The sequence below is a fragment of the Rhizobium sp. PDO1-076 genome, from assembly GCF_000247475.1.
Lineage (GTDB): Bacteria > Pseudomonadota > Alphaproteobacteria > Rhizobiales > Rhizobiaceae > Allorhizobium.
The window spans coordinates 56,143-112,847 of sequence record NZ_AHZC01000222.1 but is presented as its reverse complement, the minus strand read 5'-3'; the positions used below and the strand labels follow the sequence as shown (position 1 = coordinate 112,847).

56 protein-coding genes are annotated in these 56,705 nt (G+C 59.9%); 18 read left to right on the top strand and 38 right to left on the bottom strand.

Annotated features, from left to right (window positions below; genetic code table 11):
* From PDO_RS13630 to PDO_RS28345, 5 genes are all read right to left on the bottom strand, one after another.
* The coding region (locus tag PDO_RS13630) for a methionyl-tRNA formyltransferase (protein WP_007602536.1) at positions 1-668 on the bottom strand (668 nt) is incomplete at its 3' end.
* 54 nt (positions 669-722) lie between these two features.
* Positions 723-1,235, bottom strand: coding sequence for a peptide deformylase (gene def, locus PDO_RS13625; protein WP_007602534.1), 513 nt, complete (start codon positions 1,233-1,235; stop codon positions 723-725).
* A gap of 71 nt (positions 1,236-1,306) precedes the next feature.
* Complete coding sequence (locus PDO_RS13620; protein WP_007602532.1) at positions 1,307-2,824, bottom strand: globin-coupled sensor protein; 1,518 nt, start codon at positions 2,822-2,824, stop codon at positions 1,307-1,309.
* A gap of 102 nt (positions 2,825-2,926) precedes the next feature.
* The gene (locus PDO_RS13615; RefSeq protein ID WP_007602530.1) at positions 2,927-4,444 is read right to left on the bottom strand and encodes a globin-coupled sensor protein; all 1,518 of its coding nucleotides are present in this window, start codon (positions 4,442-4,444) and stop codon (positions 2,927-2,929) included.
* 93 nt (positions 4,445-4,537) lie between these two features.
* Positions 4,538-4,687, bottom strand: coding sequence for a hypothetical protein (locus PDO_RS28345; RefSeq protein ID WP_160167039.1), 150 nt, complete (start codon positions 4,685-4,687; stop codon positions 4,538-4,540).
* Positions 4,688-4,785: 98 nt separating this feature from the next.
* Here PDO_RS28345 and PDO_RS13610 point away from each other — a divergent pair, with 98 nt between their 5' ends.
* The 3 genes from PDO_RS13610 to PDO_RS13600 all read left to right on the top strand — a co-directional run bounded on the left by PDO_RS13610 (position 4,786) and on the right by PDO_RS13600 (position 9,496).
* Positions 4,786-5,967 (top strand): DNA recombination protein RmuC, encoded by a 1,182-nt coding sequence (locus tag PDO_RS13610; RefSeq protein ID WP_085995806.1) that lies wholly within the window; start codon positions 4,786-4,788, stop codon positions 5,965-5,967.
* A 43-nt stretch (positions 5,968-6,010) separates the two neighbouring features.
* Positions 6,011-6,910, top strand: coding sequence for a ribokinase (locus PDO_RS13605; protein ID WP_007602527.1), 900 nt, complete (start codon positions 6,011-6,013; stop codon positions 6,908-6,910).
* 240 nt (positions 6,911-7,150) lie between these two features.
* Positions 7,151-9,496 carry a methyl-accepting chemotaxis protein gene (locus PDO_RS13600; RefSeq protein ID WP_007602525.1) on the top strand — a complete coding sequence of 782 codons (2,346 nt, stop codon included), beginning with the start codon at positions 7,151-7,153 and terminating at the stop codon, positions 9,494-9,496.
* Between the two features lie 76 nt (positions 9,497-9,572).
* On the opposite strand, the gene PDO_RS13595 is transcribed toward PDO_RS13600, so the two are convergent.
* On the bottom strand, positions 9,573-10,517 hold the full coding sequence (locus PDO_RS13595) for a nucleoside hydrolase (RefSeq protein ID WP_007602523.1): 945 nt from the start codon (positions 10,515-10,517) through the stop codon (positions 9,573-9,575).
* A 148-nt stretch (positions 10,518-10,665) separates the two neighbouring features.
* On the opposite strand from PDO_RS13595, the gene PDO_RS13590 reads away from it, so the two are divergent.
* A complete protein-coding gene (locus tag PDO_RS13590; protein ID WP_007602521.1) occupies positions 10,666-11,088 on the top strand; it encodes an Hsp20 family protein in 423 nt (140 codons plus the stop codon).
* Positions 11,089-11,136: 48 nt separating this feature from the next.
* A complete protein-coding gene (locus tag PDO_RS13585) occupies positions 11,137-11,394 on the top strand; it encodes a BQ00720 family protein (protein WP_007602520.1) in 258 nt (85 codons plus the stop codon).
* A gap of 120 nt (positions 11,395-11,514) precedes the next feature.
* Here the strand turns inward: PDO_RS13585 and trmB are convergent, their stop codons facing one another.
* From trmB to PDO_RS13505, 16 genes are all read right to left on the bottom strand, one after another.
* The gene (gene trmB, locus PDO_RS13580) at positions 11,515-12,216 is read right to left on the bottom strand and encodes a tRNA (guanosine(46)-N7)-methyltransferase TrmB (RefSeq protein WP_007602519.1); all 702 of its coding nucleotides are present in this window, start codon (positions 12,214-12,216) and stop codon (positions 11,515-11,517) included.
* A gap of 4 nt (positions 12,217-12,220) precedes the next feature.
* Positions 12,221-13,486 carry a methionine adenosyltransferase gene (gene metK / locus PDO_RS13575; RefSeq protein ID WP_007602518.1) on the bottom strand — a complete coding sequence of 422 codons (1,266 nt, stop codon included), beginning with the start codon at positions 13,484-13,486 and terminating at the stop codon, positions 12,221-12,223.
* A 166-nt stretch (positions 13,487-13,652) separates the two neighbouring features.
* Positions 13,653-14,072, bottom strand: coding sequence for a helix-turn-helix domain-containing protein (locus PDO_RS13570; RefSeq protein WP_007602517.1), 420 nt, complete (start codon positions 14,070-14,072; stop codon positions 13,653-13,655).
* A gap of 147 nt (positions 14,073-14,219) precedes the next feature.
* Positions 14,220-15,815 carry an apolipoprotein N-acyltransferase gene (lnt, locus tag PDO_RS13565; RefSeq protein WP_007602516.1) on the bottom strand — a complete coding sequence of 532 codons (1,596 nt, stop codon included), beginning with the start codon at positions 15,813-15,815 and terminating at the stop codon, positions 14,220-14,222.
* Between the two features lie 105 nt (positions 15,816-15,920).
* The gene (locus PDO_RS13560; RefSeq protein WP_007602515.1) at positions 15,921-17,108 is read right to left on the bottom strand and encodes a transporter associated domain-containing protein; all 1,188 of its coding nucleotides are present in this window, start codon (positions 17,106-17,108) and stop codon (positions 15,921-15,923) included.
* A gap of 12 nt (positions 17,109-17,120) precedes the next feature.
* Complete coding sequence (gene ybeY, locus PDO_RS13555; RefSeq protein ID WP_037073996.1) at positions 17,121-17,630, bottom strand: rRNA maturation RNase YbeY; 510 nt, start codon at positions 17,628-17,630, stop codon at positions 17,121-17,123.
* Between the two features lie 17 nt (positions 17,631-17,647).
* Positions 17,648-18,703 (bottom strand): PhoH family protein, encoded by a 1,056-nt coding sequence (locus PDO_RS13550; RefSeq protein ID WP_007602511.1) that lies wholly within the window; start codon positions 18,701-18,703, stop codon positions 17,648-17,650.
* A 40-nt stretch (positions 18,704-18,743) separates the two neighbouring features.
* Entirely contained in the window at positions 18,744-20,138 is a 1,395-nt protein-coding gene (gene miaB, locus PDO_RS13545; RefSeq protein WP_007602509.1) for a tRNA (N6-isopentenyl adenosine(37)-C2)-methylthiotransferase MiaB, read from the bottom strand.
* Positions 20,139-20,195: 57 nt separating this feature from the next.
* Entirely contained in the window at positions 20,196-20,993 is a 798-nt protein-coding gene (gene olsA / locus PDO_RS13540) for a lyso-ornithine lipid O-acyltransferase (RefSeq protein WP_007602508.1), read from the bottom strand.
* A gap of 30 nt (positions 20,994-21,023) precedes the next feature.
* On the bottom strand, positions 21,024-21,452 hold the full coding sequence (locus PDO_RS13535) for a Fur family transcriptional regulator (protein ID WP_007602505.1): 429 nt from the start codon (positions 21,450-21,452) through the stop codon (positions 21,024-21,026).
* 42 nt (positions 21,453-21,494) lie between these two features.
* Entirely contained in the window at positions 21,495-21,992 is a 498-nt protein-coding gene (locus PDO_RS13530; protein WP_007602503.1) for a GNAT family N-acetyltransferase, read from the bottom strand.
* 118 nt (positions 21,993-22,110) lie between these two features.
* Positions 22,111-22,761 carry a tRNA (adenosine(37)-N6)-threonylcarbamoyltransferase complex dimerization subunit type 1 TsaB gene (tsaB, locus tag PDO_RS13525; protein ID WP_007602501.1) on the bottom strand — a complete coding sequence of 217 codons (651 nt, stop codon included), beginning with the start codon at positions 22,759-22,761 and terminating at the stop codon, positions 22,111-22,113.
* A gap of 20 nt (positions 22,762-22,781) precedes the next feature.
* Complete coding sequence (locus tag PDO_RS13520) at positions 22,782-23,345, bottom strand: NifU family protein (RefSeq protein WP_007602498.1); 564 nt, start codon at positions 23,343-23,345, stop codon at positions 22,782-22,784.
* Between the two features lie 100 nt (positions 23,346-23,445).
* Positions 23,446-23,937 (bottom strand): universal stress protein, encoded by a 492-nt coding sequence (locus PDO_RS13515; protein ID WP_037073993.1) that lies wholly within the window; start codon positions 23,935-23,937, stop codon positions 23,446-23,448.
* Between the two features lie 81 nt (positions 23,938-24,018).
* On the bottom strand, positions 24,019-25,083 hold the full coding sequence (trpS, locus tag PDO_RS13510) for a tryptophan--tRNA ligase (protein ID WP_007602495.1): 1,065 nt from the start codon (positions 25,081-25,083) through the stop codon (positions 24,019-24,021).
* A 109-nt stretch (positions 25,084-25,192) separates the two neighbouring features.
* Positions 25,193-25,594, bottom strand: coding sequence for a VOC family protein (locus tag PDO_RS13505; RefSeq protein WP_007602493.1), 402 nt, complete (start codon positions 25,592-25,594; stop codon positions 25,193-25,195).
* 200 nt (positions 25,595-25,794) lie between these two features.
* On the opposite strand from PDO_RS13505, the gene PDO_RS27205 reads away from it, so the two are divergent.
* On the top strand, positions 25,795-26,217 hold the full coding sequence (locus PDO_RS27205) for a YcbK family protein (protein WP_007602491.1): 423 nt from the start codon (positions 25,795-25,797) through the stop codon (positions 26,215-26,217).
* Positions 26,218-26,246: 29 nt separating this feature from the next.
* On the opposite strand, the gene murJ is transcribed toward PDO_RS27205, so the two are convergent.
* The 3 genes from murJ to mutS all read right to left on the bottom strand — a co-directional run bounded on the left by murJ (position 26,247) and on the right by mutS (position 33,397).
* A complete protein-coding gene (gene murJ, locus PDO_RS13495) occupies positions 26,247-27,815 on the bottom strand; it encodes a murein biosynthesis integral membrane protein MurJ (RefSeq protein WP_007602489.1) in 1,569 nt (522 codons plus the stop codon).
* Positions 27,816-30,683: a [protein-PII] uridylyltransferase gene (locus PDO_RS13490; RefSeq protein ID WP_037073953.1), complete on the bottom strand. Its 2,868-nt coding sequence runs from the start codon at positions 30,681-30,683 to the stop codon at positions 27,816-27,818.
* A 62-nt stretch (positions 30,684-30,745) separates the two neighbouring features.
* A complete protein-coding gene (gene mutS / locus PDO_RS13485; protein ID WP_244426447.1) occupies positions 30,746-33,397 on the bottom strand; it encodes a DNA mismatch repair protein MutS in 2,652 nt (883 codons plus the stop codon).
* A 197-nt stretch (positions 33,398-33,594) separates the two neighbouring features.
* Between mutS and PDO_RS13480 the strand changes: the two genes are divergently transcribed.
* Entirely contained in the window at positions 33,595-35,880 is a 2,286-nt protein-coding gene (locus tag PDO_RS13480) for an NADP-dependent malic enzyme (RefSeq protein ID WP_007602483.1), read from the top strand.
* 7 nt (positions 35,881-35,887) lie between these two features.
* Here the strand turns inward: PDO_RS13480 and PDO_RS13475 are convergent, their stop codons facing one another.
* Positions 35,888-36,805, bottom strand: a complete 918-nt coding sequence (locus tag PDO_RS13475; RefSeq protein WP_007602481.1) for a LysR substrate-binding domain-containing protein — start codon at positions 36,803-36,805, stop codon at positions 35,888-35,890.
* Between the two features lie 115 nt (positions 36,806-36,920).
* On the opposite strand from PDO_RS13475, the gene PDO_RS13470 reads away from it, so the two are divergent.
* Positions 36,921-37,139, top strand: coding sequence for a hypothetical protein (locus PDO_RS13470; protein WP_037073949.1), 219 nt, complete (start codon positions 36,921-36,923; stop codon positions 37,137-37,139).
* Here the strand turns inward: PDO_RS13470 and olsB are convergent.
* From olsB to PDO_RS13440, 6 genes are all read right to left on the bottom strand, one after another.
* Positions 37,136-38,014 (bottom strand): l-ornithine N(alpha)-acyltransferase, encoded by an 879-nt coding sequence (gene olsB / locus PDO_RS13465; protein WP_007602479.1) that lies wholly within the window; start codon positions 38,012-38,014, stop codon positions 37,136-37,138. The two genes, PDO_RS13470 and olsB, sit on opposite strands and share 4 nt — an antisense overlap.
* 86 nt (positions 38,015-38,100) lie before the next feature.
* Positions 38,101-38,592: a signal peptidase II gene (gene lspA / locus PDO_RS13460; protein WP_007602464.1), complete on the bottom strand. Its 492-nt coding sequence runs from the start codon at positions 38,590-38,592 to the stop codon at positions 38,101-38,103.
* Positions 38,593-38,595: 3 nt separating this feature from the next.
* Entirely contained in the window at positions 38,596-39,456 is an 861-nt protein-coding gene (locus PDO_RS13455; protein WP_007602462.1) for a TrmH family RNA methyltransferase, read from the bottom strand.
* Positions 39,453-40,628, bottom strand: coding sequence for a class I SAM-dependent methyltransferase (locus tag PDO_RS13450; RefSeq protein ID WP_007602460.1), 1,176 nt, complete (start codon positions 40,626-40,628; stop codon positions 39,453-39,455). Before PDO_RS13450 ends, PDO_RS13455 begins: the two co-directional genes overlap by 4 nt.
* Before the next feature lie 106 nt (positions 40,629-40,734).
* The gene (locus tag PDO_RS13445; RefSeq protein ID WP_007602459.1) at positions 40,735-41,079 is read right to left on the bottom strand and encodes a LapA family protein; all 345 of its coding nucleotides are present in this window, start codon (positions 41,077-41,079) and stop codon (positions 40,735-40,737) included.
* 96 nt (positions 41,080-41,175) lie between these two features.
* Positions 41,176-41,478, bottom strand: coding sequence for an integration host factor subunit beta (locus PDO_RS13440; RefSeq protein WP_006724965.1), 303 nt, complete (start codon positions 41,476-41,478; stop codon positions 41,176-41,178).
* A gap of 312 nt (positions 41,479-41,790) precedes the next feature.
* On the opposite strand from PDO_RS13440, the gene lptC reads away from it, so the two are divergent.
* From lptC to ptsN, 6 genes are all read left to right on the top strand, one after another.
* The gene (lptC, locus tag PDO_RS13435; protein ID WP_007602454.1) at positions 41,791-42,474 is read left to right on the top strand and encodes an LPS export ABC transporter periplasmic protein LptC; all 684 of its coding nucleotides are present in this window, start codon (positions 41,791-41,793) and stop codon (positions 42,472-42,474) included.
* Complete coding sequence (locus PDO_RS13430; RefSeq protein ID WP_007602453.1) at positions 42,471-43,028, top strand: LptA/OstA family protein; 558 nt, start codon at positions 42,471-42,473, stop codon at positions 43,026-43,028. The genes lptC and PDO_RS13430 overlap by 4 nt, the downstream gene beginning before the upstream one ends.
* Before the next feature lie 79 nt (positions 43,029-43,107).
* Positions 43,108-43,857, top strand: a complete 750-nt coding sequence (gene lptB / locus PDO_RS13425; protein ID WP_192814372.1) for an LPS export ABC transporter ATP-binding protein — start codon at positions 43,108-43,110, stop codon at positions 43,855-43,857.
* Between the two features lie 145 nt (positions 43,858-44,002).
* Positions 44,003-45,571 (top strand): RNA polymerase factor sigma-54, encoded by a 1,569-nt coding sequence (gene rpoN / locus PDO_RS13420; protein WP_007602448.1) that lies wholly within the window; start codon positions 44,003-44,005, stop codon positions 45,569-45,571.
* A gap of 249 nt (positions 45,572-45,820) precedes the next feature.
* Positions 45,821-46,399: a ribosome hibernation-promoting factor, HPF/YfiA family gene (gene hpf / locus PDO_RS13415; RefSeq protein WP_007602446.1), complete on the top strand. Its 579-nt coding sequence runs from the start codon at positions 45,821-45,823 to the stop codon at positions 46,397-46,399.
* A gap of 74 nt (positions 46,400-46,473) precedes the next feature.
* Positions 46,474-46,938: a PTS IIA-like nitrogen regulatory protein PtsN gene (gene ptsN / locus PDO_RS13410; protein ID WP_007602443.1), complete on the top strand. Its 465-nt coding sequence runs from the start codon at positions 46,474-46,476 to the stop codon at positions 46,936-46,938.
* Between the two features lie 72 nt (positions 46,939-47,010).
* Here ptsN and grpE read toward each other — a convergent pair whose 3' ends face one another.
* Positions 47,011-47,682, bottom strand: coding sequence for a nucleotide exchange factor GrpE (grpE, locus tag PDO_RS13405; RefSeq protein WP_081593185.1), 672 nt, complete (start codon positions 47,680-47,682; stop codon positions 47,011-47,013).
* Positions 47,683-47,730: 48 nt separating this feature from the next.
* Positions 47,731-48,819, bottom strand: coding sequence for a heat-inducible transcriptional repressor HrcA (gene hrcA, locus PDO_RS13400; RefSeq protein WP_007602440.1), 1,089 nt, complete (start codon positions 48,817-48,819; stop codon positions 47,731-47,733).
* Between the two features lie 227 nt (positions 48,820-49,046).
* On the opposite strand from hrcA, the gene rph reads away from it, so the two are divergent.
* Genes rph through hemW form a run of 4 tightly spaced genes read left to right on the top strand, consistent with a single transcriptional unit; the run spans position 49,047 to position 52,044 of the window.
* Complete coding sequence (gene rph / locus PDO_RS13395) at positions 49,047-49,763, top strand: ribonuclease PH (protein ID WP_007602438.1); 717 nt, start codon at positions 49,047-49,049, stop codon at positions 49,761-49,763.
* A 27-nt stretch (positions 49,764-49,790) separates the two neighbouring features.
* Complete coding sequence (locus PDO_RS13390) at positions 49,791-50,207, top strand: VOC family protein (protein WP_007602436.1); 417 nt, start codon at positions 49,791-49,793, stop codon at positions 50,205-50,207.
* A gap of 6 nt (positions 50,208-50,213) precedes the next feature.
* Positions 50,214-50,858, top strand: a complete 645-nt coding sequence (gene rdgB, locus PDO_RS13385) for an RdgB/HAM1 family non-canonical purine NTP pyrophosphatase (RefSeq protein ID WP_007602434.1) — start codon at positions 50,214-50,216, stop codon at positions 50,856-50,858.
* A gap of 7 nt (positions 50,859-50,865) precedes the next feature.
* On the top strand, positions 50,866-52,044 hold the full coding sequence (gene hemW, locus PDO_RS13380) for a radical SAM family heme chaperone HemW (protein WP_007602432.1): 1,179 nt from the start codon (positions 50,866-50,868) through the stop codon (positions 52,042-52,044).
* 124 nt (positions 52,045-52,168) lie between these two features.
* Here hemW and dnaA read toward each other — a convergent pair whose 3' ends face one another.
* From dnaA to mutM, 4 genes are all read right to left on the bottom strand, one after another.
* Positions 52,169-53,728 (bottom strand): chromosomal replication initiator protein DnaA, encoded by a 1,560-nt coding sequence (gene dnaA / locus PDO_RS13375; RefSeq protein WP_007602430.1) that lies wholly within the window; start codon positions 53,726-53,728, stop codon positions 52,169-52,171.
* A gap of 810 nt (positions 53,729-54,538) precedes the next feature.
* Complete coding sequence (gene rpsT / locus PDO_RS13370) at positions 54,539-54,805, bottom strand: 30S ribosomal protein S20 (RefSeq protein WP_007602428.1); 267 nt, start codon at positions 54,803-54,805, stop codon at positions 54,539-54,541.
* A gap of 190 nt (positions 54,806-54,995) precedes the next feature.
* Complete coding sequence (locus PDO_RS13365) at positions 54,996-55,769, bottom strand: enoyl-CoA hydratase (RefSeq protein WP_007602427.1); 774 nt, start codon at positions 55,767-55,769, stop codon at positions 54,996-54,998.
* 30 nt (positions 55,770-55,799) lie between these two features.
* Entirely contained in the window at positions 55,800-56,690 is an 891-nt protein-coding gene (gene mutM, locus PDO_RS13360; protein WP_037073940.1) for a bifunctional DNA-formamidopyrimidine glycosylase/DNA-(apurinic or apyrimidinic site) lyase, read from the bottom strand.
* Positions 56,691-56,705: the final 15 nt, after the last annotated feature.

The window sequence follows — 56,705 nt, the reverse complement described above, 5'->3', positions numbered from 1 at the left end:
ACCTCCGTCGCCGGTCTCGAAAAGTCGGTGCGGGTTTCGCTCTTGTCGATCTTCGCCGCGTAAAGCACACCCTCTTCCGGCTGCGCAACCGTAGTCAACGTGCCGGCTTCGAGTGCCGCCATGGCATCGACCATGGTCGCGGCACCGACCGCGCTCAGGCGGTCGTGCAATTCACCGGCAGTCATGTTCGGCCCGATGTCGACCATTGCCGTGCGTGCGACCGGGCCGGTATCGAGACCCTTGTCCATCTTCATCACCATCATGCCGGTCTGCAGGTCGCCTGCCATGATCGCCCGCTGGATGGGAGCAGCTCCTCGCCAACGAGGCAGCAGCGACGCATGGCCATTATAGGCGCCGAGCCGCGTGCCGTTTAGAATTGCTTCCGGCAGCAGGAGACCATAGGCAACCACCACCGCGACATCGGCCTTCAGGGCGACGAAGTGATCGCGGTCGGCAGGGTCGCGAAAGTTGACTGGATGGAAGACAGGCAGGCCAAGCTGTTCAGCGGCCTGATGCACCGGAGATTTCTGCAGATCGAGACCACGACGGCCGCCGGGACGCGGCGGCTGGGTGTAGACGGCGGCGATCTCGTGGCCGGCCTCAGCCAGCGCCCTGAAGGTCGCCACGGAAAAATCCGGCGTGCCCATGAAGATGATGCGAAGTGACATGGCGTCTCGCCTTCAGAACCGGAAAATGGGCGCGCCCTCGACGGGCGCGACGGATCAAAGCTTTGATTTGGAAGCCTTGGTGAATTTCTTGATCACCATCTCGCGCTTCAGGCGGGAGATGTGGTCGATGAACAGCACACCGTTGAGATGATCGATTTCATGCTGCAGGCAGGTTGCCAGGAGACCGTCGGCCTCCGTCAGCGTTTCGCGGCCCTCACGGTCGAGCGACTTGACCGTAATCGCAGCCGGGCGCTCGACTTCGGCATAATAGTCGGGGATCGACAGGCATCCCTCTTCATAGACCGAGCGCTCGTCGGAGGAACGAACAATCTCCGGATTGATGAATACCAGTGGCTCGCGCTCATCGCCTTCCTTGGAGATGTCGATGACCAGCATGCGGCGGGCGACGCCAACCTGGATTGCGGCAAGACCGATGCCGGGTGCCTCGTACATGGTTTCAAGCATGTCTTCGGCAAGCCTGCGGATATCGGCGTCTACCCGCTCAATGGGCTGGGAGACCTGACGCAAGAGGGGGTCGGGGAGGATGATGAGAGGCTTTATCGTCATGGGCCTCACTTAGCGCAAGATCGAAACGGAGGAAATCGAAAAACGCACGATTTCGCTCCGTTTACAGTGTCTCAGGCCGCCCGGCGACCTGAATGCTTAGAAGACGCACCTGGTTTTGCCCCAGAATGCTCGGTGGAGCGGGTGCGGATATGGCTCAGCAACTCGACCAGACCGGCCACTTCGGCGCGAAGACGGCGTGTTTCTTCCGATGTCTGCTCGACCATATCGCTGTTTTCATGGGTCAGGTGATCCATGTTGCGGGTCGCCTGGTTGACTTCGTTCAGCCCCATGGCCTGGTCCTTGGCGGCGGTCGCGATGTCCGAGACGAATGCGTTGATCGCATCGATGCGGGTAATGATGTCGGTCAGGGCATCACCAGTGCCGGAGACGAGGCCAACGCCCTCCTTCACCTGATCGGAACTCTGCGAGATTAACTGCTTGATTGCCTTGGCAGCATCGGCGCTGCGCTGGGCAAGCTGGCGGACTTCCTGTGCCACGACCGCAAAACCCTTGCCGGCCTCGCCTGCTCTGGCCGCCTCGACGCCAGCATTGAGTGCAAGAAGATTGGTCTGGAAGGCAATCTCGTCAATAACGCCAATGATCTTGGAGATCTCCGTCGAAGACTTTTCGATCGCGCCCATGGCGGATACGGCACGCGAGACGACTGCACCGGAGGATTGGGCCTGCTGCTGGGTTTCGCGAACGGTCATCGAGGCTCGTTCGGCATTGGCCGCCGTCTGGCTGACGCTGACCGAGAGTTGTTGTAGAGCCGTCGAACTTTCCTGAACCCCTGTTGCCTGCTTGGCCGTACGGTTGGCCAATTCGCCAGACGCACGGGCGATGGTCTCGGTGCCGTTGAGAATTTCGTCCGACGCGCGGCGGATGGCGGCGAACGAGGTGTTCAGCCGGTCGACCGTGTCATTGTAATAGCCGGCCATTTCCTTGAAATTCTGCGGCAGGTCGCTGGTCATGCGGGCTTCGAAATCGCCCTGTGCCAGGGCTTCCAGACCTTTGCGCAAGTGTTCCATTGCGATGGCCTGGTCGGCCTCGAACCGCAAGCGCTCTTCTTCAAGCTGCACGCGCCTGGCATCCAGTTCCTGCAGATAGACGGAGATCGAATAGTCCATGTCCAGCATGGCGGCCTTGACCAGCGCCTTGAGCTTGTCTGCCAGGGCATGGGCATGCTGCTTGCCGAACGGGAACGGCCAGTGTTTGACCAGGATGCCCGCGGCGAGTTCGCCGATCAGCATGGAATAGCCACCAATGTACCAGCGCGGCTCAAGACCGATGCGGGCATGCGCCTTGCCGACAGCCGTCACACCTTTGACATAGTCTGCATCGAAGCCACCCTTGGCCGCCTTGTCCCAATGCGCCATCTGGGAATTCTTGGCGCCGGTGATGTGCGCCTTGTCGCGGAAGAAGCTTGCGAGCTTCGGGGTGCGTGCAATCTTCAGATAGAGCTTGTCCAGCGCATCGCCGATGGTGTCGTTGATGGTCGGGCGCAGCTCGTTGAGCGTCGCCCGAGTCCTGTCATCGATTTCGAGGAAGTCGAGGCGTTCTGACAGATCGGTGTTTGGTTTCTGGGTCATGGTTCCATCACAGGCGTTGGCTATTCCGGTGATCACCGGTTGTCGTTACACCTGCCATGGTTATCCTAAACAGAGACTAAACAATCCCGAAGAGTCTTGCCCTCAACCCGCCCGTCGGTAGGTGATCTGCGCGGTACGATCCCGGCTGCCTGCGTGAGTGCCACCATCCGTCTTGAAGCCCTGAAGCGCTGCAACCAGCCTTTGTGCCTCATCGCTGAGCGTCACCGTCTGGGCAGACGTTTCCTCGACCATCGCAGCGTTGCGCTGCGTGATCTGGTCCATCGAGCTGATCGAGGTGTTGACCTCGCGCAGGCCACCGGACTGATCGGCTGCGGCAGAGGCGATCTTGGAGACGATGTCGTTGATCTCGCCGATTCGGACGATGATCTTTTCCAAGGCCTCGCCGGCATTGTTGACCAGGCCGACACCGGTCTGAACCTGGCTCGAGCTCTGCGAGATGAGACCCTTGATTTCGCGGGCCGCACTGGCACAACGCTGGGCAAGCTCGCGCACTTCCTGGGCAACGACCGCAAAGCCGCGTCCAGCCTCGCCAGCACGGGCCGCTTCCACGCCAGCATTGAGGGCCAGAAGATTGGTCTGGAAGGCGATCTCATCGATGACGCCGATGATCTTGGAGATACCATCGGAGGACTTCTCGATCGCGCCCATGGCTTCTACCGCACGCGAGACCACTTCCTCGGACACGCGCGCCTCCGTCAGCGCCACACCGACGACCACCGAAGCCTTCTGGGCTCCATCTGCCGTGAGCGTTACATTCTGGGTGAGATCGTGCAGCGCTGCCGTGCTCTCTTCGAGGCCGGCTGCCTGTTGTTCGGTGCGTTGCGCCAGATCATTGGTGGCCGACGAAATGGCCGAGGTCGAGCGAAAGATCTCATCGGCCGCGCCGCGAACCGTGGTGATCGTCGCCTGCAGCGACTCGACCGAGTTGTTGTAGTCCTTGGCCATCTCGACAAAGTTGGCCGGCATTTCATCGGTCAGGCGGGCTGCCAGATCGCCCGAGGCGAGTTTGGTCAAAACGCTGCGCAGAGCCGCCAGAGCAACGGCCTGCTCGGCCTCCGCCTTCAGCCGGGCTTCTTCTGCCTGCTTTCGTTCGGCTGCAAGAATATCGAGATAGACCGAGATTGAATAGTCCATGTCGAGAAGCGCAGCCTTGACGATGACCGAAACCTCGTCGGCCATCTGCGGCGCATTCTGCCTGCCAAAGCGGCTTGGCCAACGATCGCGGACCACCGCATGGACCAGTTGCTCAAGCAGCAGAGCATAGCCGCCGATATACCAGCGCGGCTCCAGTCCGATGCGGGCATGCGCCTTGCCGACCATGGTGACGCCCTGCACATAGGTTTCGTTGTAGTCGGCATTGGCAACGATGCCCCAATGCTGCTCCTGGCGTCCCTTTGCACTGCGAATATGTTCTTCGCCCTTGAAGAAGGCGGCCGTCTCGGGCGTCTTTCGAACCTGAGCGTAAAACACATCCAGGGCGGCACCGACATTCTTGCGGATCACCGGGCCAAGGAGACGCAGTGTGTCGCGTGCCTTGTCGTCCAGACCGAGGAATTTCAGCCTTGCTTTCAGAACCACGTTATCTTCGTTCGACGTCATGATGTTTCTACGCTCTCGTCCTAGTTTCATCAGCGAGTGCTGATGTATGTACTTCAAGAGATGCTTAAATGGTAAAGTTTTGGTTGCCGAAAACTACGTGTTTTTGAGCACATAAGTTGCACCTTCTTGAAATGAGCGCAAAACAGCCATTTCGATTTTGCTGATTTGCGCTTCGTCAAATGTGGCGGCAAATAATTTTTTTCTGATATTTGCTTCGCCGACGCAATCAAGACGAATGTTCACTCTTTGATCTATGCGGACAATGCGAATCTGCTAGACTTGACACTATGAACCCATACCAGTTTCCGGCGGTGACCATCGGCTCAGTCACCCTTTCACCCATGGTTCTGGCTTGCTTCGCGCTGGCGCTGATCGCCACTCCGTTCGTGCTGTTGGGATGGGGTGTCTGGCGCTCCGGACGCGCACGGCTGCGGCATCAGGAAGAGGCACTGCGACGTGAACAGGCGGCGGAAGCCCGCCTCGGTGAACTGTTGAAGGCCCAGGCAGAGATGCAGGGGCGGCTTGCAATCATGGCCGATGTGTTCGGCAGCCGGCAGGCGGAACTCAATCAATCGATCAGCCAGCGGCTGGATGGCATGACCCATCGCCTCGGCACGACAATCACCGAGCAGACGAAATCGACGCATGACAATCTGCGGAGCCTGCAGGAACGGCTCGCCGTGATCGATGCGGCGCAAAACAACATCCAGTCGCTGGCGAAGGACGTGGTCGGGCTGCAGGCCATCCTCTCCAACAAGCAGACGCGCGGCGCCTTTGGCCAGTCGCGTATGGAGACCATCGTTGCCGACGGGTTGCCAATGGGCGCGTTTACATTCCAGGCGACGCTATCAAATGGCATGCGGCCGGACTGCACGATCCGCATGCCGAACAATTCTCCGCCGCTGGTGATCGATGCCAAGTTTCCGCTGGAAGCCTGGAATGCGATCCGCGACGGCGAAACCGCTGAGCAAAAGCGGATCGCGAGCCAGCAATTCCGCCGCGATCTCGAGGTGCATATCCGCGACATTTCGGAAAAGTACCTGATCGCCGGCGAAACGCAGGACATGGCCTTCCTGTTCGTGCCATCGGAATCGATCTTTGCCGAAATTCATGAAAACTTCGAGGGCGTCGTGCAGAAGGCCCACAAGCAGCGCGTGGTCATCGTCTCGCCGTCGCTGCTGATGCTGTCTATCCAGGTGATTCAGGCGGTCTTGAAGGACCAGCGCATGCGTGAGCAGGCCCATCTGATCCAGGGCGAAGTCATCCGGCTGATGGAAGACCTGAACCGGCTCGATGACCGGACAAGGAAGCTTCAGGGACATTTCCTCGCGGCACAAAAGGACGTCGACCAGATCCTGACGTCTTCGGACAAGCTCGCGCGGCGCGGGGCGAAGATCGAGGCGATGGAATTCGAGGTGCCCGGTGGGATACCAGACGGGCGGGTCGAGGGCGAGGACACGCCTGCCAAGACGGTCGAGAGCCGGACCGGGCTGCTCAAGCTCAGGGTTGTTGACGAGGACTGACCGCCTGGTCCAAAAGAGCGCAGAAAAAAGAGAGGCTCAGCGCATGATCACCGTTTTCGGCTCCATCAACATGGATCTGGTTGCCAATACGCCGCGGCTGCCGACGCCTGGCGAGACGGTATCCGGCACCGGCTTTGCGACAGCAGCAGGCGGCAAGGGCGCCAATCAGGCACTTGCCGCACGGCGCGCGGGCGCCAGCGTGCGCATGGTCGGGGCGGTCGGCAAGGACGAGTTTGCCGGACCCGCACTCGATCTTCTCGACAAAGCCGGGGCCGATCTTTCCGGCGTGCGCCATGAAACCGGCCCGACCGGTACTGCACTGATCCTGGTCGGCGGCGACGGAGAAAACATGATTGCCGTCGTTCCCGGTGCGAACGGTCTTGTTGATGTTGCCCAGGCGGAAGCGGCCGTTGCGGCGCTTTCATCCACGGACCTCTTGATGCTTCAACTCGAAGTTCCGGCTGACGCGGTCAAAGCAGCACTGAAGGCTGCGAAGGCGCGTGGCGTGCGCACCGTTCTCAATACCGCACCGTTGACGCCTGAAGCTGCAACCCTGGCGGCCCTAGCCGATTTCGTCATTGCCAACGAGACGGAATTCGAACTGCTGACAGGCACAACCGAGTTGACCTCGGACGCACGCGAAGCGCTGATGCTCGACATGCATGGAAAGTCGAAACAGACGCTGATCGTCACGCTCGGCGGCGACGGCGTGGTGGCCGCGCACGAAGGCGCGCTACACCGGGCCAAGGGATTGAAGATCGAACCGGTCGATACCGTCGGTGCGGGTGACACGTTCTGCGGCTATCTGGCCGCGAGCCTGGATCAAGGGCTGAATTTCGAACACGCCTTGCGTCGCGCTGCGGTCGCGGGCTCACTCGCCTGCCTGAAGCCAGGGGCTCAGCCGTCTATTCCCATGGCCGAAGATGTCGCGGCCAGAACATGAAATGTCTTTGCTGTCGAGCCTTCAAGAATTTACCATGAAACATCCCGGTTTCCGGGCGTTTATAGATTGGCTTTTACGCAAAGTTTAGAGATTGGGATTCATCTTCCGGGGCGAAGCTGAGCCGTGAACCATGCGGCCCGGAGACTGCGCCCTCCTGCTCCATGACGGGGCATATCCTTGCCTTGCGAGCGCATCATGCGCATCCGATGCATTAATCCTCCATATGACCGCGAGGACCTAATGTCTATTTTCAGAATGAAATCCCTGGCAGCCAAACTCATTCTCGTGACCGGCGTCGCCATTGCCGTCGTGCTCTTCGTCTCCAACCTGTTTCTCATTTCGCAGACCCGCAATCGGGTCGAGACCCTGACGATGGATCAGGCGAATGCCGAAGCGAAAGCTATTGCGACAGACGTTGGCGCCGCCGTTGGCGAACTCGCCGGCGCAGCCCGTTCAATGGCCGGCGTCATCGGGCGTGGACAGGACGGCAAGTATGTCGACCGCAAGGCGGTGGTCGACATGCTGAAAGCCAATGTCGAGCAGAATGCCTTTGCCTTCGGCAGCTGGTTCGCCGAGGAGCCCAATGCCTTTGACGGACAGTCGCCCAGCATGGCTGGCAAGCCTGAATTCGGCTCGTCCAAGGACGGGACCTTCAATCCCTATTGGACGAAGAGCAAGGATGGCGGCTTTACCTTCTCGACCTTCGATTCCGACTATGTCGCACCGTGGTATTCGCTCGCGGCAAAGAGCCTGAAGGGCGCGATCTCGCCGCCTTACGCCGAATCGACCACGGGCGAAAATACCGCGATGACCTCCATCGCCTATCCGGTCACGGTCAACGGCAAACTGATCGGGGTCAGCGGCGTCGATATCTCGCTGAAGGCCATGGCCGACAAGCTGAACAAGCTGCAGCCATTTGGATCCGGCCGCGTCACGCTGCTTTCCCAAACCGGCAAGTGGATCGTAGCGCCGACCCCGGATCTGCAGATGAAAGATTATGACGGCACCGGCGCCGATCTTGTCAAATCCGCCATCACTTCGCTGACCGGTGGCGTGATCAAGGGTCTCGATGACGGCCAGGGCAGTTTCGACCGGGTCGTCTATCCCTTCGCATTGCCGGACGTGAACACCAATTGGGTTGTTCTCGTCGATGTGCCGCATGCGGCGATCAACGCACCCCTCGAAGCCCAGACCTACATGATGGTCATCGGAGGACTGATCGTTCTCGGCGCCGTGATGTTTGCCCTTTACTGCGCGGTGCGATCCTTCGTCCAGACTCCGCTTGGTGGGCTTGTTGCCAGCGTGAAGACCCTGAGCGCCGGCCAGTATTCCGAACCGGTCACCGGTCAGGACAGCAAGGACGAAATCGGCCTCGTTGCGCAGGCGCTCGAAGGCTTTCGCCATCGCCTCGCCGAGAGCCATACGCTTGCGGCACAAGCCGAGGCGCAACGCAATGACGCCGAAGGCGAACGTCGGCGCTCCGAGCAGGAACGCAACCAATCCGCCTCCGTGCAGCAGCACGTGGTCTCTGCACTCGGCAATGGTCTGGCGCAACTGTCCCAGGGCAACCTGACCTACCGTATCGGCGATGATTTCCCCGGCGACTACGAAGCTCTCAAGCGCGACTTCAACAATGCGCTTGCCAGCCTCGAGCAGGCGATTGCCTCGGTCAATGTCAGCGTCGTCAACATTGGCGCTGGCAGTAGCGAGATCTCGGAGAGTGCAGCAGACCTCTCCAAGCGCACAGAACAGCAGGCTGCCAGCCTCGAAGAAACGGCGGCCGCGCTCAACGAGTTGACCGAGCAGGTTCATTCGAGTGCCGACAATGCCGGTATTGCTGCAAATACCGTCAGTGTTGCCGTGCAGGATGCGGAGAAGTCGGGCGAAGTCGTCCAGCGCGCCGTGACCTCGATGCAGGGCATTGCGCAGTCGTCGCAGGAAATCTCGCGCATCATCGGTGTTATCGACGAAATCGCCTTCCAGACCAACCTGCTGGCACTCAATGCCGGTGTCGAGGCGGCGCGTGCCGGCGAAGCCGGCAAGGGCTTTGCGGTCGTGGCACAGGAAGTGCGTGAACTGGCCCAACGTTCGGCGAATGCAGCCAAGGAAATCAAGACGCTGATCAACGCATCGGGCGCTCAGGTCCGCGACGGTGTGCAGCTGGTCGGCCAGGCCGGCGAGACACTGCAGAAGATTTCCGATCAGGTCATGCAGATCAACGGTCTGATCCTGCAGATCTCCGCGTCCGCCAGCGAACAGGCCTCGGGGCTGAAGGAAGTCAACTCGGCCGTCAACCAGATGGACCAGGTGACCCAGCAGAACGCAGCGATGGTCGAGGAAACGACTGCGGCCAGCATGACCCTGCGCAGCGAGGCCGAAAACCTCAAGGGCCTGGTATCCCGGTTTACCGTCAGCGGACACCGCAACCCGGTGCATGCCCTCCAGGCAGCAGCCCAGACGTTGCGTGCGCCCGCCCGCCCTCAGACAACGCATGCCCGGGCACCGGCACCCAGTTATCAGCCGGCACCGAAGAAGGTCGCCGCCGGTGGTGGGTCGCGCGGGGGTGACGACTGGGAAGAGTTCTGATCTCGATCAGACAAACCAAAATGACAAAGGCCGCCGGCTCCCCGGCGGCCTTTGCTGTTTCAGCGCGGCAATAGTATCAAAGGCGGGCAAACCGTTCGACGAGCAGATCGAAAAAGCCATCGGCGTCGACATTGCGCATGACCTGGGCATTTGGCGTGCGGCCGGACACACGCCACCAGTCGACCACCGTCATGCCCATGGTGAGCTCGGATTCCACCTCGATCTCGACATTGCAATGACGGCCGCTGAACAGTTCCGGCTTGAGCAGATAAGCAATCACCGTCGGATCATGCAGCGGGCCGCCATCGGACCCGTATTTCTCCTCGTCGAAGCGCTCGAAGAATTCCAGCCAGCCGACCATGGCCTTGGCAACCGGCGTGCCAATGTCCGCGATGCGGGCGACGCGGGTCCTCCTAGTCAGGAGCTGATGGGTGACATCAAGCGGCATCATCACGACAGGAATGCCAGCGGCCAAGACGGCAGCAGCAGCATGCGGGTCGACATAGATGTTGAACTCGGCAGCCGGGGTGATGTTGCCGCCCTCGAAGAAGCCGCCCCCCATCATGACGAGTTCGCGGATGCGCGGGGCGATATCCGGCGCCTTCTGCAGGGCCAGGCCGACATTGGTGAGCGCACCAAGCGTGCACAGTGTCACTGTGCCCGGCTCTTCCCGGCGCAGTGTCTCGATGATGAAGTCGACGGCATGCTGCTGCTGCAGAGGCATGGTCGGCTCGGGCAGGTCTGCACCATCCAGGCCGGTCTTGCCGTGCACATGTTCTGCCGTCACCAGCTGTCGCTGGATGGGGCGGTCGGCGCCGGCGTAAACGGAGATGTCCGGGCGGCCGCAGAGCTCGCAGACAATACGGGCATTGCGGCTCGTCCAGTTCAAAGGCACATTTCCGGCGACCGTGGTGACACCAACGACGTCGAGTTCGGCAGGGCTTGCAAAGGCGAGCATGAGGGCAGCGGCATCGTCCTGACCGGGGTCGGTGTCGATGATGATCTTGCGGGGCTGTTTCATAGAAAGGCAATCCTGATGATGACTGCCCGAGCGATGCAATCGCTTCTGCATTTTGTCAAGCGACCGGTGCCTTGCGATGCTGCCTGGCACCCCCCATATGACGGTCATGTTTGGCGAGTTCTGCTCACCTGGAGGCATCGAGGATAGAATGACAAGAGGCAGGCTTCCAGGTGAAGGTTTCATCGTCAGCTTCAACCTCGGCGAAGCCGGATCGGTACAGCGTCCGCGCGGCGGTGACAGCTATCCCCCTTATGACATCGAGCGCCTGCGGGCCGAATCCGGCGCCGCACGGTTGCGGATCACGTTGGCGGTCGCCGGATTTTCCGAAGAAGAGCTGGACGTCAGCGTCGAGGCGAGACAACTGATCGTTCGCGGTCGGCAGAACGATCGGGAGGAGCCATCCTATCTGTTCCGGGGAATTGCGGCGCGACAATTCCAGCGTATCTTCGCCTTGGATGACGGCCTGGAAGTGACCAGGGCGAGCCTTCGAAACGGTCTTCTTTCGATCGATCTCATCCGTCCAGAAGCCACGCAGGTGGTGAGAAAAATTAACATTTCAGCATCACTATGAGGCTATCGGCCTGATTTGCCGCATCTCCCTCATTCGTGGAGCCTCGGAATGTTACTGAAAGAAGCCAATGCCCGGATCACCAGATCGGAATTCGCCCATCTGGGTGCTGGAGAGGTGGGTTATATCCGGAAAATGAAATCCGACGAGGTTTCACGCTGCTTCCCCGAAGCGCCCGATATTGACCCGACCCTCGACCTCTGGGCTCTCTTTGCCGCCGACGGTACTCCGATCCTGCTCACCGACAATCGCTCCAGCACGTTCTTCAAGGCTGCGGAAGACGATCTGAAAACGGTTTCGCTGCACTGAAGCCAGAGCGGCCGTATCATCTTCCGGAGCGTCATACAGCCGATACTGAATGATGGAAGGCTGATGCGATCGGCTATTCGGTCGCGTGAATTCAGATCGCGCCGGTCCCGCACAGAACTCTCAGATCTTCAAGAAAGTCAGATAGGCTGAAGATCGGCCTTCGCGGCGGGCCTTGGCCTCGTAGCGCGTGCCCGGCCAGCCCTCATAAGGCGTCAGCCAGTCACTGGCATTGCGTGCGGTCCATGCGAAGCCGCCATGCGCCTTGCAATGCTGCAGCGTCCAGTTGACATAGGTATCGATGTCGGAGGCGAAGCAGAACTTTCCGCCGGGCTTCAGCACCTTATGAAAACGCTGCAGATTGACCTCCGAGACAAACCGCCGTTTCCAGTGCTTCTTCTTCGGCCATGGGTCGGGATAGAGCAGATCAATCTGATCGATGCATTCGGCAGGCATCCAGTCGAGCAACTGGGTCGCGTCATCATCATGAACGCGGATATTCTGCAGGTTTTCCCCCTCGACAACGGCAAGCAGCTTCGCCATCGAGTTGACGAAGGGTTCGACGCCGATGAAGCCGATCGTCGGGTTGGTGCGGGCGCGGTGAACGAGATGTTCACCGCCGCCAAAGCCTATTTCAAGCCGCACCTTATCCACCGCAAACGGAAACAGCGTCTTGATGTCGGTCGGTGTCTCGGATGCGAGATCGACCTTCAGTTCCGGCAGGAGGGACCCCATGCGCTCGACCTGCTGCTCGCGCAACGGTTTGCCCTTGCGCCGACCGAAAAAAGCTTCGGTCGACCGTGTCCTGCGTTCCGCATCCGTCATTCAATCAAGCCTTAAGAGCATCCTTGAGCGGCTTGACCAGATCGAGCTTCTCCCAGGAGAAGGAGCCGTCCCGGCCAGCCTTGCGGCCAAAATGGCCATAGGCGGACGTCTTAGCATAAACAGGCTTGTTCAGGTCAAGATGGCGGCGGATGCCGGTCGGAGAAAGATCCATGACCTTGCGGATGGCGGCTTCCACCTGATCCTCGGTGACATCCTTGCCGGTGCCATGCAGGTCGACATAGATCGACAGCGGCTGGGCAACGCCGATGGCGTAGGATATCTGGATCGTGCAATTGTCGGCCATGCCGGCAGCCACGACGTTCTTGGCAAGATAGCGAGCCGCATAGGCCGCGGAACGGTCGACCTTGGTCGTGTCCTTGCCGGAGAAGGCGCCGCCGCCGTGGGGCGCTGCGCCACCATAGGTGTCGACGATGATCTTGCGGCCGGTCAGGCCTGCGTCACCGTCCGGTCCACCGATGACGAACTTGCCGGTCGGATTGATGTACCAGTTGCAATCGTCAGCGATCTTCAGATCGCCGAGCGCTTCGCGGATATAGGGTTCGACGACCTGGCGAACCTTCTTGGAATCCCAGCTCTCGTCAAGATGCTGGGTGGAGAGAACGATCGACACCGCTTCCGACGGCTTGCCATCGACGTAACGAACGGTCACCTGGCTCTTGGCATCGGGGCCGAGCTTGCCGGCGTCGCCTTCGCCCGTCTTGCGGGCGGTTGCCAGCAATTGCAGGATCTTGTGCGAATAATAGATCGGCGCCGGCATGAGATCCGGCGTTTCCTTGCAGGCATAACCGAACATGATGCCCTGGTCGCCAGCACCTTCGGCACCCTGCTGGTCCGCGGCCTTGTCAACGCCCTGGGCAATATCGGCCGACTGGGCATGCAACAGCACGTCGATCTTGACATTCTTCCAGTGGAAACGGTCCTGCTCGTAGCCGATATCCTTGATGGCCTTGCGTGCGGCACTCTTGAACTTCGACGGGTTCACGGCCGGATCACCATAGGCATCCTTGGCGATGTTGCCGTCCTTGTCCTTCTTCAGCAGGCTATCCGGCAACCGAACTTCGCCCGCGATCACGACGCGATTGGTGGTTGCCAGCGTTTCGCAGGCGATGCGCACCGACCAGGGATCGACACCCGTTTTTGCCGCTTCCCGGTACACGAGATCGACGATTTCGTCAGAGATACGGTCGCAAACCTTGTCCGGATGACCTTCGGATACGGATTCGCTGGTAAAGAGATAGTTGGCGCGCATCGGGATTCCCCTCAAAGAATGAATGGTGGCATCGTTACTCAGTTCAAGTGCCAAAAACAAGAACACAACCACATAAATATATCTTTATGTGAGCAAAATTTTCTTTAATTCGAGGCAAAAAAAAGCGGCCCGTCGGCCGCTCTCTTTGCAATCAAACCCTGTGTGTTCACTCGGTATCGGCTTCCGCCGCCAGAGCCTTGACCAGATCGACAATCTTGCGACGGACCTTGGGGTCGCCAATCTTGACGAAGGCGCGGTTGAGCTGCAGACCTTCCGAGGACGACAGGAAATCGACAACATAGTTGGAGCTGGAGGCTTCGGCCATTCCCGATGCCGTCACACTGTTTTCGCCCGGCGCGTCTTCGAAGAAGAAGGAAACCGGCACGTTCAGTATGTTGGAAATGTTCTGAAGACGGCTTGCACCAACGCGATTGGTGCCCTTTTCATACTTCTGGATCTGCTGGAAAGTGATGCCAAGGCTTTCACCCAGCTTCTCCTGGCTCATGCCCAGCATCGTGCGACGAAGGCGAATCCGGCTTCCGACATGGATATCAATCGGGTTCGGCTTCTTCTTGTTCTCGATCATAACGTGGTCCTGACAATTGTTGGCGATCCGACCATATTCCCATACCCCCAGGTACCCAAAACGATACGTTGCACTCGCCGTCCAGGAACATTCAGCATACTTGTAGACTTACGGTCGCGACTACTATGCAATTTTAGGGGTTTTTGGTCAATTCTTTCCCCTAATAAAACCCATGCGAGAAATAAACGCCCACAAACCAAGGCATCCAAAAACCAACCAAAAGTTTAGGTTGTGGCGCCAGCCCCCTGATATCGGCAGATTGTCGACACTCAGAGTTGCATCCAGCGCACCTTCGGATCCGAGGGCCAGACCGTCCACAATGCGTCCCAGAGGGTCTATGACGGCCGAAATGCCATTGTTGGCGTCGCGGATCACCGGAACACCCAGTTCCACAGCCCGGATTCGCGCCTGAAGAAAGTGCTGATAGGGACCGGGCGTCATGCCGAACCAGGCATCATTGGTGATGTTCAGTATCGCGCTTGCCCCACCCAGCCTCGGCTCGATCTCGCCGGGGAAAATGATCTCGTAGCAGATCAGCGGGTAGAGCCCCAGCCCGGCTGGCAGGGTCAGCACCGCGCGGCTGACGGCCGGTGAGAAGCCGCCCGGGAGGCTGATCAACTCCTCGATGCCCAGCTGGCGCAACCAATCCTCGAACGGGACATATTCACCGAACGGCGTCAGGTGCACCTTGTCGGAAGCACCGAGGATCTGGCCCTTGTCGTCGATCATGTAGACCGAGTTGTAGTAGCGCGGCGCAAGGCCCGCTCCCTGGACTTCCGAACGCACGGCACCGGCCAGAAGAACCTGACCGTCCTGCAGCACATCGGCGATACGCACCAGCGCGTCCGGATTTTCGGTCAGGATAAAGGGCACTGAGGTTTCTGGCCAGATGATCACATCCGGTCGCGGCTTTCCGTCTGCGGGCGGTGCGGCCGTCAGCGCCAGGTGTTTTTCGAAGATTTCAACGCGATCGGTGTTTTCAAGTTTCTGCGACTGGTCGATCGCTGGCTGGACCAGGCGCACGGTCACCGGCTTGTCCATCTGTGGCAGCGGCGGCGCTACATAGAGGCGATAGGCGCCAAAACCCAGATGTCCTGCGACAAGCCCGACGGCAAGCAGCATGCCCGGCGCGAGGCCCTTGCGCGTGCCCAACAGCGCCGGCGTGGCAAAGACGAAGACCGCAAGTGCCGAGACGCCGAAAGTCCCGAATACATAAGCCGACTGCATCATCAGGGGTATCGGCATCGCACCGTAGCCGATGGCATTCCAGGGAAAGCCGGTTGCAACGACACTGCGCAACCATTCGGCAATACCGAAGCCAGCAGCAAGGGCGGCGATGCGACCAACGCCGTCAGACCAGAGGAGGCGTGCGATGACGGTTGCCAGACCGTAGAAGATCGCCAGTACGGCCGGCAAACCGAGGATCGCCAGGGGCAAAGCCCAGGCGAATTCATCCGCCTCCAGAAGCAGGGCATTGCCCAGCCACCAGAGACCCGCGACGAAATAGCCGAAGCCGAAAAGCCAGCCGAGCGTGAAGGCAGAGCGCAGGCCAAGCGAATTGTTGCGCTCCGGATTGCCGGTCGTGCCGTCGATCAACCAGACCAGCAATGTGAAAGAGACAAACATCGCGGCGAAAAAGCCAACCGGCGGCAGGGCAAGCGCTGCAATCGCGCCTGCAAGAACAGCGAGTGCTGCACGCCTTGCGCCCCAAAGGAGCAAGACCCCACCCGCGAACCGTTCCATGCGCATCCCCTCTGAGCGAATCATCGTCGCGCAGTGTTCCAAAATTCGCAGGCAATGTCCCGCTTTTCGCGGGACACAAATTGGCATTGGCAAATCAGCGTCGAATCATGACGCCGTTTCGTTGTCCACGGCAGAGCGTTGAGTGTCGTCTGCCGGCTTCTTGCCACGGCCCGTCTTGGGTTCGGCGGCGGGTTCGCCTTCACCCTTGACCGAGCGGCGGCGGGCAGCCGCACGCTTGCGGACAATGCGCACGCGCTTAATCCGGCGCGGATCGGCATCCAAGATGTGGAATTCGAAACCGGCAAGCGCCTGGACGACTTCGCCACGCGCCGGTATGCGTCCCAGCGCCGAAAAGATCAGGCCGCCCAGGGTATCGACATCGTCGAGCCGGTCCTGAATGTCGAAATCCGGGCCGATCGCCTCTGCGATTTCCTCGAGTTCGACGCGGGCATCGGTCACCAGAATATCGTCAGAAATACGGGTGAACATAACCTCTTCGTCGTCATGCTCGTCCTCGACATCGCCGATCACCATCTCGACGATGTCTTCATGGCTGACGAGACCGTCGGTGCCGCCATATTCGTCGATCACCAGTGCCATCTGGGTGCGGGCCGCCTGCATCCGGCTCATCAGGTCGGACGCGAGCATGGACGGTGGCACGAAAAGCACGGAGCGAATGATACCGGCCTCTGCAACAGTCTTGCTGAGATCGATGCGAGCCAGATCGAAGTCGACCTTCGGCTTGGCCTTGTCGCCCTTTGTCTCGGTCTTTTCCGCCTTGTCGACACTTGCCGCCGAAGAACGGGCGGCAGCGATACGGCGGCGATTGCGGGCCTGCTTGGTAACGTAGGACAGAAGGTCGCGGATGTGGACCATGCCACGCGGATCATCGAGCGTGTCGGCGTATACGGGCATGCGCGAACGCCCCGAAACCTCAAAAATGGTCATCAGTTCGCCAATGGTGACACTGTGATCCACGGCCTCGATATCGACGCGCGGCACCATGATGTCCTCGACGCGGACCTCGCGGAAGCGGAGGATGTTATGCAACATCGCCCGTTCTTCGGCGGTAAACGCCTCGCCGAGTGTTGCGTCGGCCTTCAATGCGTCCGTCAGGTCTTCTCGGAGGCTTGTCGACGAGGACGGCCTGAGAAGGCGGGAAATGCGTGTCCAGAAGGGGGTGGATTGTCGGGGCGAGCTTTCCGCTCGCGACGGACTACTGCCGTCGTCGGAGGAAGACCCCTCCGAACCCTCATTGGCCTCAGTGGCCGTTCTTGTCGCAAAATCGCTCATTGTTCCAAACTATCAGATCGGGTCTTGTCCCGCATAGGGATCAGATAGGCCAAGTTCCTGCAAAATGCGAGTCTCAAGAGCTTCCATTTGTTCCGCATCGCTCGTCTCGAGATGATCGTAGCCGAAGAGATGCAGAAATCCGTGGACCATCAGATGGGTTAAATGATCCTCGAAACTCTTCTCCAACTCGACCGCTTCTCGTTCGACGGTCTCGCGGGCAATGATGATATCGCCCAACATCGGGCCGGGCATCTTGCCCGGCATCACCGGAAAAGCGGGAAAGGACAAGACATTGGTCGGCTTGTCCTTGCCGCGCCATTCGGCGTTGATCTCGCGGATCATCTCGTCATCACCGAAGACGAGCGAGAGTTCCGCCGGCTGCGGCGGGAAGGGCTGGCCTTCCCTGTCGCGAAGATAAGTCGTTGCGAGCCCGAGAACGCGCTCGGCCATAGCCTCCAGCGCGTCCTCTTCTGCCCACCCATCCGCCTCGACGGCGATCTGTATATCCAAATAATGCTGCATCGTCAGTGTGGCAGACCTCAACGGCCGGTCTGCTCGCTTTCTTCCGCAACAATGTACTTCGCATCGTAAGCCCGAACAATCCGGCCAACCAAAGGATGACGCACGACGTCGGTGTCCTTGAAACGAACAATCGATACACCCTCAACTTCCTTGAGGATCTGCAAGGCCTCGACCAAGCCTGACGTGACGCCGCGCGGCAAGTCGATCTGGCTCGGATCACCGGTGATGATCATGCGGCCGTTCTCACCGAGACGGGTGAGGAACATCTTCATCTGCATCGATGTGGTGTTCTGCGCCTCGTCGAGGATGATTGCCGCATTGGCGAGCGTGCGCCCGCGCATGAATGCGAGCGGGGCGATTTCGATGACGCCTGCCGTAATCGCCCGTTCGACCTTGTCGCCCGGAATCATGTCGTAAAGCGCATCGTAAAGCGGGCGCAGATAAGGATCGACCTTTTCCTTCAGGTCGCCCGGAAGGAAACCGAGACGTTCTCCGGCTTCAACGGCCGGGCGCGTTAGGACAATGCGATCAACGAGACCGCGCTCGAGCAATTGGGCCGCATGGGCGACCGCGAGATAAGTCTTGCCAGTGCCGGCCGGGCCGACACCGAAGACCATTTCGGAGCGCTCCAGAGCCCGCATGTAGGCGTCCTGGGTCGGGGTGCGGGCGGCAATCGTCTTCTTGCGCGTCGAGATCTGCGCCATGGACAGCTTGGCCTTGCGCTCCAGCGTCGGCAAGCTCAATTGGTCATCGGCAGCTACAGCCATGCGGATCGCGCCTTCGACGTCGGACAGCTCGACCGAACCGCCGCTTTGAAGACGGGCGTAGAGGAAATCGAGCGCCCGGCGGGCCTGATTGGTCGCGAGCAGATCGCCGGAAATGGAAACCGAGTTGCCACGGGCACGGGCTTCGATCTGCAGGCGCTGTTCGAGAAGTTTGAGATGCTGGTCGAATTGACCGAAGAGCTCACTTGCAAGCCGGTTGTTCTCGAACGTCAAAATGAAGTGATTGGCGTCGGTCGCAGTTGTGCGGACATTGCGCGAGGGTGAGGAAACCACTTCTGTTGCGTTCAAGCGTTCAGGCTCCTGTGTCGATCAGGTTCAGGCCCTCACTCTAACCCTCTGCCACCTCGGCAAACAAGCTGTTTGGGCCGGCTGCGGTGATTCGTACCTGTATAATGTCACCGATTTTCGAAGACATTGCATCAACATTCACAGACTGCAGCCAAGGAGACCTACCAATTAATTGTCCAGGCATGCGTCCCGGCTTCTCCAGCAGCAGGTCCATGGTACGCCCGATCATCGATTGGGAAAAGGCCTGCTGCTGTTCAAGCAGCAATTGCTGCAGCCGAGCGAGCCGCTCCGTCTTGACGTCTTCCGGGACATGATCCGGCAGATCGGCGCCGGGAGTGCCCGGTCGCGTCGAATATTTGAACGAATAGGCCTGGGCGTAATTCACCTGGCGCACGAGGTTCATCGTGTCCTCGAAGTCCTGGTCGGTCTCGCCGGGAAAACCGACGATGAAGTCACCCGACAGGGCGATATCGGGACGCATCGCACGAATGCGCTCGATCAGCGCGATATATTCCGACGCCTTGTGGCGACGGTTCATCGCTTTCAGGATCCGGTCCGAACCGGCCTGGACCGGCAGATGCAGATAGGGCATCAGCATGCGCAGATCGCGATGCGCTTCGATCAGCCGGTCGTCCATGTCGCGCGGATGGCTGGTAGTGTAGCGCAGACGCGCAAGACCGGGGGTTTCGGCCAGACGGTAAAGCAGATCGCCAAGACCGATCGCCCTGCCCTCTTCATCCTCGCCGTGCCAGGCATTGACGTTCTGACCGAGCAAAGTCAGCTCACGCACGCCGGTATCGACCAGTTTGCGCGCCTCGGCCAGAAGCTGGGCCAGCGGACGCGAGACTTCCGAGCCGCGCGTATAAGGCACGACGCAGAAGGTGCAGAACTTGTCGCAGCCCTCCTGGACGGTCAAAAACGCAGTGACGTTGCGCGGCTTGCCGGGTACCTTCACCGGAGCCGGCAGGTGCTCGAACTTGTCTTCCAGCGCATATTCCGTATCGACGACACGCTCGCCTGTGCGGGCGCGGTGCAGGGCCTGCGGCAGGCGGTGGTAGGTTTGAGGCCCGATCACGACATCGACGGCAGGTTCGCGACGGGAGATCTCCTCACCCTCGGCCTGTGCGACGCAACCCGCCACACCGATCATGAATTCACGGCCTTCGGCCGCGCGCGCCTTCTTCGTCTCGCGCAGGCGACCCAAGGCCGAATAGACCTTTTCGGCTGCCTTTTCACGGATATGGCAGGTATTGAGTAGAACGAGATCGGCGTCTTCCATGACCTCGGTCGAGACATAGCCGTCTGCTGCAAGCGCATCCGCCATGCGCCCGCTGTCATAGACATTCATCTGACAGCCATAGGTCTTGATGAAGACCTTGCGCGCATTGGCGCCGGGCTGTTGGTGTGCCGGAATGATCGCTGTGTCCTGTGTCATGGCCGCTATTTAGTGGTTTTCGCTGCCCGATTAAACCGAAAAATCAAATTCGTCCGGTCAGTGCTTGTGGCGGCCGCGCAAATGAGCGAGCAGCATGGCACGCAGACGCGCCTCGATCTGCGTGGCGAGGTGCTTGCGGCTATCGCCCTTGCTGAATTCCACACTCACGCCAAAGGAGACATCGACGTCGATCGCGCCGGCTTTCAGCACCCCAAGCAGCGATTCAGTAAGGCCAGTATCTCCCGGCCAACCGGCTATCGGTCGGTGATAGCGCCCCATCGGCAGGCCCTGGACACGGGTATAGGCGATAGCCACCGGCTGCACATGAACCCCGCCCTCGCCTTCTTCGGGCAAGGCTGCGGCCGCGGCACCAAACAGGGAGGACTTCACGCTGAGGACGCGATTGCCGTCAGACGTCGTACCCTCGGGAAACAGTACGACGATCTCGCCATCTGCCATGCGCCCGGCAATCTCGCTGACCTGATCACCGGTGCGTCGCTTTTCCTCGCGAGCGATGAAGATCGTCTTCTGCAGCTTTGCCAGCGCCCCGAAAAGCGGCCAGGAGGCCACCTCCGTCTTGGCGATGAAGGTGACATCGGCGAGCGAGCCGAGAACGAGGATGTCTTTCCACGATGCATGATTGGCGGCGATCATCAGCGGCCGGCGCGGATCGAGCTGACCATGGACATGAACGCGGATGCCCAGCGCGCGAAGCGTTGCCTTGTGCCAGAACCTTGGCAGGCTGCGGCGCAAACGCCAGTTAAAACGCAGCGCAAGCAACTGAACCGGAATCACCAGCAAGGAGGCGGCAATCAGCACGGCAAATGACAGGGCGATGCGCAGCCAGTTGATCACGCGAGCCTCATTCCGCCTGAGCGCATAGGCCTACTTCTCATCCTTTGCGAGCGGAATGCCATAAAGTTCGAGACGATGGCCGACAAGACGGAAGCCGTGCTCGCGCGCGATGCGCTCCTGCAGGGCTTCGATTTCGGGCGAATGGAACTCGACGACGACACCGGTCTTCAGGTCGATCAGGTGATCGTGGTGTTCTTCCGGGACCGTCTCGTAGCGGGATCGGCCATCGCGGAAATCATGGCGTTCGATGATGCCGGCGTCCTCAAACAGCTTGACCGTCCGGTAGACCGTGGAGATCGAAATCTTCGCATCGACCTTCGAGGATCGGCGATACAGTTCCTCGACGTCGGGATGATCTGCCGATTCCTCGAGAATACGGGCGATCACACGGCGCTGTTCGGTCATGCGCATGCCACGTTCGGCACAAAGCGCTTCCAGCGATTTGATGGCTTCGGTCATGAGCCCATGTTATCCGCAAGTTCTGTTCGTCTAATCGACGGACTAGCGAAGATCGCGACGCATGACAAGCGCGGAGGTCCGACGGCCGGATTCATCTGTGTAATACGCAGGCCGTTCGCCGGCCTTTTCAAATCCGAGTTTGCGGTAAAGTCCGAGCGCCGCAGCGTTTCCGTCATCGACCTCGAGGAACATGGCTTCGCCGCCGCGATTGCGGGCTTCTCGCATGGCCGCCTGCATCAGACGCCAGCCGAGGCCGAACCGCGCCATCTTGTCATTGACGGCAATGGTCAGGATCTCGGCCTCGCCGGCCACTTCGCGGGCCAGCACGAACCCGGCCAGGGGTGCCTTGAAAATCAGCGTATTGGTCTGCCATGCCACGAAGCCGAAGGAGTTCGGCTGGAGTAGCAGACTGACGAATTCGCCGTCACCCCAGGCCCGTGCAAAGCGTTGCGCATGCAGTGTCGCCACTGCGGCGCAATGATCAGACACCATGGGAACGATTTCGAATTCAGGCTGACGGTAAAACAGTGTGTCGCGCATTCTTGAGGCTCTGTATTCTGAGGCGTGCCAAGCCAGAACAGGTTCAAGCCGAGCTATTTAGATCGTTGTGTCGAAGCATGTCGTCGCCAAACCCGCGACCACCGACAGGTGCCATGCTTCAGGCTCTGGACACTGCAAAACCGGTCTGTGGCTTGGCATCCGGTCCACGTAGATAAAGCGGTTTTGGCTTGCCCTGAGCTTTCGCCTTTGCGCCGAGTGCTGCAACGATCTCGATCGGAAAGTGATCCGGCAGAGTTTGAACCGCTCTGTCCGTCAGCAAAGCCGATGCGGAACCAATGACCGAAATATTGTCGGCAGCAGCCTCAGAAAGAAAAACATCGAGCCCGAGCACGCGCGCCTCGTCGCAGGGCTCGCCATTTTCGAATGTCTGCGCATAGACCTCATCCCGATGCGCATTCATTGCCGCCAATACGGTTCGGCGCGCACCCGGCGCAGGCAGATTGGCAAGGACGGACAGTGTCGATACGCCGACACATTCGACCCCCAGCGCCAGCGCAAGGCCCCGGGCCGCGGCGACGCCCACACGAATTCCGGTAAACGAGCCCGGACCGACAGTTACTGCGACGCGCGTCATCTCGGAGAGCGTCAGGCCAGCCTTGTCCAAGGCTTCGTCAATCATCGCCATCAGGCGCTCGGCATGGCCCCTCCCGATTGTCTCGCTGACGCTGCCAAGCACGCGGCCCGCCGCACCATCATAGACGGCAACCGCGCAATCCACGCCTGCCGTATCGATCGCAAGAACAATCATGCTCACTCCAGACAGGCGGTTCAGACCGCCTCGACTTCCTGAACTTCCGGCACGAAGTGACGCAGAAGGTTCTGGACGCCATGCTTCAACGTTGCCGTCGACGACGGGCAACCGGCGCAGGAACCCTTCATATTCAGGAAGACGGTGCCGTCCCTGAAACCGCGGAAGGTGATATCTCCACCGTCCTGGGCCACAGCCGGGCGGACACGGGTTTCAAGCAATTCCTTGATCGTGGCGACAATGGTTTCATCACCGGCTTCGAAGAACTCTTCGTCGCCATCGGCATCATTGGCAACGGCGGCCGAGCCCATGACAGGCGCGCCGCTCATGAAATGCTCCATGATGGTGCCGAGGATCGCCGGCTTCAGATGCTGCCATTCCGGCCCTTCCTTGCTGACCGTGACGAAGTCGTAGCCAAAGAAGACGCCGGTCACGCCCGGAATTTGGAAAATGCGCGAGGCGAGCGGCGAAACGCCGGCACTTTCGGCGTCGCGGAATTCGGCCGTTCCGCTTTCCATGACAACCTTGCCCGGCAGGAACTTCAACGTGGCAGGATTGGGAGTGGCTTCGGTCTGGATGAACATGATGGTCTCCACGCGGTGGCTTCACCGCTAAAGTTTAGAATTCTTCAAAAGAAAATAAGCCCATTGCCCGCACCATTCAAGTGGCAAGGTCAGCGTCAGATCAGCACAATGCGTCGATTTCTTCATCAGTCAGCGAATCGGGCAACACCGTGACCGGGATAGGGAACGCGGCACCTCGCCCTGCAATCATCGAAACCAGCGGACCCGGGCCTTCCTTCGTCGAGCCTGCAGCCAGCACGAGAATGGCAATATCGCGGTCTTCATCGATCAGACTGTTGATCTCGGTATAGGCACCGCCTTCGCGGATGACAATTTCCGGTTCGATGCCGATCGTCTCGCGCACCGTCTGGGCCGACTTGGCCATGATCGATTCGGCCTCTTCCCGAGCCTCCGCCCGCATGATCTCCTCGACGCCCAGCCATTGCTGGAAATCGCCTTCCGGGATCACATAGATCAGCACAAGCCCGCCGTTGGAATTCTTGGCGCGCCTTCCGGCATAGTGGACTGCGCGGGAGCATTCCGGGGTATTATCAATCACCGCCATAAACTTGCGGCGGTGACCTTCAAGACGTGACAGGCGTGTTGATACCATAAAGAGCCCCGCCTCCGGATCATGAACATTCAAGGACATGACGGCTGGTTCCGGACGACCCAGCCGAAATTCCGCCAGACCTTAACGCACGAATCCGATGATGTCGCGGACTTCGTTCATCGTCTTTTCGGCACGCTCACGCGCCCTTGCTCCACCGTCGCGCAGGACCGAATCGATATAGGAAGGGTCCGCCATCAGCCGACGCATTTCCGCATTGATCGGCGCCAGCACTTCAATCGAGAGATCGACCAGAGCCGGCTTGAACACCGAAAACTGCTGACCGCCGAATTCGCCGAGAACCTCGGCCTTGGTCTTGTCGGCGAGCGCGGCAAAGATGCCGACCAGGTTGTCGGCTTCCGGGCGGCCCTTCAGTCCGTCGACTTCGCTCGGCAACGCATCCGGATCGGTCTTGGCCTTGCGGATCTTGCGCGAAATCGCGTCCGCATCATCCATCAGGTTGATGCGCGACAGGTCCGACGGATCGGACTTCGACATCTTCTTAGTGCCGTCCTTGAGGCTCATGACGCGCGGCGCCGGACCATCAATCAGCGGCTCGACCATGGGGAAATAGGCATGTACCGGCTCTTCACCGACAGTGATGTCGATGCCGAGGCCAGTCGGGCGGATCTTGTCCATGAAGTCGATGTTGAACTTCATGGCGATGTCGCGGGTCAGTTCCAGATGCTGCTTCTGGTCTTCGCCGACAGGCACATGGGTAGCACGGTAGACGAGAATGTCGGCCGCCATCAGGCTCGGATAGGCATAGAGGCCAAGCGAGGCCTGCTCGCGATCCTTGCCGGCCTTGTCCTTGAACTGGGTCATGCGGTTCATCCAGCCGAGGCGGGCGACGCAATTGAAGATCCAGGCCAGTTCAGAATGCTGCGGCACCTGCGACTGGTTGAAGACGATATGCTGCTTCGGGTCGATGCCGGCGGCCAGGAAGGCTGCGGTGATCGAACGGATCTGGCCCGGCATGTCGTCATGCACGAGTTGCGCGGTCAGCGCATGCAGGTCGACGACGCAATACATGCAGTCGTTGTTTTCCTGCAGCGCCACAAACTTGCGGATTGCGCCGAGATAGTTGCCGAGATGGAGATTGCCGGTCGGCTGAACGCCGGAGAATACCAGCGGCTTGAACTCACCCATGATTGTCCTCAACAGGCTGGTGGAGGGCCCGATCTTTCGATCGCGTGTTTGATCGGCTTATGCACGGCGGATGGCCGGCAATCAAGCTCTCACTTTTACGGGCAAGCTCTCACTTTTGCGGGGCGGGTTCGATTAGATCCCAGAGATTGCCGTAGAGATCGGCAAAGACAGCAACCGTGCCATAGACCTCATGACGCGGCTCTTCGCGGAACTCAACGCCATGCTCCAGCATGCGGGAATGGTCGCGGGCAAAATCATCGGTTCTGAGAAAGAAGCCGACGCGGCCACCGGCCTGATGGCCGATCGCGGCTTTCTGAGCCTCGCCCTCTGCCTTGGCCAGCAGAATGCCGGCTCCGTCGCCGCCGGGCGGCTTGACCACGAGCCAGCGCTTGCCTTCCGGCTGCGGGCTGTCTTCTAGGCAATCAAAGCCGAGACCGTCGCAATAGAAGCCCTTCGCCCGGTCGTAGTCGTCAACCAGAAGCGAGATCAAAAACAGGGAACGGGCGGTCATGGCTACTCCTCAGCTCAGATGCGCAAATCGTCTTAGGCCGGCCGGCGCCTTCAGCGCAAGACCCCGGCCCACCAAGCGAATCACCACCTTTGAAGCTGTAAAGGCAAATGCGCTTCAAATTTGACACAATTTTAGAAATAAAAAACCAAGCGGCACAGTCTTGATAGTCTTACTTGAAACTTATTTTCCGGAGAGTCATCATGCGCGTGTTTCCATGTCTCGTTTTTGGCTGTATTTTGACGTTCACCCTGCATTCAACGGCAAGTGCAGTGGATGCCAAAAAACGGCACTTCTTCATGCCGAAAAACGACTATAGCAATACTTACACTCTACAACGCATCAGCGTCCGAGCGAGCTGTTTTCCGACCAAACTGCGGGCTATCCTCGCCCATATCGCAAGACAGACCGGGGGGCAGCCGATGGTCACATCCGGGCACCGGCCGCGGTCGGGTCGATCTCAACACAGTCGCTGCTATGCCGCTGATATCCGTGTGCCCGGCGTGCCGGAGCGGAAAATACTGGCGGCCGCCGCAAGCGCACCCGGCATTGGAGGCATCGGCCGATACTGCAACGGCATGGTGCATGTCGATATCGGCCCGAAACGCCGATGGGTTCACTGCTAGCGCCAGTCATTGTTCGATGACAGCCGATTTTAAGCCTTAGGCTTACGCCTGATGTTGCGCCGGATCATGCCAAAGTCCGCGCCGCCGATGAGGAAGGCCGTGGCGAAATAGACCGGCATAGCGATGACAATCAGCAAGGCCAAGGTCGAGACCTGTTCGACCAGCGAACTGGACGGCATCAGAGAAGCGCTCCAGCGATCCGACAGATAGACCAATACGCCCGCCATCACGCCAGACGCCATGATCAGGCGCAGCGTACGGGTGACCAGCGCCCATTCGAAGACCAGATGGCCGCGCCAAAGCAGAACCGAAAACAGCAGGACCGTGTTGGTCCAGCCTGCGGCGGCCTCGGCGATCGCGATGCCGCTTTCCTCGAAATGGGGGAAAAGCGTGATGGCAAGGCCCGTATTCAGCGCCACCGAAATCATGGTGAAGCGCATCGGCGTCTTCGTGTCCTCGCGGGCATAGTAACCCGGCTGCAATGCCTTGATCAGCACGAAACCCGGCAGGCCTATACCGTAGATGGCGAGGATGCCGGCGACAACTGCGGTATTCTGTTCGGTAAAGGCGCCGCGCTCGTACAGCACGCGGATGATTTCGTCTGACAGAACCCAGATCGCGGCGGCGGCCGGAAGCGTCAGGAAGAGAACGAACTCGATCGAGCGGTTCTGCAGATTGCCGGCCTCTTTCATGAAGCCGGCTTTCAGCGCACGCGCGAGTTCAGGCAGGAGCACGATGCCGACGGCAACGCCCACGACACCCAGCGGCAACTGATAGATACGATCGGCATATTGAAGGGCGGAAATTGCACCTTCCTTGCCCGATGCAATAGCCTGGCCGATCAGTTGGTTGATCTGGGTGATGCCACCTGTGACGGCCGCCGGGATGGCCAGAACCAGAAGGCGCTTGACGTTCGCGGTATAACGTGGCCGGCGAAATCCGATCTTGATCCCGGCATGGCGAACCCCAAGATAGACCACGGCAAGTTGCAGCAGACCTGCAGCCAGCACAGACCAGGACAAATACCAGGCCGTCAGCGACGGATCCGACCCGGTCCAGAGCGCCCAGCCAAGGGCTCCCATCATCAGGATGTTGAGAAAGATCGGCGCGATGGCGGCCGCAAAGAAGTGATGCAGCGAATTCAGCATTCCGCTCATCATAGCCGTCAACGACATGCACATGAGATAGGGGAACATAACGATCGCCAGACGCACGGTCAGCGAGAATTTCTCCGCATCGTCGACAAAGCCGGGCGCGATCACCCACTCGACCAGAAGCGGCATCGACAGCTGCATGCCGATCGTGATGACCAGCAGGACGGAAAACAGGACGCCGAACACTTCCTCCGAGAACCGCTTGGCGCCATCGATACCGTTTGCCTCGATTTCCTTGGCGAACAGCGGCACGAAGGCAGCGTTGAAGGCGCCCTCGGCGAAGAGGCGGCGAAACAGATTGGGGAAGCGGAAGGCGGCGTAGAAAACGTCGGCGATCGGACCGGTACCGAGCGCCGCCGCCATCAGCGTTTCACGGGCAAAGCCGAAGACACGGCTTCCCAGCGTCGCGCCGCCGACGGTCATGAATTTCTTGACGAGGCTCATTCAGGCCCGGGCTTTCTTCTGGATCACAGGGCTGCGTTGTGCCGGCGCAGCGATGGCGGAAGACTGTGGCGCTTCCTTGTCACGCGGCTCCTCGCCCCCTTCCGTCATCACTGCCTTCAAACGGTTGACGATGTTGGCCTGACGATTTTCGTTGGTCACCTTCTGTCCGACCAGATCCATCACGTAGAAGGTGTCGATGACCTTCTCACCGAAGGTGGTGATGCGTGCCGAATGAATGTCGAGCGAAAGATCGGCAAGCGCTGCCGTGATTTCCGCCAGGAAGCCGATGCGGTCGAGGCATTCGACTTCGATTACTGTGAACTTGTTCGACAGGCTGTTGGAAATGCGCACATCCGGCTGGACCGGGAAGGTCTTGTTCTTCTTCTTGCCCTTCGAGCGGGTGGCAATGACTTCCGGCAGGCGCTTGCTGCCGGACAGCACATCCTCGATCATCTTGCCGATGGTCGCGGCACGGCGCATCTCGTCGTCGTCGATCGGGAATTCCCGGTTGATCAGGATCGTATCGAGGGCGCGGCCATCCGACGTCGTGAAGATCTGCGCATCGGCGATGTTTGCGCCGGCAGCGGCGCAGGCGCCAGCAATGATCGACAGCAGGCGCGGATGGTCGGGCGACAGCACCGTGATTTCGGTGATGGCATGAAAGGAATGAGTGCGCACCATGGTCGCGAGCGCCTTGCGTGCCTTGTCTGCCTGGCGGATGAACCGCGTATGGCGAACCTGGTCCTCCAGGTCGACCGACAGCAAATAGGGCTCATAGTGAAGCTTGGTATAGGTCTTCTGGTCCTTCTGGCTCCAGCCTTCCAGTGCCTTGGTCAGTTGTTCGGCAGCGTGCTTGGCCCGCTCCTTGCGGGAGACCTGGCTGAAGCCGCCTGACAGCAACAATTCGGTCTCGTAATAGAGCGTGCGCAGCAACTGGCCCTTCCAGCCGTTCCAGACACCTGGTCCGACGGCGCGGATATCGCAGATCGTCAGCACCAGCAGCATTTTCAGCCGATCGAGCGACTGCACCTTTTCGGCAAAGTCGGTAATCGTCTTGCGGTCGTGCAGGTCGCGGGTCTGGGCAACCATCGACATCAACAAATGCTGGTCGATCAGCCAGGCGACCATTTCGGTCTGCTTGGGGGACAGGCCGAGACGCGGGCAGAGCTTGCGCGCCACCTTGGCGCCGGCGATGGAATGATCTTCCTGACGGCCCTTGGCGATGTCATGCAGAAGCACGGCAACATAGAGCGTCTGGCGATCCTCGATCTCCGGCATCAGCTTGTTGGCGAGCGGATGGATCTCTTCGGCCTTGCCCTTGTCGATCTCCGACAGGACTTCCAACGTGCGGATCAGATGTTCGTCGACAGTGTAGTGATGATACATGTTGAACTGCATCATCGAGACGATCTTGCCGAACTCCGGAATGAAGCGGCCGAGAACACCGGCCTCGTTCATGCGGCGCAGGATGAAGCCCGGATCACGGCGCGAGGTCAGGATCGCCAGGAACAGGCGGTTGGCCTCCTCGCTTTCGCGGAAATCATTGTCGATCAGCGACAGCGACCGGGTGACGGCCTTCAAGGCATCCGGATGGAATTCGAGGCCATTGATGTCGGCCACATGGAAGAGCCGCATGATCGACATGGGATCGCGCTTGAAAACGTCCGGATCGGCAAGCGCGATGCGGCCGCGATCATCAATGAATTCCGCAGCACCGGCGATCTTGCGCGGACGGTTGGCAAAACGGCCGATCATGCCGCCAATGCCGGGCACGGCCTTGGCCTGCTGATCCTCCAGTGCTGCGGAGAAAATGCGCGTCAGATCGCCGACGTCCTTTGCCACCAGGAAGTAGTGCTTCATGAAGCGTTCGACGGCAGACAGGCCAGGCCGGGCCTGATAGCCCAGGCTTTTCGCGATCTCGGGCTGAATGTCGAAATAGAGACGCTCCTCCGGCTTGCCGGTCAGATAGTGCATATGGCAGCGCACGGCCCAGAGGAAATCATCCGCCTTCTCGAACAGGCGCCATTCATGGCGCGACAGAACACCGAGGCGGACGAGTTCGCGGGTGTCGCGGACATGATAATTGTACTTGGCGATCCAGAACAGGGTCTGAAGATCGCGCAGCCCACCCTTGCCTTCCTTGACGTTGGGCTCGACCAGGTAACGGCTGTCGCCGGCCTTGCGGTGGCGTTCGTCGCGCTCGGCGAGTTTGGCCGCGATGAATTCTGGGGCGGTATTGGTGGTGACTTCCTGGTCGAAGCGGCGCTGCAACTCATCGACCAGCGGCTCGCTGCCGCAGACGAAACGGGTTTCGAGAATGGCTGTGCGGATGGTCATGTCGGACTTCGACAGCCGGATGCTTTCCTCGACCGTGCGGGTCGCATGACCGACCTTGAAACCGATGTCCCAGAGCAGGTAGAGGACGAACTCAACCGCCTTATGCATGTTCGGCGTCGTCTTGGCCGGCATCAGGAATAGCAGATCGATATCGGATCCCGGCGCCAGTGTGCCACGGCCATAACCGCCGACAGCCGCAACAGCGACACCATCCGCATCATTGGGATAGACATGGGTCGCAGCGATCCTGAAAATCACCGAGATCAACTGATCCTGGATCCAGGAAATGTTGTTGGCGCATTTCATGCCACTGCCATCAGCGAACAGCTGGAGCCTTGCCACTTCCCGCGCGTCGGCACTCGCCTTTTTCAGGATCGGCAGCAGCTTGGCGCGGACCTCGAGCAGATTTTCGGAATGCGATCGGGCAACCGCTTCACAGGACGCGATGAGGGCGTTGACGTCGAGCAGATCTTCAAATGCGATTTCAGCTTTTGCCATGTGTCGGGCATGCTTTCTGGCTGTCCGGATCATCGGCTCCGGTTTCGGATGGCGCTATAACGCCTTTCCGGCGCGTTTGACAGGCACCTTACCCCTCAAGACTTGCCAAGTTGTTTCTTGAGATCATAGAGCGCATCCAGTGCCTGACGAGGGGTGAGGTCGTCAAGATCCAGTGACTTCAAGGCTTCCTCCACCTTGGAGGGCCCGGCCTTGCGGGCATCCTCCCGGCGCACGGCCACCTGAAAAAGCGGCAGGTCGTCGATCAATTGGGCTGCCGGGTTCTTGCGGTCGGTATCCTCCAGCTTGGCCAGCACATCGCGGGCACGGGCGACCACAGCTGCCGGAAGGCCGGCGAGACGCGCAACCTGGATGCCATAGGAGCGATCTGCGGCACCGGGGCCGACCTCGTGCAGGAAAATGACGTCGCCGTCCCATTCCTTGACCCGCATCGTCACGTTCGACATGCGCGCCAGCTTTTCCGACAGGGCTGTCAGCTCATGGAAATGGGTGGCAAACAGCGAGCGGCAGAGATTGACCTCATGCAGATGCTCGACTGCCGCCCAGGCGATCGACAGACCGTCGAAAGTAGCCGTGCCGCGACCGATCTCGTCGAGGATCACCAATGAGCGATCGGTTGCCTGGTTGAGGATTGCCGCCGTCTCGACCATCTCGACCATGAATGTCGAGCGGCCACGGGCGAGGTCGTCGGACGCGCCGACACGCGAGAACAGCCGATCGACCACGCCGATATGGGCCGCACCCGCCGGCACGAAAGAACCCATCTGGGCCATGATGGCGATCAGTGCGTTCTGTCGCAGGAAGGTCGATTTACCACCCATATTGGGACCGGTGAGCAACCAGATCGCGCCATTGCCGCCGGATTTTTCCGGCGACAGATCGCAATCATTGGCGATGAACGGACTGGCCGCCTGGCGGCGCAGTGCCTGCTCGACGACCGGATGGCGCCCGGCGGTAATCTGGAACATGCGGCTGTCGTCGACGATCGGGCGGCAATAGCCCTGCTCCTCGGCCAAGGATGCGAGGCCGGCCGCGACATCGATCACGGCGAGCGCGCGGGCGGCAGCCTTGATCGGCTCGGCAGCGGCCACCACGTCTGCGACCATGCGACCAAAAGCCTCCAGCTCGATCGCCAGCGCCTGGCCGGCGGCATTGGCGATGCGGCTTTCGAGATCGGCGAGTTCCGTCGTTGTGAAGCGCATGGCATTTGCCATGGTCTGGCGATGGATGAAGCGGGCTTTCCCCTCATCATTGTCGGTCATCGGGCCTGCGTTTCCGGCGGTGACCTCGATGAAATAGCCGAGCACATTGTTATGCTTGATCTTCAGCGACTTGATACCGGTTTCCTCGGCATATTGCAGCTGCAGACCGGCGATCACCCGGCGCGACTGGTCGCGCAAGGCGCGGATCTCATCGAGTTCGGTCACGGCGCCTTCGCGCAGAAAGCCGCCATCGCGTTTCAGCAGCGGCAATTCATCGGCGAGCAACTCCGACAGTCCGCGGCCGAGATCCTGCGGCAGGGCCTGAAGATCGGCCATTGCATCGGTCAACTCTTTCGGCAGAAGGGCCTGCGCCAGAAGGGTTGCCACTTCGGCCGATGCCGTCAGACCATTGACGATACCACCCAGATCGCGCGGACCTCCGCGGTCCAGCGCCAGACGCGACAGGGCGCGGGGCATGTCGGGCACCCGCTTCAACGCATCGCGCAGACTGTCAATCAACTGGCTTTCGCTCAGCAGGAAGGCAACCGAATCCTGCCGCGCGGCAATCGCCTGGGGATCGGTCAGCGGCGACATCAGGCGTTCGGCGAGCAGACGGGCGCCGCCGCCGGTCACCGTGCGATCGACGGCCTTCAGCAGCGAGCCGTTGCGATCGCCCGACAGGGTTTTCACCAGCTCGAGGTTGGCGCGGGTGGCCGGATCGATGAACAGGGTCGAGGCGGCGTTCTGGCGCTCGGGCAGGCCGAGCGGCGGGCGCTCGGCAATCTGGGTCTTTTCGACATAGGCGACGGCTGCCGCGGCGGCGGCAATCTCCGCGCGGGAAAAGCTGCCGAAGCCATCCAGCGTGCCCACGCCGAAATAACGAGCGATCCGCCCCTCGGCGCTGGCGCTGTCGAACAATACGCCGGGCTGCGGCACGACGACTCGACCGAGCACGTCGAAGGCGGGTTTCAGCTCATCGTCATGAAACAACGTGTCCGGTACGATCAGTTCGCGGGGCTCGATACGCAGAATGTCCGCGAGAAGACGCGTCTCCGTCGTTTCCGCCAAGCGAAAGATGCCGGTCGAGATATCGATCCAGGCGAGCGCCAGTTGCGGCGCGCTGCCCCCGCGAATGCGGGCGAGCGCCATCAGGTAATTGGATTCGAACGGCGACAGCAGTTTTTCTTCGGTCAGCGTTCCGGGGGTCACGAGGCGCACGACGTCACGCTTGACCACGGATTTCGAACCGCGCTTCTTGGCCTCGGCCGGATCCTCGATCTGTTCACAGACGGCAACCCGGAAACCGAGGACGATCAGCTTCTGCAAATAGTCGTCTGCTGCATGAACCGGCACGCCGCACATGGGAATGTCATGGCCGAGATGCTGGCCGCGCTTGGTCAGCGTTATGCCAAGTGCGCGCGAGGCATCGACGGCATCCTCAAAGAACAACTCGTAGAAATCGCCCATTCGATAAAAGAGCAGGCTCCCCGGATTGGCGGCCTTGATCTCGATATACTGTTCCATCATCGGCGTGGCGGATGCACGGCTTTCCTCCGAGGCAAGCGTTGCCACGTTCAGGATCTCGTTGTGGGTGGATGAATGGATCGTCACTGGCCAATGTTTTCTTGATGATAAAGTCGTGCAACACTAACGACCTGCGCTGCAGAAAAACAACATGATGGGCCGACGACAACGAAGCTGCCCACAACAAGCTGAGGGGAAACATGCCGATCGACAAGAAAACTGTTCGCACGCGCGTCTCGGTCACCGAACAGGAAGCGCTCGACTTCCACTCGCAGGGCCGCCCCGGCAAACTGGAAATCACGCCGACAAAGGCCATGGCCACGCAGCGCGACCTGTCTCTGGCCTATTCGCCCGGCGTTGCCGTGCCGGTCAAGGCGATCGCCGCAGATCCAGCGACGGCCTATGACTACACCACACGCGGCAATATGGTCGCGGTCATTTCCAACGGCACCGCCATCCTCGGCCTCGGCAATCTAGGCGCACTGGCTTCCAAGCCAGTGATGGAGGGCAAGGCGGTGCTGTTCAAGCGCTTTGCCGACGTCGACAGTATCGATCTCGAGGTCGACACGGAAAATGTCGACGAGTTCATCAATTGCGTGCGCTATCTCGGCCCATCGTTCGGCGGCATCAACCTCGAAGACATCAAGGCGCCCGATTGCTTCATCATCGAAAGCCGGCTGCGCGAATTGATGGACATCCCGGTTTTCCACGACGACCAACACGGCACGGCGATCATCGCAGCCGCCGGCCTGATCAATGCACTGGAACTCACCGGCCGTGACTTCAAGACCACCAAGCTAGTCTGCAATGGCGCAGGGGCTGCCGCGATCGCCTGCATCGAACTGATCAAGGCGATGGGCTTCAACGGCGACAACATCATCCTCTGCGACACCAAGGGCGTGATCTATCAGGGGCGCATCGAGGGTATGAACCAGTGGAAATCGGCGCATGCGGTCAGGACCGATCGCCGGACATTGAGGGAAGCGATGGAAGGTGCCGACGTCGTGCTCGGATTGTCGCAGAAAGGCGCATTCTCGGCCGACATGATCGCCTCGATGGCGCCGAACCCGATTATCTTCGCCATGGCTAATCCCGATCCGGAAATCACGCCGGAAGAGGTCGCCGAAATCCGCGACGATGCAATCATGGCAACCGGTCGGTCGGACTATCCGAACCAGGTGAACAATGTTCTCGGCTTTCCCTACATCTTCCGCGGGGCGCTCGATGTTCGCGCCAGCCAGATCAACGATGCGATGAAAATTGCCGCCGTGCGCGCGCTTGCCGACCTGGCGCGCGAGGACGTGCCGGACGATGTGGCCGCCGCCTATCAGGGCCAGCGCCCGCGTTTTGGACCGCAATACATCATTCCGGTCCCCTTCGACCCCCGACTGATCTCCGCCATTCCGGTGGCCGTCGCCAAGGCTGCGATGGAGACCGGTGTTGCAAGAAAAGAGATCGACGATCTCGGCGCCTATGCGCATGAATTGTCTGCCCGCCGCGACCCGATCGCGGCGGCCACCCAGCGTATCTACGAGCATGTGCGCAGTCATCCGAAACGCGTCGTCTTTGCCGAGGGCGAGGAAGAGCAGGTAATGCGCGCGGCCATCGCCTTTGCCAATCAGGGGCTCGGCACCGCCATCCTGCTCGGCCGCGACGAACCGCTGAAGGCAACAGCGGAACGCGCCGGCATCGATCTGGATCGCCCGGGCATCGAGGTGGTCAATGCCCGCGTCTCGACAAGGGTCGATGCCTATACCGAGTATCTCTATGCCCGCCTACAGCGAAAGGGATATCTGCACCGTGATGCCCAGCGCCTGATCAACACGGACCGCAATCACTTCGCCGCCTGCATGGTGGCCCTTGGCGACGCCGATGCGATGGTGACGGGCACGACACGCAACTATTCGACGGCGCTCGAAGACGTGCGCCGCTGCATCGATACGGCACCCGGCCACAGGGTTATCGGCGTTTCCCTGGCCTTGGCGCGGGGCCGCACCATCCTGGTCGCCGACACTGCCGTGCATGACATGCCGACGGCCGAGGAACTGGCTGACATTGCCGAAGAAGCGGCCGGCGTCGCGCGCCGCCTCGGTCTCGAACCGCGCGTGGCGCTGCTTGCCTATTCGACCTTCGGCCATCCGACCGGAGAGCGCTCGGAGCGGTTGCGCGAGGCGGTCAAGATCCTCGACAATCGCCATGTCGACTTCGAATACGACGGCGAGATGGGCGCGGATGTGGCACTCAACGGCCACCGGATGGAGCAGTATCCATTCTGCCGGCTCTCGGGCACGGCGAATGTCCTGGTCATGCCGGCGATCCATTCTGCGGCGATCTCGACCAAGATGCTGCAGGAGCTGGGCGGCCTCACCGTGATGGGTCCTCTGCTGGTCGGCCTGGAGAAATCAGTACAGATCGCCCAGATCGGCGCCAAGGACAGCGATATCGTCAACATGGCGGCAATCGCCGCCTACAATGCCAGCGCCTGATCCCTGATCAGGCCAGAAGAGGAGCGGCTTTTGCCAGCCGCTCCATGTCTTCCTCGAGCTCGGTGCGCAGCCAGCGCTTGAAGGTTTCGACCTTGCAGATGCGGCGCGCAGTGTCCGCCACAACAAAATAGTGGCCAAAGCCGGTTTTGACCGGAGGTCCGAAAGGCGCAACCAGTTGCCCATGCTGCAACTGGTGCGAGGCGAGTGTCTGCCAGGCCATCATTACGCCCTGCCCGGCAATCGCCGCATCAAGGCAGAGCGAGGCTTCGCTATAGACATGCCGGGCCTGTATTTCAGTACCGGCAAGGCCGACAGACGACAGCCAGACATCCCAGGTGAACATTGCCCGACCGTCGACGATCTTCGGCAGTTTTATCAGGTCGGCGGGTGTTTGCAGTCCCTCAGCCATGGCTGGTGTGCAGACCGGGAAGATCCGCTGCTGTAGGATGAGTTCTGAGCGGCAGCCGGGCCAATGGCCACGCCCGACGCGAATGCACAGATCGACATCGGAAAAGGTCGGGTCCTTCAAACGATCGGTGGCATCGATCCGCAGGCTGACATCGGGGAAGCGCTCGGAAAAGGCACTGATGCGGTGCACCAGCCAGCGGGCGGCAAACACCGGCGCAACCGAAATCGTCAGGACCTGATCGTCACTGCGCTGCGCCAGCGCCACGGCACCCGACAGGTGCCTCAGCCCTTCCGTAAGGCGGGCAAGGATATCGGATGCGGTGTCGGCTGCCACCATGCCACGGTTCGTACGCTCGAAAAGCTGACGCCCGAGCTGCTGTTCCGTCTTGATGACCTGCTGGCTGACGGCACCAACCGACACTCCTAGCTCGTCGGCTGCCGATTGCAACGAGCCCAGGCGACTGACGGCTTCCACGGCGCGCAGACCGTTCAAATGAACCTGATTGAGATTTCGCATATAGAAAAGCTATAGCGAAACGGCCGAAATCTCAATTGAAGCATGAGCAGGATTGCAAGAAAACGATAGGATCCAAGCATCTCACGGCCTGAAAACCCGCAAGAAAGGCGAAGTGATGTTCAAGTTTTTCTGGAAAACGATAATATCTGCCAACCGTCAGACCAACCAATCTTGGCGGCATGATCCGCTGGGCCAGCCCGATCTGAGCGGGCTATCCATGCGGCAACTGGCCGATCTGCCTATCCCGCCGGAGGTTTTGCCGGCACTGCGTGACGAGAGGCAGCCAAAGGCTACCACCAACACATCATCGACGCTGCAAGGCTGCGGCTGCTAGCTGGCAAAGCGGCCTGCATCCGCGCCATAATAATTGACGTAGCGGTCGGAAATGCTGGCGATCGGCAGGACGATCAGCACGTCCGTTGTGTTGAAGGCATGATCGACAACCGCACCATTGCTGACCATGGCGCCCAGACGCAGATAGCCCTTGATCAGGGGCGGCATGGCTGACAGTGCGCGCCGCGCATTGATCGCCTCTGAGGGCATCAGGTCCATTTCGCGGTAGAGTTCGGGGCGGGCGCTGACCGCCCATTCACCCTTGGCGACCGCATTCTGATACAGGAACGACAAAGCCAGCGCGTGTTCTTCCGGGCGTATGCCAGGGAAGGAACCGCAGCCGAACATGCCATCGACCCGGTGCTGCAATGCGTAGGCCCAGCAACCCTGCCACAAAAGCTCAACCGTGCGCTTGGTGCGATATTCAGGCAGGACGCAGGAGCGGCCAAGCTCCATGAAACGCTTTTCCGGATGGCGGTCGAGCAATTCGCCGATGGCAAACTCCGCGCCGGAGTAGAAGCCACCATGGGCACGTGCCACCTCGTGGCGCAAAAGCCGATACGTGCCGACAATCTGGTCCTCGGCATCGCCTTCGATCGAACGGTCCAGAACCAGAAGATGGTCGCAAAGCGCATCCCAGGCATCCACTTCGCGCTCGCGGCGTGCGCCTTCCGGGCTGATCTGGGCCTTCATTTCCTCGACGAAGACGCGGTAGCGTACGGCCTGAGCCGCATCGATCTCGCGCTCCGTGCGCGCCAACCGGGTTTCCAGCGAGCCTATGCGGCCGAGAAGCCCCGGATTGAGCGAACCCGGCGCCTTGGTAGGCGCCGGCTGCTGATCAAGCAATGATCCACGATCGATTAATTCCAAGCTCATCGCGATAAATCCGGCCTCGTTTTCCCGCGTCATAAACCACGAATCTGCGACAGGAAAGTGACACATCGGGCATGCGACCCGGGCGCTCACTCTTCGCTCGGCTTGGCTTTCCGATGGCTGATAATCTCGTCGATCAGGATGCAGAGAGCGCCGAGCGTGATGAAGCTATCGGCCAGATTGAAGACCGCAAAAGACCAGCTCTGGGTGTAGAAAAGAATGTAATCGACAACATGGCCATAGACGAAGCGATCGACCAGGTTGCCGAAGGCGCCGGCAATGATCATCGCAAAGCCGAGATGAGCGAAGTGATGATCCGGCCCCGTCTTGCGCCAGAGCCACACGACGAAGGCGACGATCAGCAGGCGAAGCCCGACAATGAACCAGCCATCGGCATCCGACAGCATGGAGAAGGCGACACCGAGATTGTGGGTGCGATACAGCCCGAGATAAGGGACGACCGGCACCAGTTCGTGCATCGGCAGATAGATCTCGACGGCATATTTGATCGCCTGATCGAGGATCAGCGCCGCGATGATGAAAATCGCGACCGGCAGTGGTCGGTTGAATGCAGCCAGCATCGCTTACTTCGCTCCATCCAGCTTGAGCAGATGACGGCGAACCTCAAACAACATGACGCCGGTTGCAACGGCCAGATTGAGCGAATCCGCCATGCCGACCTGGGGAATACGGGCCAGCGCATCGGCAGCCTCAGCGAGTTCGTCCGGCAGGCCGGACTGCTCGTTGCCCATCATCAGGATGACCGGCTTCGAGCGATAATCGATCGTGCGATAGTCGACCGCGCCGGCGAGATGGGTGGCAACGAGGCGGGCGCCGGATCCCTTTTTCCATTTGAGGAATTCTACCGGCGTCGCCTTGATCAGCGGCACGGCAAACATCGAGCCCATGGTGGCGCGAACGGTTTCCAGCGAGAACGGATCGGTGCAATCACCAACGAGGATGACGCCGGAGGCGCCGGCGGCATCGGCGGTGCGGATGATCGTGCCGAGATTGCCCGGATCCCGGACACGGTCCAGTGCGATCCAGGTCTGGCCGTCGCTCGGCGCGACATCTCTCAGCGACGTCCAACGCTGCTCGAAGACGGCCGATACCATCTGCGGATTGTCGCGGCGGGTGATCGCGGACATGACCTTTTCGCTGACTTCCAGCACGAGGCCACCGGAGGCGACCGTACGGGCCGCAACCTTTTCAACTAGCGGCTTGCCCTTGCCGGCCTTGGCATAGACCAGGGTGCGGATCGTCCAGCCCAGTTCGAGCGCATCGATGACCAGCTTCAGGCCTTCGGCGAGGAATGTCCGGCTTTCGTCGCGGCTCTTCTTTTGCGACAGTGCCTTGATGTCCTTGACGATCGGATTGGCAAGGCTGGTGACTTCCTTCACCTGACCGACGCGGCGCGCGCCTTCCTGTCTGAAATCATCGGTCATTTCGGCACCCAGCGACTAAAGAGAGAGGTTGAAAGCGCCCGGCCCGGCGTCTTGCCGTCGAGGCCGGCTTCTCGGATGACCAGTTCGCCGGATTCCACCAGTCCACGCTTGCCGCGCATGGTTTCGCGCATCAGTTCATGGATCGAATAGAAGCTGGCGCGGATCGAATAGGCGGTCAGCACAAGGCCATGGGCCTTCGGCGACAGAAGCTCGCGGCAGATGTCGAGCATGACAGGCAGATGCTCGAACAGGTGCCAAACTTCGCCGTTTGGCCCGCGGCCGAATTTCGGCGGATCGGTCAGGATGATATCATATTGGTTGCCCCGGCGCTCCTCGCGCAGGATGAACTTCATCGCATCCTCGCAGATCCAGCGGATCGGCGCCTTGTCGAGGCGGCTCAGAGACTGGTTTTCCCGCGCCCAGCCGATCGCTTTCTTCGACGCGTCGACATGGGTGACTTCGGCTCCCGCTGCAGCTGCGACGAGCGATGCAACGCCGGTGTAGCCAAACAGGTTGAGCACCTTCAGCGGACGTCCGGCCTGCTCGATCTGGCTCTTCATCCAGGCCCAATGGGCAATCTGCTCGGGAAAGACCCCGACATGGCGAAACGCGGTAAACCGACCGAGGAAATCGACGCCAAGAAGCGACAGTGGCCAGGTTTCACCGAGCGCCTCGCTGGGAAACCGCCAGCGACCCATACCGTCTTCGTCGGTATCGCCAGTGAAGATTGCTGTCGCATTGTCCCAGACATGGGCAGGCAGGGCCTTCGGCCACAGCGCCTGTGCTTCCGGGCGGACAATGCGGTAGGGACCATATTGCTCCAGCTTCAGGCCATCGCCGCTGTCGATCAGATGGAAATCCCCGGCGCCAGCCGATTCCAGGATCAGCGGAACGCGCTCGGCCGGGCGCTCGCCACTGCGCAGCATCAAGGGGCGCGCAGGCTCGGCCGCGATGGTTTCAACTTGCGTCTCGCGGCCGTTGTGAGCCGGCGCAGAAAGCTTCGCCGGACGCGGCTTCTGCTCGTCGCGACGCTGCGGGCGATCGTAGTTTGTTGGGGCCGCAGGCTTCGCCCTGGCAGGCTTGCCACTCGGCTTGCCGCCTTGGCCGCGATCGGCTCTCGCCGTGGTGCCTGCCGGCGGCTTTCCACCGGGGCGGCGTTCCTTATTTTTCACGTCATCTATCCGTGGGTGCGTGCTCTTGTGGCGCTGCCCATATCATTCCAGCAGAGGAGCGAAAAGCGATTTTGCCGACAAATAGGCGAAGTTGTCCCCGATATGCCTACTTCGACGCGATCGACGGCAGGGAACTGCCGGCAATCTGTTCCGCACGGGTCTTGTGGCGGTCAGCTTCGGCCTGCCAACGCTGGGCGGATCGGCTCTCGTTGCGGGCACGCTTGCGATACTTGCTTTGCGAGAACCAGGTGACAACGGCACCGATCACGACGCCGAGAATGACCGCCAGGATCAGCAGCATGAACAAGGGGGCCGACAGCGAAAGTGCCTGGTCGGCAGGATTGAAGGGATTGAGCGCCAGGCTGACGGACTGCCGGTTGGCGACGGCAAGAACGATCAACAGAATGCCAAGCGGAATGAAGACCACTAGAGTGAACAGTTTCCGGACCATGGCGGCACTCCCTGTGATTTGTTCGCCATGTCAGGACACGGCGCTTACGCCACCCAAGTTAATCACCGGGCCGACTTTTTCAATCCGGCTGTACGATCATTCGTCGTCTTCGTCGCCCATTCCGGGGTTCAGACGCTCGCGAAGCTCCTTGCCGGTCTTGAAGAACGGCACCCATTTCTCCTCGACAAAAACGGTTTCGCCGGTGCGCGGATTGCGACCGGAGCGGGAGGGACGGTTTTTGACGGAAAATGCACCAAACCCGCGAAGTTCGACGCGGTTGCCGCCAGCGAGTGCGTCAGTGATCTCATCCAACACGGCATTGACGATGTTTTCGACATCCCGGTGGTAGAGATGCGGATTGCGGGCCGCGACAATCTGCACAAGTTCCGATTTAATCACGCGCGCTCCCCCTGAGTTTCTCAAATGTTCTGATCGCCGCTAACGTTGCCAAACCAAAAAAGCCCAGTCAAGGAACAACTTAACCGCCGGATGCAGCAAATGCGAAGGCTATGACAGAAATCACAAATGCAGGCGGACCGCTACCGCCAATTTTGGCTTATGCTTCTATGGGTCGCAAATTGGCCCCATCGCCATGCAAACTTGTAATTGGCGTGTGAAAATCCATATTGGCATTCACGGATTTAAATGCGAAACGTCGGCTCCGGGCGACGTCATCGACACGATGCGCGCTCTATCAGACGGATTTTCCTTATGTTGCAACGGACAGACGAGAGTGCGCAGGCCGCCGGGCAGTCGCCTGGGGCGATCGCCTATCGCAAGGCGGCGAGCCATTCGACGCGGGTACGGCGGCTGAAGGTGCTGCTGCCGGTCGGCGCGGCACTCATATCCTTCATGTTTATCGGCGTATCGATCGTCCGCGCCTATCTGCCGGAAAACCTGGAGATCGCGTCCGCGAAGATTGAAAACGGCAAGGTCGTGATGGAAAAGCCCGCCATTTCCGGGCGCAATGCCGATGGCGTCAGCTATTCGATGCGCGCCGAGCGGGCGCTGCAGGACATCAAGAACCCGAACATCATTGCGCTCGAGACGATCGCTGCGGCCGTGCCGGTAAACGACAAGATCATTGCCCGTGTCGAGGCAATCGGGGGCATCTTCGACCGCGGTTCCGAGTTCCTCAATCTCGACAAGCCATTTACGCTGAACCTCAACAGCGGCCTCGACGCCCAGTTCCAATCGGCACGTCTGAACATCAAGGGCGGCACGATGGAAACCTCCGATCCGGTCGCAATCCAGACCAAGGGCGCTTCGATTGTTGCGAAGTCGCTCAATATAACGGATAAGGGGCGAACAATCACATTCACGGGCGAGGTACGGGTCAACATAGAGCCGTCAGCGCTTCGTCAAAACGGGTCAATGGAAGCCGCCAAACCATGATTTCTAGCCGCTCCCCCAAGCTCTCCATCGCCGGCCACGTGTTGCTGCTGGGCGTTTTGTCCTGCATATCGACCTCGGCCTTCGGCCAGGCAAAGAGCAGCCAGATGGACGGCATGAAGCTTTCCAACGACCAGCCGATCCAGATCGAAAGCGACGCGTTGGAAATTCGCGAGCAGGAGAAGAAGGCTTTCTTCACCGGCAATGTCAAAGTCGTGCAGGGCGCGACCACATTGCAGGCGGGCGCGATGACGGTTTTTTATCGCGGTGAAGGCACAAGCGTCACCCAGGGCAATGCCGACATCGAAAAGATCGATGTGATGGAAAAGGTCTTCCTGTCGTCGGGCACACAGCAGGCAACGGCGGACAAGGGCTTCTTCGACATGACGAAGCAGGTTTTCGTTCTGGAAGGTGACCGCGTTGTGCTGTCGGAAGGCCAGAATGTTTTCGTGGGCTGCAAGCTGACCGTCCAGATGACCTCTGGCCAAGCCAAGCTCGACAGCTGTGGCGGACGGGTACAGATCCAGCTCGACCCTAAATCGCAGAAAAAGCAGTGACGGGATCGGTCTGAACGTGCAAATCCCATTTTTTTCGAAGAAGGCCGGCAGCCCGGCGGACGCGGCTGCGGCCAGCCCCGTGCTGAAGGGCGACAAGTCGCGCTACGAAGGCACGTTGATTGCCCACGGGCTGACCAAGACCTACAATACGCGTCGCGTCGTCAATGGCGCATCCCTCGTGGTTCGCCGGGGTGAGGCCGTCGGCCTGCTTGGCCCGAACGGGGCTGGCAAGACAACCTGCTTCTACATGATCACCGGCCTGGTTCCGGTTGATGCCGGCACGATCACGATCAATGGCAACGACGTCACGTCCATGCCGATGTATCGACGTGCGCGCCTCGGCGTGGGCTATCTGCCGCAGGAAGCGTCGATCTTCCGCGGCCTGTCGGTCGAGGACAATATCCGGGCCGTGCTCGAAGTGCATGAAAGCGATCGCCGCAAGCGTGAAGCCAAGCTCGATGAACTGTTGCACGAATTCCACATCGAGAAATTGCGCAAATCAGCAGCTGTCGCCTTGTCCGGCGGCGAGCGCCGTCGTCTCGAGATCGCACGTGCGCTGGCCACCGATCCAACTTTCATGCTGCTCGACGAGCCGTTTGCCGGGGTCGATCCGATTTCCGTCTCCGACATCCAAAATCTGGTGCGGCACTTGACGGCACGCGGCATTGGCGTTTTGATCACGGACCATAACGTCCGCGAGACATTGGGACTGATCGATCGGGCCTATATCATTCATGCCGGCGAAGTGCTGACCCACGGACGGGCGAACGATATCGTCAACAATGCCGATGTTCGTCGTCTCTATCTCGGCGACAAGTTCAGCCTTTAAGGGCCTCCGGACCAATAAAACTCCTCCGCATCCCCTCCTGCGACTTGACCAAACTGAAATAAAAAGCAATTTTTGGGCCAAGTGGATTTTGCCCGTCATGAAAGACGGGAATTATCGGGGGATGTAGGGGAGTCTAGCGTCGATCATGGCCTTATCCGCCAATCTTTTCCTGCGACAAAGCCAGTCATTGGTGATGACACCGCAGCTGATGCAATCGATTCAGCTGCTGCAGATGACGCATATCGAACTGATGCAGTTCATCTCCCAGGAAATCGAACGCAACCCGCTGCTTGAAATGGTGGCAGATGATGGCGATTTGGGCGGCGACAGTGCCGATCCGACGGACAGGCCACCGCCGATCTCCGCAGAGACACATCATGCCAATGACGACGCGCCCGCCGCGCCCTCACTCGACAGTGACTGGTATGAGGAAAATGGCAATGCCAGCCTGAACGACCGGCTGGATGCCAATTTCGACAATGCATTTTCCGATGAAGGTTCCGCGGTGCGACCCGATGCGCCGGAACTGCTCAGCCAATGGAAGTCGATGCCGGGCAATTCCGGCGAGACGGGCGAGGGTTTCGACCTTGACGACTTCGTCGCCGGGCAGATCAGCCTGCGCGATCACCTGAACCAGCAAATTCCGTTTGCGCTCAACAACGATGCCGATCGGCTGATTGCCGCCATTCTGGTCGATCATCTCGATGAAGCCGGCTATCTGCGCGCCGATCTCGGCGAAGTGTCATCGCGGCTGGGACGCGACCGGCATGCGATAGAGCTGGTGCTGGAAACCCTGCAGACACTGGAGCCGGCCGGCGTCTTCGCCCGGACGCTGAGTGAATGCCTGGCCATACAGCTTCGTCAGCGCGATCGGTACGATCCGGCGATGGCAGGCCTGGTCGAGAACCTCGAGCTTCTCGCGAAACGCGATTTCAACACACTGAAAAAGATCTGCGGCGTCGACGAGGAAGATCTCATCGATATGCTGGCCGAGATCCGCAAACTAAACCCCAAGCCTGGCAGCAATTTCGAACACAGCGCAACGGAATCGGTGACGCCGGACATCGTCGTGCGACCTGATCCGCTTGGCGGCTGGAAGGTCGAACTCAATCCGGACGCCCTGCCCCGCGTGCTGGTCAACCAGAACTACATGGCAGCGGTCGGTCGACAGGGCGGCACCAAGGATAGCGGTGATCAAGCCTTCATGTCGGAATGCCTGCAGAGCGCCAACTGGCTGACACGCAGCCTCGACCAGCGCGCCAAGACGATCATGAAGGTGGCCGTGGAAATTGTGCGGCAGCAGTCGGCCTTTCTCGAGCAAGGCGTCGACCATCTCAGGCCACTCAACCTCAAGATCGTTGCCGATGCGATCAAGATGCATGAATCAACCGTGAGCCGCGTCACGACAAACAAATACATGATGACGCCGCGCGGTCTCTTCGAGTTGAAGTATTTCTTCAGCGTCTCGATCGCGTCTGCCGAGGGCGGTGATACCCACTCCGCCGAAGCGGTGCGCCATCGCATTCGCATGATGATCGCGCAGGAAAGTACAGAAGCCGTCCTGTCCGATGACGACATTGTGTGCACCCTGAAATCGAGCGGCGTCGACCTGGCCCGGCGAACCGTGGCAAAATATCGCGAGTCGATGAATATCCCCTCCTCCGTGCAGCGACGCAGGGAGAAGCGCGCCATGGCCAAAGTGCCTGCAATCTAGGGTCTTCACCGCGCGAAACTTACCTGAATCTTAACAGTGCATTGACTTTCGACGGGATGAAAGCTAGAAGCCCGCCGCAATCGAACGCGCATACTCTTGCTTGAAACTTATCCCCAGCACACGTCCATCGAACGAGGCATCAGATTCATTGGTTCGCTCGAAAAGCTTGGACGCGGACGTGGCTTGGCGTAAAATGGTCTCTGCAAATCGACGATAGATTTGCAAACCAACGATAAGAAGGGAAACTCCATGAGTGTGCGTGTATCCGGCAAGCAAATGGAAATCGGCGAGTCGTTCCGGCAGCGGATCGAACAGCGGATCGAAGATGCGGTGACCAAATACTTCGACGGAGGGTATTCGAGCCAGATCGTCGTGACGAAGTCGCAATCGCGGTATGCCGCAGATTGCCTCGTTCATCTCGACGCAGGCGCTAACCTTCATGCCGCTGGCGAGGCAAATGATCCTCAAGTGGCTTTCGACACGGCGTTTGAGCGTATTGAAAAGCGCCTTAGACGCTATAAGCGCAGGTTGAAGGATCACCATGCGGTCGGCGTTGCCGGCACATCGATTGAAGTTGCCTATACCGTCATGGATTCATTTCCGGACGAGCACGAAGACGAGGTGCCGGAAGATTATGCACCCACGATCGTTGCAGAAAGCACCAAAAAGCTGAGGACGATGTCGGTCGCCTCGGCCGTCATGGCGCTGGATATGACTGACGAGCCTGTTCTCCTGTTCAGAAGTCCGGGAACAGAAGAAGTAAACATCGTATACCGTCGCAATGATGGTAATATCGGGTGGATCGATTCCGCCAACATCAAAGGCTGAAGAAGCACAACGGCGGGCGAATTCCATTCTGGCACTCGCCCGCCGCTCGTCTCTCCGGCATGAAGGAAGTTGATATGGCCTTGGCAGATTTGCTGCAACAGGATGCTGTCGTACCCGCCCTCAGGGTGAATTCGAAGAAGCAACTGCTTCAGGAACTTGCGGCAAAAGCCTCGAAGTTGACCAATATTCCCGAACGGGAAATATTTGATGTCATCCTGCAGCGCGAGCGCCTCGGCTCCACCGGGGTCGGCAATGGAATTGCCATTCCGCATGGCAAGCTCAACCGAATTACACAGATTACCGGCGTCTTCGCCCGGCTCGAAACGCCGGTGGATTTTGAGGCGCTGGACGATCAGCCCGTCGATCTGGTGTTTCTGCTGCTTGCCCCGGAAGGTGCCGGCGCGGATCATCTCAAGGCCTTGTCCCGCATTGCCCGTGTCCTGCGCGACCAAGACCTCGTGGCCAAGCTGCGCGCAACCGATTCCGCTTCGGCGATCTTCACCTTCCTCAATCAGGAACATGCGTCCAACGCCGCCTGAAGCAATCTGTCACGGACATAAAAAAAGCGCCCGCGATGGGCGCTTTTTTTTGTTTCATGCATGGCTTGAGGCTCAGGCCTTGCCGGCAGCGTCTGCCGTTGCGTCGATCTTTGGGCCGCCCTTGGCGACACCGACCATGGCCGGGCGCAGCACGCGCTCGCCGATGGCGTAACCGGCCTGGACGACCTGGACGACGGTGCTGTTGGGCACATCCGGGTTCGGCACTTCAAACATCGCCTGATGGAAATTGGGGTCGAATTTCTGACCGACCGGCTCGATCTTGCGGATGCCATGACGCTCCATCGTCGCCAGCATGCCACGCTCGGTCATTTCCACACCCTCGATCAGAGCGGCCAGACCGGCGTCTGCCGTCGTGCGGGCTTCCTCCGGCAGGGCTTCAATCGCGCGGCGCAGATTGTCCGAAACCGACAACATGTCGCGCGCAAAGCCAGTGACGGCATAGGACTTGGCGTCCTTGATCTCGCGATCCGTCCGGCGGCGAAGATTGTCCATTTCGGCGGCCAGACGCAGGAAGCGATCCCGCAAATCCGCATTTTCTGCCTTCAGAGCATCCAATGGATCCACGTCCGGTTCGTTTTCGACGATGATCTGCTCTTCTGCTGCATCGGGCATGGTCGCCTCGGCAGCCGCCGTGTCAGGTCCATTCTTGTTGGTCTCATCGGTCATGACGGTCTCCGAATTATTGTCATTGTTCGAATTCTGAGTTTCGAATTTGTGCCCGATATCAGGGTTTGTCGCGCAAAAATCAAGGCGTGGAGGGGAAAGAAGCGCTTATCGGCCGGAACGCGCCAGACGCGCCATGAGCTGGGCGGTGTAATCGACCATCGGCACGATGCGGGAATAATTGAGCCTTGTCGGGCCAATCACCCCCACGGCACCAACGATGCGATCCTCGCCATCGCGATAGGGTGCCACGATCAGCGACGACCCGGACAGCGAGAAAAGCTTGTTTTCCGAACCGATGAAGATGCGCACGCCCGGTCCGGTTTCGGCAAGATCGAGGATCTCGATCAGGCTTTCCTTGCGCTCCAGATCGTCAAAAAGCAGGCGCAGCCGATCCACGTCTTCGGAACCCGCAAGCCCCTCGAGCAGATTGGCGCGTCCGCGCACGATCAGTCGCGTCGGCTTCTGATCGCCAAGACCGCCTGACCAGACGGCCAGACCGCGCTCCACCAGATCCTGCGACAGGGCATCCAGCTCGCCGGCAACCTGCGTCTTCAGCTTTTCCAGCTGGCCACGCAGCTCCGACAGGGTCTGGCCGGCGAGATTGGCATTGAGGAAATTCGCAGCTTCGGTCAACTGCGAAGCGGTGATGCCGGCTGGAAGTTCAATGATGCGGTTCTCGACCTGGTTATGCTCACCCACCAGAACAGCCAGCGCCTTGGTCGGCTCCAGCCGAATGAACTCGACATGCTTCAACACCGGATCATTCTTGGACGAGATCACCAGGCCCGCGCCACGCGACAGGCCCGACAGCATGCGGCTTGCCTCGGTCAGCATGGTTTCAATCGGCTGATCCGCGCTGGGCGGCCGGATCTGGCGCTCGATCGTGCCGCGCTCTTCTTCGGAGAGATCGCCCACCTGCATGAAGGCGTCGACGAAGAAGCGCAGGCCAAGCTGGGTCGGCAGGCGACCAGCACTGATATGCGGCGCATAGATCAGGCCGAGGCCTTCAAGATCGCTCATCACATTGCGCACGGAGGCCGGTGACAAGGACATCGGCAGCAGGCGTGACAGGTTGCGCGAGCCGAGCGGATCACCGGAATCGAGATAGGTCTCGACAATACGCCGAAAGACCTCCCTGGAGCGGTCGTCCAGCGAGGAGGAAACGTCGGTGACTGTATGCGTCGGTGCAACCATTATCGGAGCAAGCACTGTGTGCAGTGTTTCATGAAAGGAAATATAGTCACTCTGCCCTCGATCACAAAGGCCAAATTCCGCAAGGCGACATGGCTATTGCGCAGGATCCCGGTTTTTCATTGCAAAAGCCCGGGGCAAAACCAGATCCACCCGGCACCAGTCGACAGAACTGTTTCCATTTGGCCGGGAAAGGCTCTAGAAGGCGTCAGACAATCTAGGAGATCGCAATGCGGCCATCAGGCAGAAAAACCGACCAAATGCGCAAGGTTTCGTTCGAGCGCAATTTTTCCAAGCATGCGGAAGGCTCCTGCCTCGTCAAGTTCGGCGACACCCATGTTCTGTGCACGGCAAGCCTTGAAGAAAAGACGCCGCCATGGCTGCGCAATTCCGGCAAGGGCTGGGTGACTGCGGAATACGGCATGCTGCCGCGCGCGACCGGTGACCGGATGAAGCGTGAAGCCGCCTCTGGCAAGCAAAGTGGCCGCACGCAGGAAATCCAGCGCCTGATCGGTCGCTCGCTGCGCGCCATCGTCGATCTCGAAGCGCTGGGCGAACGCCAGATTTCGATCGACTGCGATGTCATCCAGGCTGACGGCGGCACACGTACCGCATCGATCACCGGTGCCTTCATCGCGCTCCACGACTGCCTGAAGTGGATGGAAACCCGCAACATGATCAAGGTCGAGAAGGTGCTGAAGGACCATATCGCGGCGATTTCATGCGGGATCTTTGCCAGCCAGCCGGTGATCGATCTCGATTATCTGGAAGATTCGGCTGCGGAAACGGATGCAAACTTCGTCATGACCGGTTCCGGCGGGATCGTCGAAATCCAGGGCACGGCCGAAGGCAAGCCGTTCAGCCAGGACGAGTTCCTCACCCTGCTCGGCCTTGCCCGCAATGGTATCGACGAATTGGTCGCGCTGCAGAAGCAGGCGCTCGCTTAAAACCGCAAGACAGGAAAGGTTCGGCAGGTGTCTCAATCCTTGCAAGGCGTGCTGGAGGCGGCGCTCTATGCCAGCGACCTCGACGCGGCCGAGCAATTTTACGAAACCGTCCTGGGGCTCGAAAAAATCGCGCGCCAGGGCAATCGCCATATCTTCTTCCGCTGTGGCCAGACGATCCTCTTGATCTTCAACCCGACGGAAACGCTGCAACCACCGCCCGCTGGCGCCTTGCCTGTGCCAAGTCATGGCGCAACAGGAGCAGGTCACCTGTGCTTCAAAGTGCCCGGGGAAGAGATTGCAGGCGTTTTGGCGCGATTGCAGCAGGCCGGCGTTAAGATCGAATCCGATTTTCGCTGGCCAAGTGGCGCCCGTTCGATCTATTTCCGCGATCCTGCGGGCAATAGCCTGGAATGCGCCGAACCGAAACTCTGGAATCTGGACTGATCACTTATGCGCAAGCTCGACACCCGCACCATCGTCGTGGCCAGCCACAATGCCGGCAAGATCGCGGAAATCGCCGATCTGATCGGCCCTTTCGGCTTTTCCGCCCAGTCTGCGGCCGAACTGAAATTTGCAGAACCCGACGAAACGGGCACGACATTCGAGGAAAATGCCGCAATCAAGGCGCTGGCGTCTGCCAAGGCTTCCGGCCTGCCGTCGCTGTCGGATGACAGCGGCCTTGTCATCGACGCGCTCGATGGTGCGCCTGGCGTCTACACCGCCAACTGGGCCGAACGCGAAGATGGCAGCCGCGATTTTGCCATGGCCATGCAAAAGGTGGAGACAGCGCTTGCGGAACGTGGCGCGGCTGATCCGTCGCAGCGCAGCGCCCGCTTTGTCAGTGTTCTGTGCCTGGCCTGGCCGGACGGTCATAGCGAATTCTTCCGCGGCGAGATCGAGGGCGTCGTTGCTTGGCCACCGCGCGGCAGCGCCGGTTTCGGCTATGATCCGATCTTCCAGCCGGAAGGTCACACGCGCACCTTCGGCGAAATGTCGGCTGATGAAAAACACGGATGGAAGCCCGGCGATCCGCAGGCGCTATCGCATCGTGCGCGCGCCTTCAAGCTTTTCGTTGAAACCTGCCTGGAGGCCTGACCTGCTCATGACCGAAGCCTTCACGCTTCTGCCCGACACCGGCGAACCGGGCTTCGGCATCTATGTGCATTGGCCGTTCTGCGCGGCCAAATGCCCCTATTGCGACTTCAACAGCCATGTCCGGCATCAGCCGGTGGATCAGGCCCGCTTTGTTTCTGCATTCCTGCAGGAGATGAAGGCGATGCGCGAGCTTTCAGGCCCAAAGACCGTGACCAGCATCTTCATGGGTGGCGGCACGCCGTCGCTGATGGAACCATCGACGGTTGCAGCGATCCTGGACGGCATTGCCGGCGCCTGGCATGTGCCTAACGGCATCGAAGTGACGATGGAGGCCAATCCGTCCAGCGTCGAGGCCACACGTTTCCGCGGCTACCGCGCAGCCGGCGTCAATCGCGTGTCGCTCGGCGTCCAGGCGCTCAATGACGCAGACCTGAAATTCCTCGGCCGCCTGCATGACGTCGAAGACGCACTGCGCGCCATCCGTCTGGCCCGCGAGATCTTCCCACGCATGTCGTTCGACCTGATCTATGCCCGTCCGAAGCAGACGGTCGAGGCCTGGGAGCGTGAGCTGAAGGAAGCCATGTCCTATGCCGTCGATCATCTGTCGCTCTACCAGCTGACCATCGAGGAAGGCACCGCCTTTTTCGGCCTGCACAAGGCCGGCAAGCTGATCGTGCCGGACGAAGAACATGCGGCTGTGCTCTATGAGGCGACGCAAGAGATCACTGAACGCGAAGGCATGCCCGCCTATGAAGTGTCGAACCATGCCCGTCCGGGCGCCGAAAGCCGCCACAACCTGACCTATTGGCGTTATGGCGATTATGCCGGCATCGGCCCCGGCGCGCATGGCCGCTTGACCCGTGGGCGCTCGAAGATCGCGACGGCGACCGAAAAACACCCAGAAACCTGGCTCACGGCCGTCGAGCGCCAAGGCCATGGCATGATCGACCAGGAACTGCTCGACAACGAGGCCCAGGCCGACGAATTGCTGCTGATGGGCTTGCGGCTGCGCGAAGGGGTGGATCTCGCCCGCTGGCAGCAGCTCTCCGGCCGCGATCCCGATCCCGCACGCGAGCAGTTTTTATTGGAACAAGGGTTCATCGAGCGGCTTGGCAATTCGCGACTGCGCTGCACGCCGCCGGGCATGCTGATCCTCGATGCCGTGGTGGCTGATCTCGCCTGTTGATTGCCGAGACACGGCGAACGGCATTCCGCAGCCGCCGCCGTCCACGCCTTATACTGCCGGTGTGATCAGCTCGGCTTAATCTTAGCCAAAAAAAGAGGCCGGCATTTGCGCCGGCCTTGGTTCCTCATGCATTATTCTCATTGATGAGCCGCTTCAAAAGCTCGATCTCGTGGCTCAGCTTGGTATCCTCGCTGACCAGATCCTCGATCTTGCGCACGGCATGCAACACCGTTGTATGATCGCGACCACCGAAGCGGCGGCCGATTTCCGGGAAGGACCGCGGGGTCAGGGTCTTGGACAGATACATGGCGATCTGGCGCGGCTTGACGATGACGCGGGTCCGACGGTTCGACACCAGTTCCTGGCGCGAGACATTGTAGTGGCGTGCGACGATACGCTGGATGTCTTCGATGCGAACGCGTTTCTGCTCGCCTGCACCAACGAGATGGGCCAGCAGTTCATCGACACGCTCGATCGACAGGTTCGGCTCGAAGGAACGGCGGAAAACCAGCTGGTTGAAAGCGCCTTCCAGATCGCGGCCACTGCTGGTGATGTTGCGGGCAACATGCTCCAGGAAGTCTGCGGGAATTTCAAGTGAGCCATCATCCTTGCGGGCGGCGTCCAGACGGCTCTTCAGCATGTCCAGGCGCATGTCATAGTCGGGGGCCTCCATCTCGATGGCGACGCCACCCTGAAGGCGCGAACGCACGCGCGGATCGAGCGATTCCAGTTCCCACGGTGCACGGTCTGCCGCCACGACGACCTGCTTGGCGCTGTCGAGCAGCATATTGAGCAGATGGCAGAATTCGTGCTGGATCATCTTGCCCTGCAGGAACTGCATGTCGTCGATGATCAGAAGATCGATGTTGCGCAGCGAGTCCTTCAGCGTCAGGGCATCGTTGTCGCGGATGGCGGTTGCGAAACGCCACATGAAGTATTCGGCGGTCAGATAGACGACGCGCGGGGCGCGCGGGCTGTGCACGGCGGCATTGGCAATTGCCTGCAGCAGATGCGTCTTGCCGAGACCGACGGAGGAATGGATGAAAAGCGGATTGAAGCGCACGGCGCCAGCACCGGCTTCGGCAATCGTCTTGGCAGCGGCCAGCGCCACACGGTTCGATGCACCTTCGACAAAGCCGTCAAAGGTATAGCGCGAGTCGAGCGGCGAGCCGAACAGCGGCGTTGCCGTGCTGGAGCGCGCGGAATTGGAAGCCGGGGCCTGGGAGGCGGCGATCTGTCCGACCGACTGCGGGCCGGACTTGCGGCCGGTGGCCGGATGGGCGGTATCGGCGGGGACCTGGCGCTCGTCGACGACAGGCCCACGGGTGGCGCGGCTTGCGCTGCGCACCATGATTTCCACCTTGAGAATGTTCGGATCCTCAGCCTGGAAGATCGAGCTGATCAGATCGAGATAACGGTTGTTGATCCAAGACTTGAGGAAAGTCGTCGGAACGGTCAACCGCACGACGCTTTTCGATGCCGAATGGAGCTTAAGGCGCCCAAACCAGCTCGCATAGACATCAGGTCCAACCTGAGCCTTGAGACGGATGCTGAAACGCTCGAAAAGAGCATTATGCTTCATCTCGGCATTGTCTCCCGCACCATCGGAGCACGCGGCGCTGAGTGCCGAATGTGCATGGTCCCCATTTACCAACGCACCGGCCGTCATTGAATTAATATGCATTTTGCCGCCTTCCAAAATCATTTCAGGTACCGGGCGACTTATCTTCGTCCGGCAGCCGCTTTATCTCGCGCCGAGACGCAACCGTCCCGACAATCCCCGTTTAGAGCCGAAACCCAGGCCAGAAGCCGTGCTCCGACAAAACGCCGCCCCCTCAAACAGCGTTCCCAGTTTTCCGGCGTGCCTTTCATCCTCGACATGAAAAGCCAACCAGCATTCGCCCGTCCTGAAGCCACTCAAGACGCAAAACGGTAGGGCGCGGAAACGATGCCGTTTCCGATACAATACCGATCAGTTTATGGGATAACGGAATACTTCCATCCCGCTCCAGCAAGGGCTGGCAAATCATCGCAGCTTTTGCTGTTCTGATCGCCCTTACGGGCTCGTCCCAAGCCCCTTGCTTGACCTCATTAAGGCAGGATCAAATGGCAATATCAACCGTGAATTTTCCGCAAAAATGAACGCTGGCCATTGACTCTGCGTGCATCGTTTTTGCGTCACATTCATCCGCAAAAGAATCGCTTTTGAATCAAGGGGATTCGAAAACGGCTCTGTGTTTGGGCGTTTGATGTGCCGGAAAATAAAAATTCGCTTGACTCAGATTGGGCCTAACCTACCCCTGGGTAAAGTGGCAGCCTGGCCGGGGACCTCCCACAAGTAGCTGAAATTACTAGTCTATTTCTGTCACTCGACTGATACACTTCCGTCAAGTAGCAATATCTAAATCAATAAGCGTCATCTTGAAAAAGTGCAAACACAAAAAGCCCGGCGCAATGCCAGGCTCTTCGAATTTCGTCGAAACTATGTCTGATATTAGGCGGACAGGGCCTTAACACGCGAGGCAAGACGCGAGATCTTGCGCGATGCGGTGTTGGCGTGAACAACGCCCTTTGTGGCTGCGCGCTGCAGTTCCGGCTGAGCCGCCTGCAGAGCATCCTTTGCCAGAGTGGCGTCGCCCGATGCGATCGCTTCTTCGACCTTGCGGATGAAACCACGGACCCGCGAACGGCGAGCCTTGTTAACTGCAGTTTGGCGAGCGATCTTGCGGGTCGCCTTCTTCGCCGAAGTTGTATTGGCCATGATGCCTCTCTTCGAATTCAAACCAAACCCCACCCTCGCCGCGTCGGGTCATTGCGACCTGCCAATTCAGCAAATGGGGAGCTATCTCGGAAAAGCCCAGCGACTTTCCCAACCGTGGGCGGGCATATAGCGGGAAAGCGCGATTGCGTCAACGCGGATTCTGAATGAATCGCGCCCGCCCTTCATCTTGTCAGCGATTCCGGAAGTCCGGTTTGCGCTTCTCGACGAATGCAGCCATGCCTTCCTTCTGGTCTTCGGTGGCAAACAGCGAATGAAACAGGCGTCGCTCAAAGCGCAACCCCTCGCCAAGGGTCTGTTCGAAAGCCCGGTTAACCGCCTCCTTGGCCATCATGACCGCCGGCAACGAGAAGGAGGCGATCCTGGCCGCAGCCTCGACCGCCTCGTCCAGGAGCCGCTCAGGCTCAACAACACGGGCAACCAGTCCGGCACTCTCCGCCTCGGTCGCATCCATCATGCGACCCGTCAGGCAAAGGTCCATAGCCTTGGCCTTGCCGACGGCGCGGGTTAGGCGCTGGGATCCGCCCATGCCCGGGATGATGCCGAGCGTGATCTCGGGCTGGCCAAACTTCGCCGTCTTCGAGGCAATGATGAAATCGCACATCATGGCGAGTTCGCAACCACCACCCAAGGCAAAGCCGGAGACGGCTGCGATCAGTGGCTTGCGGAAGCCGGCAATGTCGTCCCAAGTGCCGATGAAATCACCCGTATAGGCATCGACAAAAGAGAGAGACTGCATTTCCTTGATATCGGCACCGGCGGCAAAGGCTTTTTCCGAGCCGGTCAGGACAACGGCGCCGATCGTCGCATCGGCCTGCAATTGCTCAAAAACCTGGCGCAACTCGCGCGCGACGGTGGAATTGAGCGCATTCAGGGCCTGCGGCCGGTTCAATGTGATGATCGCCACGCAATCGCGGCGCTCGATCAATATGGTCTCGAATGACATCGCTCACTCCCTTGATGATGTTCCGTGGTGTTACTTCTGGCAGCGCTGACAATAGAATGTCGAGCGGCCGGATTGTACTATCCTTTCGACGGTACCGCCGCAGCCGTTCGTCAGGCAGGCATGGCCTTCGCGATCATAGGCACGGAAGCTGTGCTGGAAATAGCCCAGCGTGCCATCCGTCTGGATATGATCGCGCAATGACGACCCGCCGGCCAGGATGGCATCGGCGATCACGTCGCGAATGCTGTCGGCGAGCAGGTACAATTCGGGTTTCGGCCTTCCTGTCTTGGTGACCAGCGTTGACACCTTTCGCGTGGGCGAAAGATGCGACCGCCACAGGGCCTCGCAGACATAGATATTGCCGAGGCCGGCAATCACCTTCTGATCGAGCAGCGCACTCTTCAGCGGCTGGCTGCGGCCGTTGAAGCGGCCGGCCAGATAGTCGGCCGACAGGAGATTGCCGACCGGCTCGGGGCCGAGGTCGCGAAAGGCCGGATAGATATCGAGTTGCGCACGTGTTGCCAGATCCATGAAACCGAAACGACGCGGATCATTATAGATGACGCGCGCCGAGCCTTCCGGCCGTTGCAGATGAAAGATGACATGATCGTGCTTCTCATCCTTGCTTCTCTCATGATGAAAGGCGCCCGGCGTGCCTTCGACTGCATCCGCCTCGATGCGGAACGAGCCGGACATGCCGAGATGGGCGATCACGGTTGCGCCGTCGTCCAGGTCGATCAGCAGATATTTCGCCCGTCGCGACAAGGCGGCAATACGACGGCCTTCGACCCTTGCGGCGAAATCACGCGGCAAGGGAAAACGCAGATCGGGCCTTCTCAGCTCCAGACGCTGCAAAAGCGCGCCTTCCATGGTGGGGCTCAGCCCACGCCTGACGGTCTCTACCTCTGGCAATTCCGGCATTAGCGCCCATCTTTC

Excerpts from the sequence above, each read along its gene's own strand:
- miaB (WP_007602509.1), bottom strand. The coding sequence starts at position 20,138 with ATGACACAGGACACAGCGATCATTCCGGCACACCAACAGCCCGGCGCC.
- PDO_RS13610 (WP_085995806.1), top strand. The coding sequence starts at position 4,786 with ATGGTTCTGGCTTGCTTCGCGCTGGCGCTGATCGCCACTCCGTTCGTG.
- PDO_RS13585 (WP_007602520.1), top strand. The coding sequence starts at position 11,137 with ATGTTACTGAAAGAAGCCAATGCCCGGATCACCAGATCGGAATTCGCC.
- PDO_RS13445 (WP_007602459.1), bottom strand. The coding sequence starts at position 41,079 with ATGGTCCGGAAACTGTTCACTCTAGTGGTCTTCATTCCGCTTGGCATT.
- PDO_RS13455 (WP_007602462.1), bottom strand. The coding sequence starts at position 39,456 with ATGACCGATGATTTCAGACAGGAAGGCGCGCGCCGCGTCGGTCAGGTG.
- rph (WP_007602438.1), top strand. The coding sequence starts at position 49,047 with ATGCGGCCATCAGGCAGAAAAACCGACCAAATGCGCAAGGTTTCGTTC.
- rpoN (WP_007602448.1), top strand. The coding sequence starts at position 44,003 with ATGGCCTTATCCGCCAATCTTTTCCTGCGACAAAGCCAGTCATTGGTG.
- PDO_RS13475 (WP_007602481.1), bottom strand. The coding sequence starts at position 36,805 with ATGCGAAATCTCAATCAGGTTCATTTGAACGGTCTGCGCGCCGTGGAA.
- mutS (WP_244426447.1), bottom strand. The coding sequence starts at position 33,397 with ATGATGGAACAGTATATCGAGATCAAGGCCGCCAATCCGGGGAGCCTG.
- hpf (WP_007602446.1), top strand. The coding sequence starts at position 45,821 with ATGAGTGTGCGTGTATCCGGCAAGCAAATGGAAATCGGCGAGTCGTTC.
- rpsT (WP_007602428.1), bottom strand. The coding sequence starts at position 54,805 with ATGGCCAATACAACTTCGGCGAAGAAGGCGACCCGCAAGATCGCTCGC.
- ybeY (WP_037073996.1), bottom strand. The coding sequence starts at position 17,630 with ATGCAGCATTATTTGGATATACAGATCGCCGTCGAGGCGGATGGGTGG.
- PDO_RS13430 (WP_007602453.1), top strand. The coding sequence starts at position 42,471 with ATGATTTCTAGCCGCTCCCCCAAGCTCTCCATCGCCGGCCACGTGTTG.
- dnaA (WP_007602430.1), bottom strand. The coding sequence starts at position 53,728 with ATGCATATTAATTCAATGACGGCCGGTGCGTTGGTAAATGGGGACCAT.
- mutM (WP_037073940.1), bottom strand. The coding sequence starts at position 56,690 with ATGCCGGAATTGCCAGAGGTAGAGACCGTCAGGCGTGGGCTGAGCCCC.
- PDO_RS13535 (WP_007602505.1), bottom strand. The coding sequence starts at position 21,452 with ATGACCGAAGCCATCAAATCGCTGGAAGCGCTTTGTGCCGAACGTGGC.
- PDO_RS13590 (WP_007602521.1), top strand. The coding sequence starts at position 10,666 with ATGACAAGAGGCAGGCTTCCAGGTGAAGGTTTCATCGTCAGCTTCAAC.
- lnt (WP_007602516.1), bottom strand. The coding sequence starts at position 15,815 with ATGGAACGGTTCGCGGGTGGGGTCTTGCTCCTTTGGGGCGCAAGGCGT.
- PDO_RS13490 (WP_037073953.1), bottom strand. The coding sequence starts at position 30,683 with ATGATCCGGACAGCCAGAAAGCATGCCCGACACATGGCAAAAGCTGAA.
- PDO_RS13505 (WP_007602493.1), bottom strand. The coding sequence starts at position 25,594 with ATGACCGCCCGTTCCCTGTTTTTGATCTCGCTTCTGGTTGACGACTAC.
- tsaB (WP_007602501.1), bottom strand. The coding sequence starts at position 22,761 with ATGATTGTTCTTGCGATCGATACGGCAGGCGTGGATTGCGCGGTTGCC.
- PDO_RS13530 (WP_007602503.1), bottom strand. The coding sequence starts at position 21,992 with ATGCGCGACACACTGTTTTACCGTCAGCCTGAATTCGAAATCGTTCCC.
- olsB (WP_007602479.1), bottom strand. The coding sequence starts at position 38,014 with ATGAGCTTGGAATTAATCGATCGTGGATCATTGCTTGATCAGCAGCCG.
- metK (WP_007602518.1), bottom strand. The coding sequence starts at position 13,486 with ATGCGCGCCAACTATCTCTTTACCAGCGAATCCGTATCCGAAGGTCAT.
- def (WP_007602534.1), bottom strand. The coding sequence starts at position 1,235 with ATGACGATAAAGCCTCTCATCATCCTCCCCGACCCCCTCTTGCGTCAG.
- PDO_RS13605 (WP_007602527.1), top strand. The coding sequence starts at position 6,011 with ATGATCACCGTTTTCGGCTCCATCAACATGGATCTGGTTGCCAATACG.
- PDO_RS13560 (WP_007602515.1), bottom strand. The coding sequence starts at position 17,108 with ATGAGCGATTTTGCGACAAGAACGGCCACTGAGGCCAATGAGGGTTCG.
- PDO_RS13600 (WP_007602525.1), top strand. The coding sequence starts at position 7,151 with ATGTCTATTTTCAGAATGAAATCCCTGGCAGCCAAACTCATTCTCGTG.
- lptC (WP_007602454.1), top strand. The coding sequence starts at position 41,791 with ATGTTGCAACGGACAGACGAGAGTGCGCAGGCCGCCGGGCAGTCGCCT.
- PDO_RS13365 (WP_007602427.1), bottom strand. The coding sequence starts at position 55,769 with ATGTCATTCGAGACCATATTGATCGAGCGCCGCGATTGCGTGGCGATC.
- trpS (WP_007602495.1), bottom strand. The coding sequence starts at position 25,083 with ATGGGTGAGTTCAAGCCGCTGGTATTCTCCGGCGTTCAGCCGACCGGC.
- PDO_RS13480 (WP_007602483.1), top strand. The coding sequence starts at position 33,595 with ATGCCGATCGACAAGAAAACTGTTCGCACGCGCGTCTCGGTCACCGAA.
- PDO_RS13570 (WP_007602517.1), bottom strand. The coding sequence starts at position 14,072 with ATGATCGAGAACAAGAAGAAGCCGAACCCGATTGATATCCATGTCGGA.
- lspA (WP_007602464.1), bottom strand. The coding sequence starts at position 38,592 with ATGCTGGCTGCATTCAACCGACCACTGCCGGTCGCGATTTTCATCATC.
- hrcA (WP_007602440.1), bottom strand. The coding sequence starts at position 48,819 with ATGGTTGCACCGACGCATACAGTCACCGACGTTTCCTCCTCGCTGGAC.
- PDO_RS13615 (WP_007602530.1), bottom strand. The coding sequence starts at position 4,444 with ATGACGTCGAACGAAGATAACGTGGTTCTGAAAGCAAGGCTGAAATTC.
- PDO_RS13515 (WP_037073993.1), bottom strand. The coding sequence starts at position 23,937 with ATGGTATCAACACGCCTGTCACGTCTTGAAGGTCACCGCCGCAAGTTT.
- rdgB (WP_007602434.1), top strand. The coding sequence starts at position 50,214 with ATGCGCAAGCTCGACACCCGCACCATCGTCGTGGCCAGCCACAATGCC.
- PDO_RS13595 (WP_007602523.1), bottom strand. The coding sequence starts at position 10,517 with ATGAAACAGCCCCGCAAGATCATCATCGACACCGACCCCGGTCAGGAC.
- PDO_RS13470 (WP_037073949.1), top strand. The coding sequence starts at position 36,921 with ATGTTCAAGTTTTTCTGGAAAACGATAATATCTGCCAACCGTCAGACC.
- PDO_RS13520 (WP_007602498.1), bottom strand. The coding sequence starts at position 23,345 with ATGTTCATCCAGACCGAAGCCACTCCCAATCCTGCCACGTTGAAGTTC.
- ptsN (WP_007602443.1), top strand. The coding sequence starts at position 46,474 with ATGGCCTTGGCAGATTTGCTGCAACAGGATGCTGTCGTACCCGCCCTC.
- hemW (WP_007602432.1), top strand. The coding sequence starts at position 50,866 with ATGACCGAAGCCTTCACGCTTCTGCCCGACACCGGCGAACCGGGCTTC.
- trmB (WP_007602519.1), bottom strand. The coding sequence starts at position 12,216 with ATGACGGATGCGGAACGCAGGACACGGTCGACCGAAGCTTTTTTCGGT.
- murJ (WP_007602489.1), bottom strand. The coding sequence starts at position 27,815 with ATGAGCCTCGTCAAGAAATTCATGACCGTCGGCGGCGCGACGCTGGGA.
- PDO_RS27205 (WP_007602491.1), top strand. The coding sequence starts at position 25,795 with ATGCGCGTGTTTCCATGTCTCGTTTTTGGCTGTATTTTGACGTTCACC.
- PDO_RS13620 (WP_007602532.1), bottom strand. The coding sequence starts at position 2,824 with ATGACCCAGAAACCAAACACCGATCTGTCAGAACGCCTCGACTTCCTC.